Origin of the sequence: Pseudomonas sp. SWRI18 (assembly GCF_014268345.1) — a bacterium.
In the GTDB taxonomy this organism is placed as follows: domain Bacteria; phylum Pseudomonadota; class Gammaproteobacteria; order Pseudomonadales; family Pseudomonadaceae; genus Aquipseudomonas; species Aquipseudomonas cedrina.
In genome coordinates, this window is the sequence record NZ_JACCQQ010000014.1 from 113936 (window position 1) to 171606 (window position 57671).

At 62.4% G+C, this 57671-nt stretch carries 43 protein-coding genes (1 of these 43 cut by a window edge); 15 read left to right on the forward strand and 28 right to left on the reverse strand.

Annotation, left to right across the window (positions count from 1 at the left end):
• The first annotated feature begins 203 nt into the window (after positions 1-203).
• A complete protein-coding gene (locus tag H0Z09_RS16830; RefSeq protein ID WP_186691526.1) occupies positions 204-3272 on the forward strand; it encodes a transglycosylase domain-containing protein in 3069 nt (1022 codons plus the stop codon).
• 189 nt (positions 3273-3461) lie between these two features.
• Here H0Z09_RS16830 and H0Z09_RS16835 read toward each other — a convergent pair whose 3' ends face one another.
• Positions 3462-7967 carry a hypothetical protein gene (locus H0Z09_RS16835; protein ID WP_238340259.1) on the reverse strand — a complete coding sequence of 1502 codons (4506 nt, stop codon included), beginning with the start codon at positions 7965-7967 and terminating at the stop codon, positions 3462-3464.
• Positions 7968-8099: 132 nt separating this feature from the next.
• On the opposite strand from H0Z09_RS16835, the gene H0Z09_RS16840 reads away from it, so the two are divergent.
• Positions 8100-12911 carry a DUF6543 domain-containing protein gene (locus H0Z09_RS16840; protein ID WP_186691527.1) on the forward strand — a complete coding sequence of 1604 codons (4812 nt, stop codon included), beginning with the start codon at positions 8100-8102 and terminating at the stop codon, positions 12909-12911.
• A 258-nt stretch (positions 12912-13169) separates the two neighbouring features.
• On the opposite strand, the gene H0Z09_RS16845 is transcribed toward H0Z09_RS16840, so the two are convergent.
• From H0Z09_RS16845 to H0Z09_RS16865, 5 genes are all read right to left on the reverse strand, one after another.
• On the reverse strand, positions 13170-13646 hold the full coding sequence (locus tag H0Z09_RS16845; protein ID WP_186691528.1) for a CS1 type fimbrial major subunit: 477 nt from the start codon (positions 13644-13646) through the stop codon (positions 13170-13172).
• A gap of 29 nt (positions 13647-13675) precedes the next feature.
• Positions 13676-14416: a molecular chaperone gene (locus H0Z09_RS16850; RefSeq protein ID WP_186691530.1), complete on the reverse strand. Its 741-nt coding sequence runs from the start codon at positions 14414-14416 to the stop codon at positions 13676-13678.
• Between the two features lie 37 nt (positions 14417-14453).
• Positions 14454-15680 carry a hypothetical protein gene (locus H0Z09_RS16855; protein ID WP_186691532.1) on the reverse strand — a complete coding sequence of 409 codons (1227 nt, stop codon included), beginning with the start codon at positions 15678-15680 and terminating at the stop codon, positions 14454-14456.
• A gap of 18 nt (positions 15681-15698) precedes the next feature.
• The gene (locus H0Z09_RS16860) at positions 15699-18221 is read right to left on the reverse strand and encodes a CS1-pili formation C-terminal domain-containing protein (RefSeq protein WP_186691541.1); all 2523 of its coding nucleotides are present in this window, start codon (positions 18219-18221) and stop codon (positions 15699-15701) included.
• 107 nt (positions 18222-18328) lie between these two features.
• On the reverse strand, positions 18329-18817 hold the full coding sequence (locus H0Z09_RS16865; RefSeq protein ID WP_186691544.1) for a CS1 type fimbrial major subunit: 489 nt from the start codon (positions 18815-18817) through the stop codon (positions 18329-18331).
• A 480-nt stretch (positions 18818-19297) separates the two neighbouring features.
• Here H0Z09_RS16865 and H0Z09_RS16870 point away from each other — a divergent pair, with 480 nt between their 5' ends.
• Both H0Z09_RS16870 and H0Z09_RS16875 read left to right on the forward strand, forming a co-directional pair.
• Positions 19298-19837 (forward strand): PadR family transcriptional regulator, encoded by a 540-nt coding sequence (locus H0Z09_RS16870; RefSeq protein WP_186691546.1) that lies wholly within the window; start codon positions 19298-19300, stop codon positions 19835-19837.
• On the forward strand, positions 19834-20601 hold the full coding sequence (locus H0Z09_RS16875) for a siderophore-interacting protein (protein ID WP_186691548.1): 768 nt from the start codon (positions 19834-19836) through the stop codon (positions 20599-20601). Before H0Z09_RS16870 ends, H0Z09_RS16875 begins: the two co-directional genes overlap by 4 nt.
• 114 nt (positions 20602-20715) lie before the next feature.
• Here the strand turns inward: H0Z09_RS16875 and H0Z09_RS16880 are convergent, their stop codons facing one another.
• On the reverse strand, positions 20716-21339 hold the full coding sequence (locus H0Z09_RS16880; RefSeq protein ID WP_186691550.1) for a Pr6Pr family membrane protein: 624 nt from the start codon (positions 21337-21339) through the stop codon (positions 20716-20718).
• 4 nt (positions 21340-21343) lie between these two features.
• Positions 21344-21577: a VF530 family protein gene (locus H0Z09_RS16885; protein ID WP_048720273.1), complete on the reverse strand. Its 234-nt coding sequence runs from the start codon at positions 21575-21577 to the stop codon at positions 21344-21346.
• Between the two features lie 139 nt (positions 21578-21716).
• On the opposite strand from H0Z09_RS16885, the gene H0Z09_RS16890 reads away from it, so the two are divergent.
• Together H0Z09_RS16890 and H0Z09_RS16895 are read left to right on the forward strand one after the other, a co-directional pair.
• Positions 21717-23735 (forward strand): TonB-dependent receptor, encoded by a 2019-nt coding sequence (locus H0Z09_RS16890; protein ID WP_186691552.1) that lies wholly within the window; start codon positions 21717-21719, stop codon positions 23733-23735.
• A gap of 451 nt (positions 23736-24186) precedes the next feature.
• Complete coding sequence (locus tag H0Z09_RS16895; protein ID WP_076951352.1) at positions 24187-26598, forward strand: glucose/quinate/shikimate family membrane-bound PQQ-dependent dehydrogenase; 2412 nt, start codon at positions 24187-24189, stop codon at positions 26596-26598.
• Positions 26599-26682: 84 nt separating this feature from the next.
• Here H0Z09_RS16895 and H0Z09_RS16900 read toward each other — a convergent pair whose 3' ends face one another.
• The 10 genes from H0Z09_RS16900 to H0Z09_RS16945 form a co-directional block, all read right to left on the reverse strand.
• Positions 26683-26958, reverse strand: a complete 276-nt coding sequence (locus H0Z09_RS16900) for a hypothetical protein (protein ID WP_186691554.1) — start codon at positions 26956-26958, stop codon at positions 26683-26685.
• Positions 26958-29348, reverse strand: a complete 2391-nt coding sequence (locus H0Z09_RS16905; protein ID WP_186691556.1) for an EAL domain-containing protein — start codon at positions 29346-29348, stop codon at positions 26958-26960. Before H0Z09_RS16905 ends, H0Z09_RS16900 begins: the two co-directional genes overlap by 1 nt.
• Positions 29349-29503: 155 nt before the next feature.
• On the reverse strand, positions 29504-30679 hold the full coding sequence (locus H0Z09_RS16910) for an extracellular solute-binding protein (RefSeq protein ID WP_186691559.1): 1176 nt from the start codon (positions 30677-30679) through the stop codon (positions 29504-29506).
• Positions 30676-31650 (reverse strand): GTP-binding protein, encoded by a 975-nt coding sequence (locus tag H0Z09_RS16915; RefSeq protein WP_076951345.1) that lies wholly within the window; start codon positions 31648-31650, stop codon positions 30676-30678. The genes H0Z09_RS16910 and H0Z09_RS16915 overlap by 4 nt, the downstream gene beginning before the upstream one ends.
• Positions 31647-31946 (reverse strand): hypothetical protein, encoded by a 300-nt coding sequence (locus tag H0Z09_RS16920; RefSeq protein WP_186691561.1) that lies wholly within the window; start codon positions 31944-31946, stop codon positions 31647-31649. Before H0Z09_RS16920 ends, H0Z09_RS16915 begins: the two co-directional genes overlap by 4 nt.
• A 13-nt stretch (positions 31947-31959) precedes the next feature.
• Positions 31960-32709, reverse strand: a complete 750-nt coding sequence (locus H0Z09_RS16925) for an SDR family NAD(P)-dependent oxidoreductase (protein ID WP_124357205.1) — start codon at positions 32707-32709, stop codon at positions 31960-31962.
• 138 nt (positions 32710-32847) lie between these two features.
• The gene (locus H0Z09_RS16930; protein WP_186691563.1) at positions 32848-33609 is read right to left on the reverse strand and encodes an SDR family NAD(P)-dependent oxidoreductase; all 762 of its coding nucleotides are present in this window, start codon (positions 33607-33609) and stop codon (positions 32848-32850) included.
• A gap of 10 nt (positions 33610-33619) precedes the next feature.
• Positions 33620-34960, reverse strand: a complete 1341-nt coding sequence (locus H0Z09_RS16935; protein WP_186691566.1) for an MFS transporter — start codon at positions 34958-34960, stop codon at positions 33620-33622.
• 31 nt (positions 34961-34991) lie between these two features.
• A complete protein-coding gene (locus H0Z09_RS16940) occupies positions 34992-35870 on the reverse strand; it encodes a polysaccharide deacetylase (protein ID WP_003210406.1) in 879 nt (292 codons plus the stop codon).
• An 11-nt stretch (positions 35871-35881) separates the two neighbouring features.
• The gene (locus H0Z09_RS16945; protein ID WP_186691568.1) at positions 35882-37204 is read right to left on the reverse strand and encodes an amidase; all 1323 of its coding nucleotides are present in this window, start codon (positions 37202-37204) and stop codon (positions 35882-35884) included.
• 335 nt (positions 37205-37539) lie between these two features.
• Here H0Z09_RS16945 and H0Z09_RS16950 point away from each other — a divergent pair, with 335 nt between their 5' ends.
• The 6 genes from H0Z09_RS16950 to cmoB all read left to right on the forward strand — a co-directional run bounded on the left by H0Z09_RS16950 (position 37540) and on the right by cmoB (position 44662).
• Positions 37540-38529 (forward strand): GntR family transcriptional regulator, encoded by a 990-nt coding sequence (locus H0Z09_RS16950; protein ID WP_186691570.1) that lies wholly within the window; start codon positions 37540-37542, stop codon positions 38527-38529.
• A gap of 772 nt (positions 38530-39301) precedes the next feature.
• Positions 39302-41725, forward strand: coding sequence for an endopeptidase La (lon, locus tag H0Z09_RS16955; RefSeq protein ID WP_238340260.1), 2424 nt, complete (start codon positions 39302-39304; stop codon positions 41723-41725).
• A 199-nt stretch (positions 41726-41924) separates the two neighbouring features.
• Positions 41925-42314 carry a protease inhibitor I42 family protein gene (locus H0Z09_RS16960; protein WP_186691572.1) on the forward strand — a complete coding sequence of 130 codons (390 nt, stop codon included), beginning with the start codon at positions 41925-41927 and terminating at the stop codon, positions 42312-42314.
• A gap of 129 nt (positions 42315-42443) precedes the next feature.
• Positions 42444-42863 (forward strand): hypothetical protein, encoded by a 420-nt coding sequence (locus H0Z09_RS16965; RefSeq protein WP_186691574.1) that lies wholly within the window; start codon positions 42444-42446, stop codon positions 42861-42863.
• A 102-nt stretch (positions 42864-42965) separates the two neighbouring features.
• A complete protein-coding gene (gene cmoA / locus H0Z09_RS16970) occupies positions 42966-43709 on the forward strand; it encodes a carboxy-S-adenosyl-L-methionine synthase CmoA (RefSeq protein ID WP_186691576.1) in 744 nt (247 codons plus the stop codon).
• On the forward strand, positions 43706-44662 hold the full coding sequence (gene cmoB / locus H0Z09_RS16975; RefSeq protein WP_186691578.1) for a tRNA 5-methoxyuridine(34)/uridine 5-oxyacetic acid(34) synthase CmoB: 957 nt from the start codon (positions 43706-43708) through the stop codon (positions 44660-44662). The genes cmoA and cmoB overlap by 4 nt, the downstream gene beginning before the upstream one ends.
• 154 nt (positions 44663-44816) lie before the next feature.
• Here cmoB and tadA read toward each other — a convergent pair whose 3' ends face one another.
• From tadA to lptF, 10 genes are all read right to left on the reverse strand, one after another.
• The gene (gene tadA, locus H0Z09_RS16980) at positions 44817-45314 is read right to left on the reverse strand and encodes a tRNA adenosine(34) deaminase TadA (RefSeq protein ID WP_186691581.1); all 498 of its coding nucleotides are present in this window, start codon (positions 45312-45314) and stop codon (positions 44817-44819) included.
• A complete protein-coding gene (locus tag H0Z09_RS16985; protein WP_186691583.1) occupies positions 45314-46696 on the reverse strand; it encodes a multicopper oxidase domain-containing protein in 1383 nt (460 codons plus the stop codon). The genes tadA and H0Z09_RS16985 overlap by 1 nt, the downstream gene beginning before the upstream one ends.
• Positions 46697-46953: 257 nt before the next feature.
• Entirely contained in the window at positions 46954-47697 is a 744-nt protein-coding gene (gene pdxJ, locus H0Z09_RS16990; RefSeq protein WP_186691585.1) for a pyridoxine 5'-phosphate synthase, read from the reverse strand.
• Between the two features lie 51 nt (positions 47698-47748).
• On the reverse strand, positions 47749-48432 hold the full coding sequence (gene recO / locus H0Z09_RS16995) for a DNA repair protein RecO (RefSeq protein ID WP_186691587.1): 684 nt from the start codon (positions 48430-48432) through the stop codon (positions 47749-47751).
• A 154-nt stretch (positions 48433-48586) separates the two neighbouring features.
• On the reverse strand, positions 48587-49489 hold the full coding sequence (gene era / locus H0Z09_RS17000) for a GTPase Era (protein WP_003234112.1): 903 nt from the start codon (positions 49487-49489) through the stop codon (positions 48587-48589).
• Positions 49482-50171 (reverse strand): ribonuclease III, encoded by a 690-nt coding sequence (gene rnc, locus H0Z09_RS17005; protein WP_076951328.1) that lies wholly within the window; start codon positions 50169-50171, stop codon positions 49482-49484. Before rnc ends, era begins: the two co-directional genes overlap by 8 nt.
• A 150-nt stretch (positions 50172-50321) precedes the next feature.
• The gene (gene lepB, locus H0Z09_RS17010; protein WP_076951327.1) at positions 50322-51176 is read right to left on the reverse strand and encodes a signal peptidase I; all 855 of its coding nucleotides are present in this window, start codon (positions 51174-51176) and stop codon (positions 50322-50324) included.
• Positions 51177-51181: 5 nt separating this feature from the next.
• On the reverse strand, positions 51182-52981 hold the full coding sequence (gene lepA, locus H0Z09_RS17015; protein ID WP_186691589.1) for a translation elongation factor 4: 1800 nt from the start codon (positions 52979-52981) through the stop codon (positions 51182-51184).
• 151 nt (positions 52982-53132) lie between these two features.
• Entirely contained in the window at positions 53133-54212 is a 1080-nt protein-coding gene (gene lptG / locus H0Z09_RS17020; protein ID WP_186691591.1) for an LPS export ABC transporter permease LptG, read from the reverse strand.
• On the reverse strand, positions 54205-55323 hold the full coding sequence (gene lptF, locus H0Z09_RS17025; RefSeq protein ID WP_076951325.1) for an LPS export ABC transporter permease LptF: 1119 nt from the start codon (positions 55321-55323) through the stop codon (positions 54205-54207). The genes lptG and lptF overlap by 8 nt, the downstream gene beginning before the upstream one ends.
• A 284-nt stretch (positions 55324-55607) precedes the next feature.
• Here lptF and H0Z09_RS17030 point away from each other — a divergent pair, with 284 nt between their 5' ends.
• The 3 genes in view from H0Z09_RS17030 to H0Z09_RS17040 are tightly spaced (at most 51 nt apart) and all read left to right on the forward strand, a layout consistent with a single transcriptional unit that may run on beyond the window.
• Complete coding sequence (locus tag H0Z09_RS17030; RefSeq protein WP_186691593.1) at positions 55608-57098, forward strand: leucyl aminopeptidase; 1491 nt, start codon at positions 55608-55610, stop codon at positions 57096-57098.
• A gap of 51 nt (positions 57099-57149) precedes the next feature.
• Positions 57150-57578: a DNA polymerase III subunit chi gene (locus tag H0Z09_RS17035; protein ID WP_186691595.1), complete on the forward strand. Its 429-nt coding sequence runs from the start codon at positions 57150-57152 to the stop codon at positions 57576-57578.
• A gap of 7 nt (positions 57579-57585) precedes the next feature.
• A protein-coding gene (locus H0Z09_RS17040) for a DNA polymerase III subunit chi (protein ID WP_186691597.1) crosses the window boundary here: on the forward strand, positions 57586-57671 show its beginning. 277 nt of this gene lie beyond the right edge of the window; 86 of the gene's 363 nt are visible here — the first part of the coding sequence; it begins with the start codon at positions 57586-57588; the stop codon falls past the right edge of the window.

Genomic DNA, 57671 nt, shown 5'->3' on the forward strand with positions numbered 1-57671 from the left:
CCGGACAATTCAGTGAAAAGATCCAAAATCATGCGATAAAACAGGTGTGTATCACCTGTTTTGGCGGGCGCCGAGTATTACACAGCGCAATGCGTGCGGACAAAAACCAGCGCGCGCAACGCTGCACAATTTCCTCGCGACCGACGCCCACCGTCTAAGCTTCAACCAAGTCCGATCAATCTGCGTGAATGGATCAATCGACGATGGGCGCACTGTGGCAAACCGCTTCGACCCAGCCTGTGGAACCCGACCACAGCGAGACCCCGGCGCCGTTGCCCGTGAAAAAACCGATAGCCCGTCTGGCCCGGCGCCTGTTCTGGCTGACGCTGCTGATCGGCTTGATCACCCTGGGCCTGGTCGTGGCCGACGAGACACGTACGTCCAACTGGCAGGCGCGCCAATTGAGCGACCTGGCGCGTGACTTGACGTACCACGTCGAACCCGGCCCCAGCAACGCCATCCTTTATCCCGGCCAGGGGCCGTTTGATCGGCGCCTGGGCTACAGCGACCTGGGCGCTTTCACCGAACGGCTGGTCAAGCGCGGCTATGTGATCCAGGCCCAGGCGCGTTTTTCCGGAGCGTTGATGGATTTCGTCGACGCCGGTTTTTTTGTGCCCTATGCCGAGAAAATCCAGGCGGGCCTGTCCATCACTGACTGCCGCGCCGTGCCGCTGTATCAGTACCGCTACCCTCAGCAGTTGTACGACACCTTTGCCGCGATCCCGCCGGTGGTGGTCGACAGCCTGCTGTTCATCGAAAACCGCGACTTGCTCGACCCCGCACACCCGCACATAAACCCGGCCGTGGACTGGCCGCGCTTTGCCATGGCTGCGTGGTCGCAAGCCGCCAAGCTGCTGCATTTGCCGGGCCAGAGCGCGGGCGGCAGTACCCTGGCGACCCAGCTGGAAAAATACCGGCACTCGCCCGATGGACTCACGTTGTCTGGCGCTGAAAAAATCCGCCAGATGATGTCCGCCAGCGTACGCGCCTACCGCGACGGCCCCCAGACCCTGGCGGCGCGCCAGGCCATCGTGCGTGATTACCTCAATAGCGTGCCGCTGTCCGCCGTGCCCGGCCACGGTGAAGTGCATGGGCTGGCCGAAGGCCTGCGCGTGTGGTTCGGCGCGGACTTCAACCAGGTCAACGGCGCCCTCGCAGCCACGCAGAGCGACGTCGCAGAACGCGGCCTGGCCCTGCGCCAGGTGCTGGCGCTGATCATCGCCCAGCGCCGCCCCTCCTATTACCTGCTCAAGGGACGCGCGGAACTTGGGCAACTGACCGACAGCCATCTACGCTTGCTGGCAGGCAATGGCGTGATCGACGCCGCACTGCTGCAAGCCGCGTTCAAGGCGCCCCTGATCTATCGCGACTGGTTGCAACAACCCACCGTGCAACCGATTGAAACCAACAAGGGCATCAGTGTCGCCCGCAGCCGCTTGGCCAGCCTGCTCAACCGTCCGTTGTACGACCTGGACCGTCTTGATCTGTCGGCCACGTCCACCCTGCAAGCGCAGTTGCAAGGCCAGGCCAGCGCGTACCTCAGGCAATTGGCCGACCCCGACTTTGCCCGCCAGACCGGCCTGCTCGGCGAACGCCTGCTCACCCCGGCCACCACACCGCAAGTGCGTTACAGCTTCACCCTGTTCGAGCTGACCGCGGATGGCGCGCGGGTACGCGTGCAAACCGACAACACCGACCAACCCTTCGACATCAACGAGGGCAGCAAGCTGGAACTGGGCTCCACCGCCAAATTGCGCGTGCTCACGACTTACCTGCAAATCATCGCCGAGTTGCATGAGCGCCTCGGCAGTCTCAGCGCCAGCGCCTTGACCAAAGTCGCGGTCGACGATCAGGACCGGCTCAGCCGCTGGGCCGTTGATTACCTGCGGCAGAACACCGACCGGTCCCTGGAAAAAATGCTCGACGCCGCCCTCGACCGCACGTATTCGGCCAGCCCCGGCGAGGCCTTTTTCACCGGCGGTGGCGTGCATCGCTTCCATAACTTTCGCCGCCAGGACGACGGGCGCAACCCGACCCTGCGCGATGCCTTGCGCGAGTCGATCAACCTGCCGTTCATTCGCCTGATGCGCGATCTGGTGCGCTACAGCACCTACGGCGGCGCCAGCAACAGCGCGCAGCTGCTCAAGGACGACAATGACCCACGGCGCCAGGAATACCTGGCCAGGTTCGCCGACCGTGAAGGCACGGCGTTCCTGCAGAAGTTCTGGAAAAAGTACCGCAAAAAAGACACCCAGGCGCGCCTCGACACTTTTCTCGACAGCCTGCGCCCGACGCCGATTCGCCTGGCGGCGGTGCACCGTTACTTGTTGCCTGACGCCAGCCAGGACAGCTTCAACCGTTTTGTGCGCTCGCACCTGGCCACGGAAAAACTCAGCGACGCGCGCCTGCAGAAACTCTATGCCGCTTACGGGCCAGGCGCGTATGACCTGCCCGATCAAGGCTACATCGCCAAGGTGCACCCGCTGGACCTGTGGCTGCTGGGCTACCTGCTCAACCACCCCGAAGCGACCTGGAGCGAGATCGTCAAGGCCAGCGAATTCGAGCGTCAGGAGGTGTACAGCTGGCTATTCAAGAGCCGCCACCAGAGCGCCCGCGACAGTCGCATCCGCACCATGCTGGAGGTCGAAGCGTTCCTGGATATTCACCAGCGCTGGCAGGCGGTGGGCTACCCCTTCGATCACCTCGTGCCGTCCCTGGCCACCGCGATCGGCAGCTCCGGTGATCGCCCGGCGGCACTGGCGGAACTGATGGGCATCCTCCTCAACGACGGCGTGCGCGGCAAAGTGCTGCGCATCGACAGCCTGCGCTTTGCCGCCGATACCCCTTATGAAACCCACCTGGTCAGCGACCCCGCCGCCGGCAAACGGGTAATGCCGGCCGAAGTTGCCCGGGCCTTGCGCGGTGCCCTGTCGCAAGTGGTGGACGCCGGCACGGCGAAACGCGTGGCCGGCAGTTTCAAGCTGGCCGACGGCACGCCGCTGGCCATGGGCGGCAAGACCGGTACCGGCGACAACCGCATCGAGGCCATCGGCGCGGGCGGACGCGTGCTGAGTTCCAAATCGCTGAACCGCACGGCGACCTTTGTGTTTTACCTGGGCGAACATCATTTCGGCACGCTCACGGCCTACGTGCCGGGCCGCTCGGCGGAGCACTTCACCTTCACCTCGGCCCTGCCGGTGCAAGTGCTCAAGGGCATGGCGCCGATCCTGATGCCCTACCTCCAACCGGGTAGCCACACGTTGTGCTTTTAACCAATGACACAAGCCCTGTAGTGAGCGGGCTCGCCCCGCGCTGGGCTGCGAAGCCGCCCAAATCCGGCCAACTCATTCTGCCAGACAGAACCCAGGCGCCTGGTTTTGGGGCGGCTTCGCCCCCCAGCGCGGGCGGTGCGACGATTCGACGAGCCCGCTCACTACGGGGATTTTCAGGTTTCTGATGGTTCAGTCGGCACTGAAAAACAACCGCCGGGCCAGGGGTAGCTGGATTTGCGAGCGGTGAATCTCGAGGGACGGCACCCGCCCGGTCTGGCCCTGGCGTATGCGCGCAAAGGCCTGGGCCTCGACTTCGGCCTGGGCCTGGCGTCCCAGGCGTTCCTGCTCGGGCGTTTTCAGGTGCGCGGCGCTGAAGTGGTCGTCCGGGCCGTTACGGCGTGCATAGTGAAAGTGTGCAAAACACAGTGGCTGGCCCGTGCTTACTTGCGTCACTGCATACACTTGCAGATAGTCATCGCGGCGCCCCCTGAGCGCCACTCGCTCGCCTTGGCGATGGATGCTCACTGCGTGGTTGGCAAACAGAAACTCGACGTCGTCCTGGGTCAGCACCTTGCCGCGCGAGGCGCGTATACGCGCATTCAAGCCCGCCGCGTCCAGACGCAGCGCCGCTGTGCGCAACTCGCTTTCCTTGAGCCGTGCCTTGACCATTTGCGCCGCCGCCAATCGCGCGTTGTCCAGGCCGCGCAATTTCCCCGCGATAGCGTCGGCAGCCATTGTTCGGCGACGGGCCTCATATTGCAGCGACCCTTGAAGCGACGCCGGATCATTCGCGCGCGCAACCATCGCCTCGACACTGGCGATGGCCTTGTCGACATCGCGCAGCAAGCCATCGGCCTTTTTCAACAGGGCGCCCAGCTCAGGGTCGGGCCGTACCGGCTCAGGCGCGGTCTTGAGGTCCCACACGCCATCGTCGGCCTCGGTGAACGCGCCAATCACTTGGCCGCCTGAATCACGCAATTCGGCGTCGGTGTCGCCCATTTGCGCCACATAAATGTCGCGATTGCGGGTACGAATGATTTTTTTGCGGCGTCCCGTCGACGCTGGCTTGGGTGCGGTTTCGGGCGCCGGTTGCAATAACGCGCTCAAGTCCTGCTCGACCCGGCGATGCAAGGTCGCCAGCAATTCCTGTAACCGTTGCAAGTAAGGCAGGTTGAACTGATCCGGTGCCATGGCGCGCCAATACTCGATGCGGTCATCGGTTTGCGCGTACACATGGTCAATGCTGTCGAGCAATTCAATGCGTTCGGCGTCGCTGCTCTGCAACTGCTGCATGTCGGCCAGGGAGCAACTGGCCCAGCGCGCCCGGTTAACGGTGGCGCTCATACCCGCAAAAAAGTCATCGTCCAGCACCTCCCCCGGTACGTCGATGGCAATGCTCCACAACGTGGTGACCTGCAACGCCTGCAGATCGAGAATCGAAGGGCGCGCCGGGATGCCTTCGGTCAATGCACGGGCTTTGTCACGGCCGAGCCGGGGCACGGCCTGGAGTTCTTCCACATAGCGTTGCTCCAGCGAGCGCCAGTAAATGCTGCTGTCGTGGTTATCCGCCACCTCGCGCATGCCCTTGCCCAACTCGGCGTGCGCCTGCGCGTCGATGTCATCGCTATCGGCTTGTAGCAGTGGCCGCAAACGCTCATTGAGTTCGCGCAGTTGCGTGCGGTTATGGGCATCCATCAACTGTGCCGAGAGGATGATGGTCTCCAGCCCCTGGCACAGCTCTTCTTCATAGCGCGGGCGCGGCGCCAGCTCGCGCAGGCGCTTGAGCAAGCGAACCTCTTCCTGGGCCGCGCGCACTTTGTCCTTGATCGCGTTGAGGTAGCTGAACCAGGCGCGGCTGCGTTGTTGCGCGTCAAGCGCACCCTCGGGCTTGTCCACCAATTTGCGCGCTATTTCCATGGCGAGCTGGGCCTTGGTGCGATCCTGACCGGCTTTTTTATAGTCAAGCTCCAGCGTCTGGCGATACGACGGCGGTGGCTCATTGCCGTCGGCGCCACCGCGCAGGCGCAGTTGCAAATCGAAGTCCCACGCGCCCTGCCCCAACGACTTGAGCCACGGCCCTGCGCGGCTGCCGTCGGCGCTGATCACGCGTACTCGGCCTTGCTCGATACGCACGCGAAATAGCTGGCCGCGCACCAGTGCCTGCCACTGCGGCGGCGTGTGTACAGTGTCGCGGCGCAGCCCGTGCCAAGGGCCGCTGCGCTCGGCATCGGGCAGTGCCTTGGGCCAGGGTTTGGCCAGGGTTTTGAGGCTCAGGGCATCCAGCCGCGTTTGCATGGATGCGGTCAGGGTATCGCGGGCGTTAGCCCAACTGGCCGGAGCCTCGAAGTATACCGGCGCGGTGATGCGCGTCGATTCAGCAGGCACAGGTTCGGGCAGCGCCAGGGGCGCGAATACCGGGTGCTCCAGCTCCAGCGACGCATGGGCATCATGGGGCGCGGCCTGGTGCGCCAGGATCGCCATCAGGTTCACCAGCAGATCGAGCACGGCGGCACTGCGAGCCTGCTCATCGGTACTGACCAGCGCGGGCAGGTCGTTGCGTGCGCTGTCCATCACTTGCAGCAGCCAACCGCCCAGCATCAACGGGCCACTGATCAACGGCATCAGGCTGTTGAACAGCAGCCACCCGGCCTGCTTGAGGCTGGCCCAGCGCTGCTCGGCATTGGAAACGGTTTGCCGGTCGGCCAGGGTCACCAGCGCCCTGGCCGTGGCGGCAAACACTTGCTGCGCCGGGTCGACGTCGCTGATCTCTTGGCTCAGTTGCACCGGCTGCGGCGTGGCGTAGGTGGTGAATTCGTCGCCCTGCAAGAAGTAGCGAACATGTGGCTGACGCAAACCATCGTTGGCATACACCGACTGGCGCCGTGAGGGGAGCCAGGCCAATACCCTGTCCTGCAAGTCGCCCTTGGCCTGGATCGCGGCGAACAAGGCCGGCTGCGACGGGTACTCGAGCAAGGCCGGGGTGAACAAAGGTCGATACAGCAAGTGCGGCCCTTCTTCGCCCTGGCGCGGGCCAATCACGAAGTGCCCTTCGACAACGTCCGCCGAATCGCTGGGGCGAGCCTTGAATGCCAGTGGCCACAGCGCCACGGCCTGCCCCTGCACCACACGCCGCGTTTTGTCCGCCTGCACGGCGGCATTGAGCCGACGAAAGCCCATGCGCGTCAGCCCATGCAGGCCCTGGATTTTCCATTGCAATGCCTGCAACGGCAGCTGCGCGCGCCATTGGCGGCTGAACAGGCCCTGGCGGCGGGCGGCATCGACGGCGTCGTCGATCAGGTGTTTCTTTAACAGCGCCGGGTAAGCCTGGCCGATATCCACGCGGGTTACGCAGGTTTTGAGTAGGTCGTAGGTCAGCCAGTCGGGCGCGGCGGCGCCTTTGAGGTGAATCGACTTGGGCGCATGGGGCAAACCACCGAGGTTTTCCAGCGCCAGTTCCGTCAGGGCGAGGGTAATTGTTTGCACTTCACCGGCGATAAAACCACCGGGCACCGGCAGGGGCGCGGCGATCACCCGCGTAAAGCTCAGGCTGATCTCGTCGGGCTCAAGGTTTTCCGCACGCGGTTCCTCTTGTTTCAAACATTCGCGCAAACGGCTCGCGGCGTAGACTTGCAGGGGCTCGATACCCTCAAGAAAGTCCTGGCTGCCGTCTTGTTGCGCGGCCAGCACCAGCCCGTGGAGTAACGTCGCGCCGGCGAAACTGTCATCGCTGTCGGCGGCGGCCAGCCACAACGGCAGCGCGGGGCGCAGGGCTTTTTGTGCGGCACTCAAGGCCGGCACGAACCAGCGCCTGGTGTCGAGAATGTAACCGAGCAACTGCTGGTATTCCTGCACCGGGCGCGGCACACGGGTATCGAGGCTGGCGAGTTCCTGCAACTGGCGCGCCAGGTACGCCGCCGCCAGGGCATCGAACGGGTCGCCTTGGACCCGCTGGGTAAACCACTGGCCGACCGGGCTCGCCAGCAGAGGGCTGGCATAGTCCGACAGCAGTGGCTGCACGGCATCGAGATTGTCCAACAGGTGCACGCCGCTGGCGGGGCTAAACAGCAGGGTGTACGGCGCATGGCTGATCAGCAGCAGCGGCAGTGTCTGCGTATCGGCCGCGTTGCGCAGATGCACGCTGTACACCGGCAACCCGAGGCGCCACAGCCGGTCCGGCCGTGTCGCGTGCAGGCTCGACCGGGGAAATACCTCGCCAAAGCGCTGTGCGGTCATGCCCGGCGGCGCGGGCGCATCGTAGAGCAGCGCCAGCAATTGGTCGGCCAGGTAGCCCCAGCGCGTCATGTTCACCGGCAACGCCTCGCGCCACCAGGCCTGCAGGCGTTGGCTGAACAGCTGGAGCAAGCGTGTACCACAGCTGTTGATCAAGCGTTCGGCGTCCTCGAGGCTCGGGCCACCTTGTGTATAAGTCTCGCGGCTGCGCTGCACGACCACGTGATAGCCCACGACCAGCAAAGTCGGCTTGGCCGCTGCCATGCGCTGTACTACCCGTTCGGCCAGCGACTGATAGCGTTCGTTGGCGACCAACAGCGTAAGCGCGGCGTTGAAGCGATAGGCCGGCAGGTACTGATCCAGCCAGGCCTGGGCGCTGTCCTGCGCCACCGTCTCCAAGGTCGGCGGCTCGCGGAACACGGTATGAATCTGTCGGATAGGGGTCTGGCGCGGTGAAGCAGGCATAGACAGGCTCTCGCTCATTAAACCGAAAACGCTACGCCCCACGCTCCGGTCACCTGCACTAGACAGTTACCTCTCGTTCATCTGCGACGCTGCCTAGGCTGGTGCCCTTGTCTACCTCGCAAGGTCATTACCATGTCCAAAGGCCCTCATTACCCCTTGATCCAACGCAGCCTGCCCGACTGGCTGCGTGCCGCACACTGCCCCAGGGCGCGGGCGCTGAGCCGCACGCCGCTGAACCGGCTGCCCGAGTTCATCGGCGCGGGTCCCCAGGCCCCGCTCAAACTTGCCAATGCGCGGGCCTGGGCCACGCAAAACAGCGTCGACCTGCGCCTCAAGGACCTGCAAGACCTGCGCGCCTTTGCCCGGCCTCTGCTCACCCAGGCCATCAAAGAGCGCCATGGTCTGGACCTCGACGTCGATGCCGTGCACCTGTTCCTGCACACCGAGCGGGGCCTGATCCTCAAAGGCACCAGCAGCCACACGGTGTCACTGCTGGGTGCCGCGCTGCACAACTTTGGCCGCCATCAGAAGCACACCGACAGCTCCAGCTACATCAGCACACCCGATGCACGCGGGCATTTCATGATCGAGCCGCTCAAGGGCCGCATGAGCATCGAGCAATTCGCGCAGTTGTGTCGCGAACTGGACCTGGGCGGCCGTTACCAGACACTGCTCAAACAACACCTGCTGCCCACTGACGCACTCGCCCGGCAAGCGCTGCAGGCCGAGGTGATCGCCAGCCAGCAAGCCGCCCTGGACCGCGCCGCACACCTGGCGCTGCTCAAGCGCGACATTGACGCGTCGACCTTCGCCCTGGTGCAACTGATCCTGCAGGGCAAACCCGTGGTCATGCACTGTTATCGACTCAGTCTGCGCGGCGCCATGCTGACCGGGATCCTGCTGATCGCGGCGAACCTGGAAACCGCCAGCACGCCGGTGCCGATCCTGGCGTATATCCCCAACGACCCGCAGCGTGCGCTCAAGCACTATGCCGACAGTCACGCCTTCATGAACGCGCTGAATGAGAAACTGCGCGATGCCGACTACCAAAGGTTTTTCAGCCAATTTGTCGATCAATCCCAGCGCGGGCATTTCTTCAGCGCCCGGTCGGTGCCCACATCCTTTGCGGCGGAACGTATCGATGCCGACCTCTGGCCGTACCTGTACCAACGCAGCCTGGATAAAATCCTCAACGACGCCCAGGAACTGGCGGTACCCACGCAGTTGGCCGACAAGCGCGAATTCTGGGCCTGGTGGGACAACTTCAGCCGCATAGTGACCGACATATTCGAGGCCGCGCTGTTCGTGGCCACGCCGTTCGTGCCGTTTCTGGGTGAACTGACCCTGGCCTACACCGCTTACCAATTGCTCGATGAGGTGGTCGAGGGTGTGGTGGACCTGGCGCAGGGCCACGCGCTGGAGGCGGCGCGGCACTTGGTGGAGGTGGTCGAAGACGTGGTGCAGTTGGGCGCGTTCGGTTTGGGCGGGCAGCTGGCTCGCTCTGCATTTGTAGATCAACTCAAGGCGGTCGACATGCAAGATCGCACGCGCCTGTGGAACCCGGACCCTCGGCCCTACCGCCAGCCGGAGGTAAACCTGGCGCCCGGATCGACCCCGAACGAGCGCGGCCTGCACACCCACCAAGGGCAAACCCTGCTGCCTGTCGACGAACATTACTATGCCGTGGAGCACGACCCGGCAGCCGACAGCTACCGCGTCCGCCACCCGCTGCGCGCCGACGCGTACGCACCGCCGCTGGTCTACAACGACAGTCCGCGCGCCTGGAGCGACCGCCAGCTGTCGCGCAGCCTGGGGGACTTCAGCCAAGCTCAGTCCGAGCAAATCCTCGCCACCAGCGGCACCGACTACGGCGTGCTGCGCGCCGCCCGCGCCGACGACACCATACCGGCGCTGCTGGCGCACAGCGTCAAGCGCTTTAATCTCAACCAACAGGCGCGTCAGTTGCCCGAGCGCCTGCGCGGCGGTCAGGCAGTCGACGAGGACACCTATTGGAGCCCGCACATGGCCCGCGAGCTGCCGGGTTGGCCGGCCGACCGCGCGATTGATGTGTATGAAACACCTGAATTGAGCGGTGACTGTCTACGTTATGGCGAAGTCGACGCCGAGCATGTGTTGAAGATCAGTCGCCAGGACTTGACCCTGGGCCAACTGCCGGAACGCCTGGCGGGCTTTCTCGATGACACGCAGTTGCAGGAAGTGCTGGGTGAAATCGGCGAAGACGACCCGGTCGACGCCCTGCGCAATCGCCTGGCCGACAACCTCGCCGGACACCATCCGGCCGTATTCGACTACCTTTACCGGCATAGCGAAGAAGGCCTGGACGCGGCCGCCTTGCGCGTGCGCCAGGCCGTGGGTGAGCTGCCCAAAACCCTGGCACGGCAAGTGATCGCACAGGCCCGCCCCGCTGAGCTTGCGAACATCGCGCAACATGTCCCCCTGCGTCTGCGCAACCTGGCCCGCGAGCTGCAAGCGCAGGCCCGTGTCGCCCATGGCGTCGAGGGTTTTTTCGAACCCCGGTTGCTGAACGCCGACAGCGAACAGATCGCCCTCAATACCCTGCGCCGGTACAGTGATGCCTTGCTCGACACGCGCCTGGAAGTTCGCCTGCAAAGCCCCACCGGCCCATTACGCGCCTCGGCAGGTGCGGCAGACGCGCGCAGGGTGCGCGTGCTGGTCAGGCACAATGACGCCGAGCACGTGATTCACGATGGTCAACATCGCTTATTGCTGCGCGACGGCGCATTCTTCGAAGCCATCCTGCACGCCCTGCCCCTCGACCGCCAGGCCGCGCTGGGCTTTACCCCTGCAGACAGCGAGGGTTTCAGGGCCTGGATGATCAACACAGTCACAGCCCCCGAGCAACGTCGCGTGCTGCTCGACAACCCCGGCATCGGCCCCGAGCCGACACGGGACGCGCAGGTCCTCACGCAAAAGCCCATGCATCGCGTACAACAATGGTGTTCGGCGCTGTTTGCGCCGACCCTCGAAGAGCGGGTCAAGGCGGTCTACCCCTATGCCGAGCAAGCCGACATCGATGCGTTTTTAGCCCGCCTCGACGCCCCTGCAAACCTGCTCGATTTTGAAGCCCGCGAAGCGGAAAAACTTGAGTTGCACACCGAGCTGAACGATTGGATCAACCTCGCCCCCGCCGGTGAGGAACCGAGCCGGCGCCAGGTGCGCCGGAATCTATCGCGGTCACTGATCCACGCGTGGGAGCTCAACTTCAAACCCGACCCGCATGGCATTTCCTTGACCCATAACGGCCCGCCCCTGGGGGGCTTGCTGGGTAACCTTCGGCTCAAGGCCAGCTTCAAGCATGTGCAGCACCTTGAACTCATCGAAGCCGACTTGCTGGATAGCGATATGCCGTTCCTGGAAAATTTCCCGCGACTGGTCAGCCTCAACTTGCAAGGCAATGGGTTGACGCGCCTGCCGCAACCGGTCACCCGAATGATCGGCCTGCGCGAGCTGGCGCTGGATAACAACCCGGTGCAATGGGACGCGGCGAGTCTGGCGCAGTTCAGGCACCTGCCCTGGCTGTGGCGTTTGTCGCTGGGCGGTAACCGCCTGCTGACGGTCGCGCCGGACATCAGCGGCATGCCGTCGCTGGGTGCCCTGTCGCTGCGCGGCTCCGGCATAAGCGACTGGCCCGAAGGCCTCTTTGCGCGGCAACGGCCGGCGCACTTCGAACTCGATCTGCAAAACACGCTGATCGATCACGTGCCGCAGTTTTTGCCCTGGCAACCGCAAGCCGAGCTGGTGGCGCGTACCCGCCTCGACCGCAACCGCTTGAGCGCGCAGGCGCAGCGCACACTGGTCAGCTATCGCATGGCCGCCGGCCTTGACCCGTACCGCACGTACCCACCCCGCGGTGACGCGGGTTTCTGGCTGGCGCCGGGACGGGCCGAGCATAGCCCCTGGCTCCAGCAGCTGTGGGACGAGGTTGAAGCGGAGCACGGCTCACAGGGTTTTTTTGAAGTGCTCAAAAGCCTCGAGCCGCAAGTGTTCGAAGACCCGCGCGACCGACTGCGCTACGAAATCGGCTATCGCGACCTGGCAGGCAAGGTATGGCAAATGCTGATTGCGATGCAGGGCGACGAAGCGCTGCGCACCCGGTTGTTTCTGATGGCCAGCAATCCGGTGACCTGCGCCGATGCCGGCCTGCATGTGTTCAATGCGCTGGGCGTGGAATTGCAGCTCAATGAAATAGCCCTTCACCTCAGCGGCGCCGAGCAGGAACGCCAGCTGGCGTGGTTGGCCAAGGGCAAGGCGCGGCTGGAACGGCTCAACCAGGTGGCGCAGGCCGACATCCGCCAGCGCATCGCCCCCGTGGACGAAGGCGGACAAGGTTTGCGCTTCAGCACGCAAGTGGTCGATGGCGAGCCTGGCACGGTGGATGAAGTCGAGGTGTACCTGGCGTATCAAAGCGCGCTCAAGCAGCGGTTGTCGTTGCCCTGGATTTCGGAGCATATGGCTTACCGCGCCACGGCCCAAGTGAGCCCGGCCATGATCGACGCAGCCCACGAAAGCGTCCTGGCCCTGGAAGCCGGTGATGGCCTGGCGGACGGCATGCTCGCCCAGGGGTTCTGGGACAGTTATTTGCGCACTGCCCATGCCGAGGTATTCCAGGCCAGTACCGAGCGGGCCAACCAGATACTTGACCCGTTGGACGACCTGATGTTTGCGCAAAAAGCCTGGGCGGCCGCCACCGAACGCAGCGAGGAAGCCAAACAGGCGCTGCTGCAACTAGCCGACACGCTGAATGTCCCCCACGAAGACGTGCTGACCGGCGCGCCGATGACACCGCAAACCTACGAACGGATCCTGACCGGTTCATACGCCAGCGATCAGGACCTGGCCCGACGCCTGACGCGTGAGGCTTTAGATCGGCTGGAGGAACAAGACACGGCGCACGCGGTTTGAAGCTGTGGCAGTGATCCAGCCAACCTATTCGGTGGCTGATACTCCGCCTTCGCGAGCAAGCCCGCTCCCACAGGTTTCGGTGTCAGGCACAACAATGGTGAACACCCGCAATCTCCTGTGGGAGCTGGCTTGCTCGCGAAGGCGGTGTATCTGCCACCGCATCTGTGACTGGCCCACCGCTTTCGCGGGCAAGCCCACACAGGGGGCTTGTGTCGGATGCTAATAAGGGTGAGCACCCGCAATCCCTGTGGGGATCGATCACGGCGCGATGGCGTCGAACACCATGTGCACGGTGCCGTAGTAACGCCCCGGCTTGTAATCGTCATCGGGCTTGATCGCGGCGATTTCCAGCATCACGCGCTTGCCGGGGCGGGCGTCGGTACTGGACACCACTTGGCTCTGCGCCAGGCCCAGTTCCACCTGGTTGAAGGTCACGCGCAGGTCTACGCGGTCGGTGCCGTTGTAGATATAGGGCTGCTGATCCAGCCGTGCACCAATCGCGCCGCCGACGTTTTTCACCTCGAACGGTGCGCGCAACGTTGCAAGTTGCGACGACACCGGGTTGTAGGCCAGTACTTGCTCGGTCTGGACCAGTTGCGGGTCGACCGGCAACACATAGAAATCGGCGGTGGGAATGGTCACCGAGACTTCAAAGGTTTCGCGCTCGACGGCGGCCTGGGCCGCAGGCCAGACCAGACCAAGGCCAAGCACCATGCACCCTGCTTTCTTGAACATGTTTTTCACCAGTTGCGAAAGGCCAGGGCTCAGCCCTTGACCTCAATGGGTTTGCTGTCGTCGCCTTCGATCAGGCTGAAGCGGTACTCGCGCCCCGGCTCCTTGTCGAACCCGTAGGCACGCCCGGCGCGGATGTGGTGGCGCAGGGTCGGCCGGCAATCACGCGGCGAGCCGGCGACGCAGTCCTTGAACTCATCGATCACCACCACGCTGTTGCCGTTGTTGCGCAAGGTATAGCGCTTGCCGTCGTCCTGAATTGCCGTATCGAAACGGGTGGCTTTGGGCCGCACGAAAAACACCGTGCCGTAGCCGGCCAGCACCTTGACCCCGGCGGCGAGGCTGTCCTTGTATTCGGCGCGCTCTTCGTCGGTGACGGCGAATTCATCGTCGCTCTGCGGCACCACCGGCACGAAGCGCACGCGGAAATAACGTTCCTTGTCGCGGTTGCCCATGAACAACAGGCGGGTGCCCTGGGTGCCGTTGGCCGGCACGATCAGCCGCGCGGGGCTGGCCATCAGGCCGTCGCGGGCGGTGCTGTCGTGCTGATCCTTGAGCGGCACTTCGCGATAATTACCCTCGTCGTCGTAGATCATTTCAAGGATGTTGACCTTGACGAACGCGGTGGAAGTGCCGCCGTTGAACACCCGTTTCATGTAAGTGCTTTTATCGCCGTTGAGGTAGTCGTAGACCACCCCCACGTTGATCTGAGGCCCAGCAGTGGCCACCAGGGAAAACAGACAGACGCTGCACGCCATTAACAAACGTTTCATCACATAACCTCATCGGAAAAATACGGCCAACCGCGTTTCAAACCTGCGAATCCCACACCACCGTGACGGTGCCCGAGTACGTGCTACCAGCCTGCTCCAGCATCTGTTCGACGGCATCGGACTTGATCTCGAAATGCAGGGTGCTGGGCTTGCGGTCGATGTAGAGCGACGGTTTGAACAGCTCGGTGCCGCTGCCGTCCAGGCGCAACGGTCGGCGGTTGACCGCGTTGCCGCTACCATCGGTCAGGCCAAACGGCAGACTCACGGCCACATCGAGCGGCACCTGATGACCGGCGCCGTTGCGCACGCTGCAGGTGTTGCCCAATGGCTCGCCGCATTCGAGGGTCATCTTGAAGGGCGAGCTGGTCCACAGGTTGACGGTCTGGTCGCGGAACAGCCGACGCGGTTTGCGCCCGTCGTTCAGCCAGGCTTGCCAGCCGCCCTGGGGTTCGAGCTGGATGCGGTGGCCGCCTGGGGGCACCTGGACCTTCAGGTTATGGTCTACGTCCAGGTTGAAGTTGAAGGTCAGTTGGCTGTCTTCGGGGATCATTACGTCACCGAAGTCGAAGTCTGCCCCTGGCCCCAGCAGGTAGGTAAACGAGCCGGTGTAAATACCGGCGCTCATGGCCAGCGGGTTGGGGGTGCGAAGTTCGTAAGCGAAGTCCAGGTATTGGTAATACATGCTCGGAATAGTGAAGCGAGCGGTTTTGACACACGCCGATTCAGCCGGAGTGCGCCAGAAAAAGCCGAAATACGCGGCGCCATAGTACCCAAGCGGAGAGTTCAGGCACGGGGCTGGAGCATTAACCCAGGTAGAACCCCATAGCGCCGAGTGTCCGTTAAGAGCGTTGGATGCTCCCGTCAGGTTCTGTGCCGTATCGCTCAACCGATAAACGGTACCGATACCTGCAATACGCACCTCGACCCGCGCTGTTTCTCCCGTTTCTGTATGGGTTACATTCAGGGAGCGCCAGTTGGCGGGTGCCTGGAACATCGCGTTGTCGCGGGGCCCCATGCCTGGCTGCAGCGGCTTGTTCGAATTGACCCGCAACGGCAGGCGAATACTGAATATATTCAAGGGCGAGCAATACGGTTTATAGGTTGCGCAAAAACCACTTTCCGGCGTGATGTTGACGAACTGGTTTTTCTGCGGCGCAGACCCGTCCGGTCTGAATACGGCCGTGATGTCCACCGATTCGGCGCCAGCAGGCAGTGTCCCGACGGCACCGAGCAGACCCAGCAAAGCGCTGGCAATGTATTTCATAGGTAGAGTTCTCATGGGTTAGCCCGCCGCCCGATCATTGATCGCCACGTCCGCCAGGGTGTCCGGCGTGCAGCGCAGATCGCCGATCAACAGCACATCGCTTTCCTGGCGCGCCTTGCTCGGGTCGAGGCGGAACTGGCACAGCAGGTTGTTGGCGTAGCGCACTTCAAGCGTCGGCGAGCCGGCATTCATCTCCATCGAGAAGAACCCATCGACTTCGCTGACCGCGCGGCTGGCGTGGTTGATTACGTGATGGCCCTTGAGCGGCTTGCCGCGTTCGTCCACCAGGCGCCCGAGCACGGTGACGGTTTTCATCACGCTGATCTTGCGGTAGTCCACCCCGCCCTTGTTCAGGTGGTAGCGGGTGCGGTTCGGGACGATGCTCGCGGCCGGCGGATGGTTGCCTTCGAAGTCGAAGCTCAAGGCGCTGTTCTTGTAGGCGGTGATCGGCACGAAATTGCGCCCGGGACGCAGGGCGACGCTGCCGCCGGTCAGGTCGTCGGCGCGCAGGGTGATGTCGTCGAGGTCGGTTTCTATATCGACGATCATGCCCGCGCCGCTGCCCTGGTGCTGGCTGCTGAGCACGGCTTTCTGTGCGCCCACGGCCACGGTGCTGCTGAGGTTGAGGCCACCGGTGAGGCGTTCGTTGTAGGAGGAACGCTGCACGAAGGTGTCACCGTAGACTGCGTCGTTCTGGAAGCTGGCGCGCCCGGACAGGCCGACGCCGTAGGTATCGGCGATGGCGGTGGCCGAGACGCTCTGCAGCAGGTGGTCGTCGAGGGTCTTCTGGTAGGTCAGCGAGCCATTGTTGTCGCGGGTGCCGTCGCGCGCGGTACGCGTGCCGATGCTCGCCGACCATTGCTCGCCGGGCGAGCCGAGGGCGAGGCTGACGCTGAGGTCGACGCCACGGTTGCGCCTGTCGCCGGTGCTGGAAGTGGCCGGGCGATCGAACACCGACAGGCGCCAGTTGGCGTCACTGCCGAATAAGGTGCTGCGCTGGTTCCAGCCCAGGTCCAGGCCAACGCCTTCGATATTGCCCTGGCTGTGGGACAGCCGCGAGCTGATCGAACTTTTGTTGCTCAGGCGATGGTTGATCGACAACGAAGAGTTGCTGGTGCGTCCGATAAAGGTGTTGCGATTTTGCAGACGGGTGCCGTCGGGCAACAGCTGATAGGTGCGCGTGGTGTCGAGCCAACTGCGGTTGTGGCTGAGCACGATGCTACCGTGGCCGTAACTGTACATGCCTTGCAGGTCCATGCCGGTGCCGTGGTCCTGGGTCTGGTAGACGTTGGCGTAAAGGCTCGTGCTGCTGGCCAGTGTCCAGTCGATGGAACTGCCGAACTGCATGGTTTCGCGGACCTTGCGGGTCGACAGACCGAGGATCACCCGAGGGTGTGCCAAGTAGTTGATCCCCGCGCCGTAGGTCATGAAGCCGCTGGATTGTTCTTCCCAGTTGCTTAACAGCTTGGTTTCGCGCCCGACAAAGGTGTTGTAGCGCCAGCGTTCGTCGGGGTTGCGCCAGTTGTTGGGCTTGTACACCAGCTCTTGGGTGGTAGCGGTGGTGATGCCATCTTCGATCAGGCGCACTTCGACTTCGTAAATACCACCGGGCAAGGCGCGTGTGTCGAGGGTCTGCAACCCGGCGGCCACCGGTTGGGTGTTGATCAACAGGCCATTGCGGTAGATTTCCACGGCGGCTTGGCGGCTGGCGGTGACATAAATCGGGTAGACGCTCGGCTTGGGATTGTTGATCAGCAGGCTGTCGGAGCTGCCGTACATCACGCCCACCGCCGTGTCGGGGCTGGCGCCGAAAGAACGGATCTGCCGAGTGAGGCCATCGGAACCAGGGGTGAAATAGCCCAGGCGCACGAAGTTGCCTTCCAGTTCGCGCTGGGTGTAAAGCTCGTGCACTGCGTGGTAAAGCGTGGTGTCCGTGCCGCCGAAGCGTGACACTTGCAAGTTGAACGCCTGGGTCCAGTTACCGATGCTGGAACTGGCCTCCAGGCCATAACGGCCGCCCACTTCTTCGTTCTCGCCGCCCGTGAGGTTCAACTGGTTATTTATGATCAACCCGTGACTACCGCTTTCGGGCTGGTCGTAGAAGCGTTTTATATCGGCATTGCGTTCGATGTTCTCGGTCAGGATCGAGACCAATGAGTTTTCCAGGCTGTAATGAATGGCCAACAGCTGCGCCGGGCAACTGCTTTCACACCCGCCCAGAGGCGCGCCCTGTTGCAGCAGTTGCTGCCAGGTGTCGCGTTCGGAAGCGGTGAAGTTGCTGTCACCGATGTCGGTGAATTCCAATAAGGTAATGCGGTCGTCTCGCCCCAGCACAATCATGGCTTCGCCGAGAAACTGCTGGTCGAGTTCAACACGTACCGCCAGCGGTACATCAAAAAAGTGCGCTTCGAAATCCTTGGGCAAGCCCTCGGATTGAGACAGCAGGCTGCCCGGCGTAGTGCCAGGCGCGGTCGGCGCGGCAAAAGCGTTGCCCCACAGCAACAGCGCAAGCGCGGCCGCAATCGGCGTCTTCGCAAACATCAACGGAATACTCGTCAGTACGGACAGTCAGGAAGGTCGGCGGCCAGAACGGCCACCGACCCTTTGCACACACACTGGGGCTCATCCTGATCCCCACAGGTTTTCTATCAGCGCGGTACGGCGTCGAAGATCACGGTGTAGCTGGCGGTATAGAGGCCGTTCTGGGTATCGGCCGGCTTGGCGGCGCTGATCACCAGGTCAGCCTGGGTACCAGGGGTGGACTGGGGGTCATCGACCACTTCCTGCGGGGTGGCGGTGAGTACGACGCCGTTGAAGGTATTGGTCAGCGGGATGCTGTCGGAGCCGTTGTACAACGAAGCGGCGGTCGGGCCACCTTCAATGTAGGCATGCACCGAACCGTCGGTGTTTTTCACATCGAAGGTGGCGCGCAGGGAACTCAACTCACCGCTGACGGTGTTGTAGTTCATGGTTTCATCTTTACCGAAGTTCGGATCCCGTGGCTGAGCATGGAACTGCTTGGTAGGGATGTCGGCCTTGATATTGATGGCTGAACGCGCGTCGTCAACGGCATAGGCTACCGAGGAACTCAGGGCGGCAGCAACGAACGGCACGGCGAAAGCAAGCTTCTTGAACATGGTTATTACCTGTTATCTAAAAATCAGGGGGTTCTTAGAACAGCTGGAAAAAACTGTTTTTTCTCCAACTAATTGCATTGAAAGTCGTAGGACCCTCAACGCCAGGCAAGTATCAAGACCGATCCAAAAGACGTATGCCGTCCGATTCGCTTAGTTGCGTAGTTAAAGCGCGATGCAACTTATAAGAAAATTATGGCTTTTTGCCAAAACTTTAAAGTTATCCGTAAGAATCGGACTACGTGACTTCAAACAAGAATAATTTAGCATGAATAAGATCTGTACGAAGCGGATTACATATTCAGCAATAGCCCGGCAATTACGCCATTCGAGCAAATTGAGCATTTACTCTAGTTGCTATATCGGCAACTTCCACCTCGACATTAAATAACCTGACACGGCGCACGACCGTTGGTCGGGGAAAATTGCGCGCCGAATAAGATATATCTTACGTTGTATCTAACCAAGACGGAGCGCAGAGAAATGAGAGAGCACCACCCCCATCACGACGGCCGCGACGGCTTCGAAAAACGCCCGGGCCGCGAACGCGGCGGCCGTGGCCCCCGTGTGTTCGCACCGGGCGATTTGAAATTGCTGCTGCCGGCACTGATCGCCGAACAGCCGTGCCATGGCTACGACCTGATCCGCCGCATCGAAAGCCTGTTCGACGGCGCCTACAGCCCCAGCCCCGGTGTGATCTACCCGACGCTGACGTTTCTTGAAGAGAGCGAACTGATCACCGGCGACACCGACGGCGGAAAAAAACGCTACACAATCACCGACGCCGGTCGTCTCTTCTTGAGCGAACAGGCGGTTGCCGTGGACGGCGTGCGCATGCGCATCGACGTGAGCAAACGCTCGCTGCGCGGCCAGGACCGCCCCCCCGAAATTCACGAGGCGGTGCACAACCTGCGTCACGCCCTGCACGCGCACCACGGGCGCTGGAGCCCGGAAGAAATCGTGCGTGTCGCCACGCTGCTCAATCGCACCGCTCAAGCCATTGCCGACGGGAGAGACCAATGAATACGCAAACCATCCACCGCGTCACCCACGAAATCAAACGTCGTCGCCTGCAAGTGCTGCGGGTGATGGATGTCACCCCGCGCATGCGCCGCATCACCCTGGGCGGGCCGGAGCTGGCGGGGTTTATCAGCCTGGGCAGCGACGATCACGTCAAGCTGCTGTTCCCGCAGAACGCCGCCGAACAGGCCGCGCTGGAAAGCCCGACCTTCAGCATCAAAGGCGATGGCCCACAGCCGGCCATGCGTGACTACACGCCACGCCGCTACGACCCAAGCAGCGGCGAGTTGGACATCGACTTCGTGCTGCACGGCGATGGCCCCGCGTCCACCTGGGCCGAGCAGGCACAGGTCGGCCAGCACCTGTACATCGGCGGGCCACGCGGTTCGATGATCGTGCCGGATATGTTCGACAGCTATTGGCTGATCGGCGATGAAACCGCCCTGCCGGCCATCGGTCGCCGCCTGGAAGAACTGCCGGCTGGGCGCAAGGTGCTGGCGGTGATTGAAATCGCTAATGCGGCGGAGCAGCAAACGCTGCACAGTGCCGCCGATGTGCAAGTGATCTGGGTGATACGCGGCCAGGACGACCTGCTCGAAACGGTGCGCAACCTGACGCCGCCAGGCGGCATGTTGTACAGCTTCGTGGCGACCGAAACCAAACTGTCGCGCCAGGTCCGCCGCGTGCTGCTGGACACGCATAAGGTCAATGAGCAATACCTCAAGGCGGTGGGTTACTGGCGGGCCGAGGGCAGCGAAGAAGAGTAAGAACCTGACGCGGTTAACCCTGTGGGAGCGGGCTTGCTCGCGAAAGCGGTGGGTCAGCCAACACATCTGGCGACTGACACTGCGCATTCGCGAGCAAGCCCGCTCCCACAGTTTTTACCGTGCTCGCTTCAGGAATGTGTCGAGGCCTACAACGGTCAATGCAATCACCACAAACCCCGCCAGAATCCCTCCGGCATTCACGAACACTTGTGGATAACCCAGCGTCAGGACATCGATGAACGGGTACTGATACTGCCCGAGCAAATCCCCACGCAACAGCGCATAACCGAAGTACACCAGCGGGTAAACCACCCAGCCGGCAATGTGCTTGAGCCGCAAGTGGCCCTTGGGTACGCACCGCCACCAATAGATAAAAAACAGCACAGGCATCACGTCGTGCAGCAACTCGTCGGCAATGAATTGGAAGCCTTCGGGTTGCCACAAATGACGCAGCAGCAGGTTGTAGGCCAGGCCGACCACCAGGATGCTCACGGTGATGCCACTGCTGATGACCGGCCCGCTGAAAAACCGTTTCGCCGCACTGTCGCGCGCCACCCACGCATAACTCAACACCACCACCGCCAGGGTGTTGGTGAGCACGGTGAAGAAACTGAAAAAGTTGATCAACCCGCCCAGCAGGCTGGCGCCGGACTCCCAGCGCGAATAGAAAATCAGGTACTGCTGAATCACCAACCCCGCCCAACCGGCCAGGGCGGCTGCCGCTGTAAACCGCTTCATGGGATCAGTCCAGCGGGCGTTTGGTGCGCATCAGCTTGACGTACAAGCCCTCGACTTTTTCCCGCGCCCAAGGGGTCTTGCGCAGGAAGGTCAGGCTTGACTTGATACTCGGGTCGCTCTTGAAACAGCGCACATCAATGCGCTCGGCCAGGCCCGCCCATTCGTAGTGTTCAACCAGGGTGGTGAGGACGTGCTGCAGGGTTACGCCGTGGAGCGGGTCGTTGCTTGTCGCGGTCATGCCGGGCCTTTTACCAAATGGAAAACACAGCTGCGCACTTTAGCACGATCGATAAAAGTTCCCGTTCCCAGCGAAAAAGAGATGTTATATTGTAACTATACATCTCAAATCTTTTCGTCGTTTTGCCAAGGAATGTCCGATGTCCCTCTCCTCCCTGTGGCGCTTGACCCCGCTTGCCGCCGCGCTGCTGATCTGCTCCGAAGCCCATGCCCTTGAGCTGCAACCCCAAGTCATCACCGGCAACCCGCTGGGCAACGAACAGCTCGCCTCGCCGACCACCGTACTGGAAGGCGATGACCTGACCCTGCAGCAAAAAGGCAGCCTGGGTGAGACCCTGAACAAGCAGCCTGGCGTGTCGTCTTCGTACTTCGGCCCAGGCGCGAGCCGGCCGATCATTCGTGGCCAGGATGGCGACCGCATTCGCATCCTGCGCAACGGCGTGGGCGCGCTGGATGCGTCGTCGCTGTCCTACGACCATGCGGTGCCGCTGGACCCGGTCAACGTCGATCGCATTGAAATCGTGCGGGGCCCGGCTGCCTTGTTGTACGGCGGCAGCGCCATCGGTGGCGTGGTCAACACCTTCGACAACCGCATCCCCACCGAAGCCATCGAAGGCATCCACGGTGCCGGTGAATTGCGCTACGGCGGCGCCGACACCACGCGAAGCAGCGCCGGCAGGCTGGAGGCCGGCAACGGCACCTTGGCCTTGCACCTGGATGCGAATGCACGGGAGTTCAACGACCTGAAAATTCCCGGCCAGGCACGCAGCCGCCACGCCCCGGCCACCGACGACGCCCCCGGCAAGAACGGCCGCCTGGGCAACAGCGACGGACGTCAGGACGGCGGTGCGCTGGGCGGTTCCTACACCTGGGATGACGGTTACGCCGGCGTGTCCTACAGCAGCTATGACGCGAACTATGGTTCCCCGGCCGAGCAGGATGTACGCATCCGCATGAAACAGGATCACTACGCCTTCGCGTCGGAAATCCGCAACCTGCAAGGCCCGTTTACCTCGGTGAAAATCGACGCCGGCTACACCGACTACGAACACCGCGAAATCGAAGGCGGCGAAACCGGCACGGTGTTCAAGAACAAGGGCTATGAAGCGCGTGTGGAGGCGCGTCACCAGCCCATCGGCCCGTTCGACGGCGTCGTCGGCGCCCAAGTGACCCGCAACGAGTTCTCGGCCCTGGGTGAAGAAGCCTTCGTGCCGCAGACCGACACTAATGCCGGCGCGCTGTTTATCCTCGAACAACTGCAAGCCACCGAGCGCCTGAAACTCAGCCTCGGCGGGCGCCTGGAGCACACCAGCGTCGACCCGGACGCCAAGGGCAACGCACGCTTTGCCGGGGCCGACAACAGCAATGAGTTCACCGCCGGCAGCCTGTCGTCGGGGGCGGTCTACACGCTTACACCGGTCTGGTCCCTGGCCGCGACCCTGGGCTACACCGAACGCGCGCCCACTTTTTATGAGCTGTATGCCAACGGCGCCCACGTCGCCACCGGCACCTATGAACTGGGCGACGCAAACCTGAAGAAAGAAAAAGCCGTGTCCAGCGATCTGGCCCTGCGCTTTGACAATGGCACGCACAAAGGCAGCTTCGGCGTGTTCTACAGCCGTTTCTCCAATTACATCGGCTTGTTGGGCAGCGGTCGTACGCTCAACGATGACGGCGAGGAAGAAGCAGGCGGCATTCCTGAATACAAATACTCCGGCGTGCGTGCACGTTTCGCCGGTTTTGAAGCCCAGGATCACTGGAAGCTTGGCGAAAGTGCCTACGGCAAGTTCGCACTGGAACTGTCGGGCGACTATACCCGCGCCACCAACCTGGACACCGGCGAAGCCCTGCCACGTATCGCTCCGCTGCGCTTGAACAGCGGCTTGCTGTGGGAACTGGACCGCTGGCAGGCACGCATCGACGTGGAACACGCGGCCGGCCAGGGCCGCGTGCCGGATAACGAAAGCGGCACCGATGGCTACACAACCCTGGGCGCGAGCGCGGGGTATCGCTTCAACATGGGCGGTAGCCAATGGCTGGCGTTCGTCAATGGTGAAAACCTGACCAACCAGACGGTGCGCTACGCCAGCTCGATCTTGCGGGACATTGCGCCGGCGCCGGGCAGAAGCGTGCAATTTGGCGTGCGCACAACCTTCTAAACCTCCCCAATCCATGTGGGAGCCGGGCTTGCCCGCGATACAGACACCTCGGTATTCCAGTTGCACCGAGGCGATGCAATCGCAGGCAAGCCAGCTCCCACACATACCATTTCCCGTCGCCTTTTGCAGCGACATTTAGTCACTGTTACCAATTCTGAAATGATGCATCTTGCGATTTGCGCTTTCTCTAGACGCCCACTCCCTTTATCCTTGCCCGCAACAAACTGAAACGTTTCACTTCCGCGGTCGACCCCATCTTGCCGAATTTCCCCCGTCCTCAAGACAGCGCTGTCTTTTACAGACCCGCGCCTGGGGATAAATCGCCCGCCTGTGGATAACCCTGCTAGTCCTCAGAAAACCCGAATTTGCACTGAACCATGCCCCTGTCGAATCGTCATCTACAGTGAAGAAACACGGGGACACAATTCCAACGTAACGGAGAAATACAACTATGAGCGCTGACGGTGCTTCGAGCCCAAGCCGCCTGCTGCCCAGGCTGCTAGGTGTCTTGCTGCTGATCATGGGCCTGGCCTTGCTGGCCGGGGGTATCAAGCTGACGATGCTCGGCGGGTCGCTGTACTACCTGCTGGCCGGTATCGGCATCACCCTGACCGGCGTCCTGCTGCTGGCCACCCGCCGCGCTGCGCTGGGCCTGTACGCATTGGTGCTGTTCGCCAGTACCCTGTGGGCCCTGTGGGAAGTGGGCCTGGACTGGTGGCAGTTGGTGCCGCGCCTTGCACTGCTGTTTGCCCTCGGCATCGTCATGCTGCTTCCGTGGTTTCGCCGTCCGTTGCTGCGCGGCCAACCTGCCCCGCTGGGCACTGGCGCACTGAGCGTGGCCGTGGTGCTGGCGGGCGCCGCTGCCATTGCCAGCCAATTCACCAACCCTGGCGAGATCAAAGGCCAACTGGACCGCGACGCGGTACCGGGCATGGCCAATGCAGCGCCAGCCCAGGCGGATGGCGACTGGAACTCCTACGGTCGCTCGGCCTACGGCGATCGCTACTCGCCACTGGCGCAGATCACCCCGGAAAACGCGCACAAGCTGGTGCCGGCGTGGACCTACCGTACCGGTGACATCCCTGGCCCGAACGATCCGGGCGAGACCACCGCGGAAAACACCCCGTTGAAAGTCAACGGCATGCTCTACGTGTGCACGCCGCACAGTCAGGTGATTGCCCTGGACCCGGACACCGGCAAGGAAATCTGGCGCTTCGACCCGAAGATCAGCAGCCAGGGCGCCGAGAACTTCAAGGGTTGGGCGCACATGACCTGCCGTGGCGTGTCGTATCACGATGACGCCGTCTATGCTTCCGAACAAAGCCCGACCGGCAGCGCCAGCCCGGCGGCCGCGCCGACCGCCTGCCCGAAACGCATTTTCGTACCGACCGCCGACACCCGTCTGATCGCCCTCAACGCCGACACCGGCAAGATGTGCGAAGACTTCGGTGACAAAGGCCAGGTCGACCTGCGTGCCAATATCGGCAGCTTCGCCCCAGGCGGTTACTACTCCACCTCGCCACCGGCCGTGACCAAGGACTTGGTAGTGATTGGCGGCCACGTGACCGACAACGTCTCCGTCGACGAACCCAGCGGTGTGATCCGCGCGTTCGACGTGCACACCGGCAAACTGGTGTGGAACTGGGACAGCGGCAACCCGGACGACACCACGCCGTTGGCCGAAGGCAAGACCTACACGCGTAACTCGCCGAACATGTGGTCCATGTTCGCCGTGGACGAAAAACTCGGCATGCTGTACCTGCCGATGGGCAACCAGATGCCTGACCAGTACGGCGGCGACCGTACCGACGATTCCGAAAAATACGCCGCCGGCCTGACCGCCCTGGACATCAACAGCGGCCACGTGAAGTGGACCTTCCAGTTCACCCACCACGACCTGTGGGACATGGACGTGGGCGGCCAGCCGTCGCTGATCGATATCAAGACTGAAGCCGGCGTGAAGCAAGCCGTGATGGCGTCAACCAAGCAAGGCAGCATCTACGTGCTGGACCGCGCAACCGGCCAGCCGGTGGTGCCGATCCACGAAGTGGCGGTGCCGCAGGGCGCAGTGGCGGGTGACCGTACCTCCCCTACCCAACCCAAGTCGGAGCTGAACTTCATGCCGCCGCCGCTCAAAGAGCGTGACATGTGGGGCGTGACGCCGTTCGACCAGATGCTGTGCCGTATCGACTTCAAATCCCTGCGCTACGACGGCCCGTTCACCCCGCCATCGCTGCAGGGTTCGATCGTTTACCCAGGTAACTTCGGCGTGTTCGACTGGGGTGGCATTTCCGTCGACCCGGTGCGTCAGATCGCCTTCGTGAACCCGAGCTACATGGCGTTCAAGTCCAAGCTGATCCCGGCTGCCGACATCGCCAAGCAAGGCCCGCGCGTCAGCGAAACCGAAGGCGTGCAGCCAAACAAAGGCGCGCCGTATGGCGTGATCCTCGAAGCCATGCTGTCGCCCATGGGCCTGCCGTGCCAGGCACCGGCCTGGGGCTACGTGGCAGCGGTCGACCTGACCACCCACAAGACCATCTGGATGCACAAGAACGGCACCGTGCGTGACAGCTCGCCGGTTCCGATCCCGTTGAGCATGGGCGTACCGAGCCTGGGCGGCACGTTCACCACAGCCGGCGGCGTGTCCTTCCTCAGCGGCACCCTCGACCAGTACCTGCGTGCCTATGACGTGAAAAACGGCAAGCAACTGTGGGAAGGCCGCCTGCCGGCAGGCGCGCAAACCACACCGATGACCTACACTGGCAAGGACGGCAAGCAATACGTGCTGGTCATGGCGGGCGGTCACGGTTCCCTGGGCACCAAGCAGGGTGACTATGTGATGGCGTTCAAACTACCGGATTGACTTCATCGGCGGTAAGACAAAGGCGGCTACCCTGCAAAGGTAGCCGCCTTTTTCATAAGCAAGAAAAATCTACCTGTGTGTGGCTTACCTGCGATAGCCATAGGTATCTACACAACTCTCAACGACTGAAAAGTATCCCTGTAGTGAGCGGGCTTGCCCCGCGCTGGGTGGCGAAGCCGCCCCAATAAAGGCATCGCCGAGCTTCAGGTAGAATCCGGTCGCCTGGTTTGGGGCTGCTTCGCAGCCCAGCGCGGGACAAGCCCGCTCACTACAGGGAGATTTTTCAGCCTTTAAAAATTGTGTAGATACCTTGGCTATCGCAGGCAAGCCAGCTCCCAGATTTGAATCGGCGGCGTCCATTAGAGGGACTCCCGCGCGCGGCGCATCCACATTTCGAAGGCCATCGCATTCAACGGCCGGCTGATCAGATAGCCCTGGGCGGTATCGCAGTTCCACTGTTTGAGCAACTTGAGGCTGGGGGCAAACTCGACGCCTTCGGCCACCACCTTGAGCCCCAGGTTGTGGCTCATTTCGATGGTGGAGCGCACGATCACCCCGTCGCCGCTGGTGCTGTTGAGGTTGCGCACGAACGACTGGTCGATCTTCAACTCCTGCACCGGCAGACGCTGCAATTGCGCCAGCGACGAGTAGCCGGTGCCGAAGTCATCCACCGAGAGGCTGATGCCGCAGCCGCGCAATTGTTCGAGCACGCTGAGGGCCTGTTGCGGGTTGTGCATGATCGCGCTTTCGGTGATTTCGAAAATCAATTGCGCGGCCTCGACCCGGTACTGCATCAGCAACGCGGTGACGCGAATCGCCAGGTCATCATCGGCCAGATCGTCCACCGAGATATTCACCGACAGCTCGACCAGCATGCCGCGCCGCGCCCATTCGCCGATCTGGCGGATGGCTTCTTCAATCACCCACAGGGTCAGGCTGTTCATGCTGCCGGTGCGTTCGGCCAGGGGGATGAATTCAGCCGGCGACACTTGCCCCAGGGTCGGGTGCTGCCAGCGCAACAGGGCTTCGGCCTGGCCTACATGGCCATGCTTGAGATCGAGCTTGGGCTGGTAGCACAGGAACAATTCGCCTTCGGGGGCGGCACGGCGCAGGTCACGGATCAGGGTGATCTGGCGTTGATGGGCCAGGTCGCGGTCCTGTTGGTAGACCTGCAAATGCCCCGGCAGGCTTGCGGCGTCATGCCGCGCGATGGCGGCGCGGCTGATCAATTCTTCGACCTGCTGGCCGTCGGCGGGGTAAGCGGCGATGCCGATGCTCACTTCGTGGCGCAGTTCATCATGGCCGATGCGCTGCGGTTCGGTGAGCAGCGCGTACAGGCGGTCGGCACGGGCCACGGCGCGATCGACCTGGGTGTTTTCCAGCAACAGCAAGAACTCACTGCCGGCGATGCGCGCCGCCGTGTCACTGGGCAGCAGGCTCATGGACAGGCAGCGGCTGGCCTCGCGCAGCATTTCTTCAACGCCTTCGGGGCCAAAACCTTCGTTGATGACCCGGTAGTTTTCGATCCCCAGGTACAGCAACACCACGGGCCGCCGCGCACTGATCGCACTGCCCAGGCGCTCCATGGCCAAGGCGCGATTGGGCAGGCCGGTCAGCGGGTCGTGCAGGGCGTTGTGCGCCAGTTGCCGCTCGCGCACCGCGATGCCGCTTTGCATGGCGTTGAAGGCGCGGGCCAACAAGCCGAACTCATCGTTGCTGCGCACCCGCACGGGGGTCTGGTAATTACCGTCACCAATACGCTCGGCCGCCTGCACCAAGGCATTGAGCGGGCGCAACACACGCCGTGCCAGGAACAACGCACCGGCCAGCGACACCAGCAGCACCGCCAGGGCAATCCCGAGGAACTGCCGGTCCAGTGGCGCAAAGGATTCCAGCGCGTGGTCCAGCGGGCTTTGCAACAACACCCGCACGTCGTCGCCATTACCGGTATTGGCCAGCGGCAGCACCTGGCTCAACACGCGCTGGCCGTGGAACACATGGATCATCGGCTCGGGGTCGACAGGCCCGTCGCGCAACAGGTCAAGGGTAGCGGCCTGGTAAGCCTGCGGCTGGGTACTGAGCAAGGGGCCCGGCTCGCCGTTGTGCATACAGAGGAACGACACGTCCAGCTTGCTCATGGAGCGCAGTTCATTGGCGAACTGTGCGTCCATGGGAAAGCCCATGACGATGCGCGCGATGGGCAGCGGGTCGAGCACTTCATCCTGCACCAGTAAATAGGGCCGACCGTCCATGGCCACGATCAGCCTCTGCAGGCCTTTGCGCCGCGCATGGCGCAGGGCCTGGTCATAGGGGAATAGCTGGCCACGGGTGAGCACCGGCAAGGTGCTGACCATGACCTTGCCGGCCAGGTCCAACACGAAGACTTCGCTGGCACGGATCCCCGTGCCGTGGCGACGCAGGGTGGCAAGTATCGGCGCGGTCTGCCCTGCGGCCACGGCGTGTTTGAAAGGGAGATCGGCGGTCAGCCAGTCGAGGCCGTATTGCAGGCGCTGCCCGCGCAGGTCGAGCAGGCGCTCGAACACCTGTCGGCCGGTACGCAGTTGGACTTGCGCCTGGTTTTCCACGGCGCGGGTGGTGGCGGCCTTGACGGCAAAGTAGGTGGCGGCGACCACCACCAGCAGCAACAGGGCCAGTACCGCGGCGATGCGGGTTTGGAACGTATGGCGCCACCTCGTTGCGGCGCCCCCCGGCCGCCTTCGCCTTTCCGTGCCGCTGCGTCCCGGTGTCATGTGCATTCCCTGCGAGGGCTGACCTGCCGTCAAAAAAATATCCATTTTTTTCATGGATATTGGATTTGAACAGAGTAGCTGGGACTCGGGGTAAGCGCACCCAATAAAACCTGGGCTTTTAGCGGCGGTTTATTGGCGACGCCAAGTTGACCTCATCAAACACTTCGGGCGCGCATGAAGTCCCCCCAGCGCCGCACCAGGTAGTTGTGTTCGTCCATGACCGAGTTCCACACCGCAATATGCCCCATGCGTTGTTCATAGGAGCCGCCGTCGCGCACTTCGCCGATGTCGATCAGCGGCAGGCCATCGCTGCCCGGCAGTTCCTCCCGCGCTGGTTTGCCCGCGTACCAGTAATCCCACTCCGCACGGCTCAAGTGATCGCGGCTACGGGCCGGGTTACCGATGTAGTAGCCCTGCCGCGCCATCACCGCCCCCGGCCAGCCCGACAGCCACCAATTCAAATACGCGTAGGCCGCATCCAGCACCGGCCCCTTGGCATGGCGCGATAAAGACAAGCCCCCAAACCAGGCCCGATAGCCTTCACGTGGCACTGCCAGGCGGTATTTCACCCCGGCGCGGTGCAGGCGCATCAAGGTCGGCGACCACAGACTCTGGATATCGATGCTCGGGCTGAGCATCAGTTGGGCGGCTTCTTCGTCATCGGACCAGAACGCCGCAAAGTGCCCTTCCTTCTGCTTACGCACCAGGATGTCGGCCAGCACATCGATCTCTTCGATGCTCATGTTGCCGATGTCCCTGAAGCTGGCCAGCCCCGCCCCCTGCACCGCCAGCGCGGCATCCAGGGCGCCGATGGCGGCGTCACTTTGCAAGGCCGTGCGCGCACGCCACGCCGGGTCGAGCAGCCAGCCCCAGCTTTCGTTGCCGTGGCAGAAACCCTCGGGCAGCCGTTCGGGACGGTAGGCAAAGCTGTCGGCGTTGTGGGTCAGGGGCAGCATGCTGATGCGCTCGGTGACCGTGCTGCCCAGGCTGCCATCGTGCTGCACGAACAACCGCTCGCTGGGCACGCTGCCGCTGCCCAGGCGATCATCGGGCGACAGGCGCCCGCGCTTGGGCAGGTCATTGATCTCATGCCACAACGCGATGCGCCGGGTGTCGATCGGTTGGATCGCCCGGGCCGGCCAAACGAAGTCGACGTTGTGAAACCACTGGTCGTACAGGTCGTAGCTGTCGGGCTGCATCACGGCGATGCGCTGCGCCTGTTCGACGTCATGCACCTGATACACGAGGCGAATGCCCAGTTCCTGCTCGGCCCGCACGCGCAGGCATTCAAGCAAGGTGACCGAAGTGCCGAGGACCCTTAAGGTGATCATGCGGCGAACCGTCGCGAGAACACATCAAAGGAGCGGCGCAACAGCGCAGGGTCGAGGCCGCGCAGGATAAACACCAGGCGCGATTGACGGTCGCTGCCCGGCCACGCAGGCAGATGCACTGGCGCATGCAGGCAGTGCTGCACGCCATGAATGACGATGGGGGCGTTGCTGGCGTTCACGTTGAGCAGTCCTTTGACACGCAGGATTCGTTCGCCGTGGCATCTTAACAGCATCGACAGCCACACCCCGAAACCGACCCAGTCCAAAGGCTGGTCGAAGGTCAGGCTGCACACTTGCGCGGCGCCGTGAGTGGCCGTGGTGGTTTGATGCAGCTGCCAGCGGCTGACTTCAACGGCGGGCTCGGCACTGCGCAGGCCTTCGCCCAGCAGCAATTGGTCGCCGCTGTGAATGGCATGGGTATCCAGGATCGGCGTGCCGGCATTCAGCGCGCGCAAGTGCGCACGCAGTGGTGCGCAGTCGCCCGCCAGGTCGGTCTTGCTCAACAGCAAGCGATCCGCCGCCGCCACCTGGGCCAGCCATTCCGGGTGCAGGCGCTCCTGCAGCGCGGCGTGGCTGGCGTCCACCAGGGTAATCACCAGGCCGATATGAAAACGCCCGCGCAGTTGCACGTCGTTATTCAACGTGGCCAGGATCGGCGCCGGGTCGGCCAGGCCGGTGGTTTCCAGGATCACCCGCTTGAATGCCGGGATTTCACCGCGCTCGCGACGTTGCAGCAAGGTCAGCAACGCCTCCTTCAGCTCGCCACGGATCGAGCAGCACACGCAGCCGCTGGGCAGCAGTACCGTGTCCGGCGCGACTTCCTCGACCAGCAGATGGTCGATGCCGACATCGCCGAATTCGTTGATCAGCAACGCCGTGTCGCCCAGGCTTTCACCCTGCAGCAGGCGCTTGAGCAAGGTGGTCTTGCCGCTGCCGAGAAAGCCGGTAATGACGTTGAGGGCGATGCTCATGGGGTGGACTCCAAGTAATCCAACAGGCGCGGGTCGAGGGGGTCCAACGGACGACCGAGCATGATTTCGGCCGCTCGCCAAAGTTGATCCAGGCCGCTCGCCAGCGCTTGCTTGCCGGTCGCGCCAAGCAGCAGATAAGAGGCGCCCTGAAAGTCTTCGACCTTGAGCCGGAATACCGCCAGTACCTGGTTGATCGCGGCGATGCGGCGCAGGCGTTCACGGCGCCTGGGCAGCTCATCGCCCAGAGGGTCGCTCCAATGCAGGTCTTCGCCGAGCAAACCGCAGAGTCCGCACATGGCTACACCTCACTCATGGCATGACATCGCCGGAGTTCGGGCCGAGGGTCTGGCCAACGAACAGGTTGCCACCCGGCTCGCTGGCCAGCAGCACCGCCGTCGGCGCCACTTCGTCGGCCAGGCCGAAGCGGCCCAGGGGCAGTTCCTTGGCCTTGGCGCGCTTCCAGTCATCGCTGATGCCACTGACCAATGGCGTCTCGATGGGGCCGGGGGCGATGGCGTTGACCAGCACATTGTCCTTGGCCACTTCCAGCGCCAGGGACTTGGTAAAGCCGATCACCCCGGCCTTGGCGGCGGCGTAATGCGTCAGTTCGGCGCCGCCCTTGATGCCCAGCTGCGAGGCGACGTTGATGATCCGCCCCCAACGCTGCGCGAGCATGTGCGGCAGGGCGCGCTGGCTGGCGACGAACACGCTGGTGAGGTCGACGCGCAGCATGTCGTTCCACATCTCGATGGACAGGTCGACGCAACGCGCCTGGGTGAGCATGCCCGCGTTGTTGACCAGGATATCGATACCGCCGAACTGCTCGACACAACGGTCGACGCTGGCCTGGGCGCCTTCGACCGTGCCGACGTCGGCCAGGCACTCGAACACCTCGGCGCCGAGGTTGCGGCAGGTGATCGCGGTTTCGGCGAGGCTGGCGGCGTTGCGGTCGGCCAGCACCAGGCGCGCGCCTTCAGCGGCGTAGGCATGGGCGATGGCGGCACCGATGCCGCTGCCGGCGCCGGTGATGACGGCACGGCGATTAGTCAGTTGGGGCATGTAACAATCTCCCGAAAAAACACAGTTCCAATGTGGGAGCGGGCTTGCTCGCGAATGCGGTGTATCAGTCGATACATGTATTGGCTGACCCACCGTATTCGCGAGCAAGCCCGCTCCCACATTTTTGATTCAGTACAGTCAGTCAGGCCAGCGCACAGTCAGGCCGCCGTCGATGACGATGCTCTGGCCAGTCAGATAGCTCGAGGCTTCACTGGTCAAGAACTGCACCAGCGACGCCACCTCATCCGCACGCCCTACCCGTCCCAGCGGGATCGCTTTCGCCGCTTTCGCCAAGCCCTCCGGCCCCAGCGAGTTCTTCGCATCCAGGGACTGCGGCGTTTCGATCAACCCCGGAATCACCGCATTGCAGCGGATGCCCTTGGCCGCCAACTCCACCGCCAGCGACCGGCACAACCCCGGCACGCCGGCCTTGGCGGCGGCATAGTGCGAATGTTCCTGCCAGCCGTACACGCCACCGGCAATCGAGGAAATCGCCACCAGCGCGCCGCCTTCGTGCATATGCCGGGTCGCCGCGCGGAAGGTGCGCATCACCCCCGTGAGATCGACATTGAGCATCTCATCCCACAGCGCATCGGTCATCTCCAGCAACGGCGCGCGGCGCAGCAACCCGGCGTTGGCCACGGCGTAATCCAGCCGACCAAAATGCTGCACGGCTTGCGCGGCCAGGGCATCCACCGAGGCGGTGTCGCCCACGTCCAATGGCAACATCAGGCACTCGCCGCCGGCGGCCTGCACCAGGTTGACGGTGGCCTGCGGGTCATGCGGGTCAGCCGGGTAGTACCCGCCGACCACCGCCACGCCATGGCGCGCATAAGCCACGGCGAGGGCTTGGCCGATGCCGCTGGCGGCGCCGGTAATCAAGGCAACTTTACGGCTCATCATTGACTCCTTACTGAACGGTTTCCGGACGCACATGGCGCGCGGCAAACATCAACATGCCGGACAAAAAGCACGGCACGGCGCCGAACCACAGCGCGGCGGTCTGCCAGTCACTGCCGGCGGACAACACCTGGGTCGCACCAAAGCCTGCGACCACCGCACCGATCGGGCCCATGGCATGGATGATCGCGCCACCGGTGGCGCGGATGCTGGTGGGGAAACTCTCGCTGATAAAAAACAGCGCCGCCGAATATGGGCCGATCAGGAAAAACAGGCCCAGGCTGTACAACCCGACCACCATCGCCATGTTGCTCGGGCCGAACAGCATCCCGGCGAACGACAACCCGCCGAGCATCCAGCCCAGGCCGATCACGTTGCGACGGCCGATCTTGTCGCCCATCCAGCCGTGGCTCAGGTAGCCGCAATAGCCCACCAGGTTCGACAGCACGAGGATGATCAGCGAGTTCTCGAACGAGATGTGGTGCACGCTGACGATCACCGACGTGCCCAGCACGCTGAACACTTGGATCGCCGCCCAGTTGAGCAACAGCGCGGCACCGATCACCAGCGTGGCACGCCGGGCCGGGCCACGGAAGGCGGCCTTGAGACCGGCCTTGCTGTGCTCGTCGTAGTCCACGCCGTAGGTTTGTGCGACGTTCTGCGCTTCGCTCACCGCGCCGCTTTTGCGCAGTTGGCTGATGCGTTCATGGATCTGGAACTGCGGGCTCTCCTTGAGCTTGCGCGCCATGATCGCGATGACCACAGCCGGGATCGCAGCAAAGATGAAGCAGCCCTGCCAGCCGATGATCGGCAGCAACAGCGCGGTCAACCCGGCGGCGATCAACGCGCCGACCGGCCAGCCGCCCTGCACCAGGCTGTAGATGAAACCGCGACGCTTGGTCAGCCGTGGGTCTTCGGAGGCGCCGTACAACTCGGTCAAATACGTGGCGTTGACGGTTTCCTCGGCATAACCCAGGCCACCCAGCGAACGGATCAGGATCAGCGGCGACTTGCCCCACGCTCCACCAATCGCCGTCAGCGCCGAGCACAGCGCGGAACCGGCCACGGTGAAAATAATCCCTTTGCGGCGCCCCAGCTTGTCCACGATCGGGCCGATGGCCAGGGCGACCACGGCGGTTCCCACCGCCACCCAGGTCGCGATTTCAGCTTGCTCCACTTCACCCCAGCCAAAATGCCGGCCGATCTCCGGCAGCAAGGTGCCGAACAGGATGAAGTCATACACCGCAAACACCCAGGCGAAAAACGCGATCCAGGTGGCGAAACGCACCTCCTGGGAGGTCAGTTGCCGGGGTTTCCAGCCAGTCAGGTCAAGCTTGTTGTAGATGGACATAAATCGCGCCTCAGGGGGTGGGAGCAAAGGTTCAGGTACGCGGTTGACGGCGGATGAAGTCATCGGCGATTTCGTCGAAGGTGACGAAGCGCACGCCGGCATGGCTCTGGATGTGTTCGATCAGGCGCTCGAGCATCAGCAGCACTTGCGGGCGGCCGGACACATCGGGGTGGATGGTCATGGTGAACACGGCGTGTTCGTGTTCGCGGTAGACCCAGTCGAACTGGTCGCGCCACATTTCTTCCAGGTGACGCGGGTTGACGAAGCCGTGGCTGTTGGGGGCTTTCTTGATGAACATCATTGGCGGCAGGTCGTCGAGGTACCAGTTGGCCGGGATCTCCACCAGGTCGGTTTCTTCGCCGCGCACCAGGGGCTTCATCCAGGTATCGGGGTGCTGGCTGTAGTCGATCTTGGTCCAGGTATCGCCCTTGCGCACGTAGTAGGGGTGGAAATCGTTGTGCATCAGACTGTGGTCGTACTTGATGCCTTTTTTCAGCAGCAGCTCATTGGTGACCTTGCTGAATTCCCACCATGGCGCCACGTAGCCGGTGGGGCGCTTGCCGGTGACCTGGGTGATCAGTTCGATGGACTTGTCGAGGACGATTTCTTCCTGCTCGGCGGTCATCGCGATCGGGTTTTCGTGGCTGTAGCCGTGCACGCCGATCTCGTGGCCGGCGTCGGCCACGGCCTTCATCTGCTCGGGGAAGGTTTCCATCGAGTGGCCGGGGATAAACCAAGTGGTGCGCAGGCCGTAGCGTTCGAACAGTTTGAGCAGGCGTGGCGCACCGATTTCACCGGCGAACAGACCGCGGGAGATGTCGTCCGGCGAGTCTTCGCCGCCGTAGGAACCGAGCCAGCCGGCGACGGCGTCAACGTCGACGCCGAATGCACAGAGGATGTCTTTAGCCATGGTGTGTCTCCTTAAATTGTCATTACGGATTCGACGGACAACGCCGCGCGCAGCAGGCGTGCGTCTTCTCCCGTCGGGGCGCTGAGCAGCAACCCGGTGGGCAGGCCCTGGGCATCGCGGCCGCTGGGCAGGGTCACGCCTGGCATGTCGAGCAAACTGCCGGGCATGGTCAGGCGCAGAGTGGCGAGGTTGGTTGTAACGAACAGGTCGTCGTCGGCTTCAAGCGCCGCCAACGCCGGGGCGACATGGGCGACGGTCGGGGTGATCAGGACGGCGCCGTCGAGGTCTTCGATCAGTTGCTGTTGCAGGCGACGGCGCGCGTCGGTCAGGTGGATCAGCTGGCTGGCCGGCAGCGAACGCGCGGCTTCCAGGCGGCGGCGCACGCGTGGGTCGAGCTGGTCGGCGTCGCGGCTGTCGAGCAACGCTTGGTGCAGGGCGAAGGCTTCGAAGGCGCCGAGCCAGCCGTGGTGTTTGATCAGCTCAAGTGTCGCCTGGAAGGCCGGGCATTCGCGCTCTTCCACCAGCGCGCCGTGGGCCTTGAGCTGCTCCACCGCGCGCAGCAGGTTGTTGCGCACGGCGGGTTCGACATCCTTCTGCGCCAGCACGAAGCGCTGGCCCTTGAGGCTGCGGGCGACGTGGGTGTGGGTGCGGCCATGCAGCAAGTCGTCGACGGCCAGGGCATCACGCACGCTGCGGCTTATCGGGCCGAGGCTGTCGAGGCTGTGCGCCAGTGGAAACACGCCGTCGCGGCTGTAGCGCCGACTGCTGCCGCGGTAACCCACCAGGCCGTTGAACGCCGAGGGGATGCGAATGGAACCGGCCGTGTCGGTGCCCATGGCGATGGGCACGATGCCAGCGGCCACGGCCACGGCCGAGCCCGAAGACGATCCGCCGGGGATGCGCGGTTGATCCGTGCCATGGGGATTGTGCGGCGTGCCGAAATGGGGGTTCAGGCCCAGGCCGGAATAGGCCAGTTCACTGAGATTGGTCTTGCCCACGCTGACCATCCCGGCGCGGCACAACAAGCCGACGGTGGGCGCATCGAGCAACGCGACGGGCGCATGGCGGCGGTAGGCGGCGCCCGCCGTGGTGACGCTGCCGGCCACGTCGAACAGGTCCTTCCAGGCCAGCGGCACGCCATCGAACACGCTCAACGGCTGGCCGGCGCGCCAACGCGCGGCGGCGGCTTCGGCTTCACGGCGGGCGCGCTCGGGCGTCAGGCTGATAAATACCGACGGAACCTGGCTCGCCTTATCGAGTGCCTGTTCGAGGGCTTGCACCGGGTCATTGCGACCGCTGGCGAAGTCCTCGGCCATTGAAGTGGCGTCTGACATCGGGTTGACCCTCATAAAACGTACATATTAATAAAATGTACATTTTACAAAGGCAGCTTTCGTGCCAGTCTGTGTTCAACGGGTTTTGCGCAAACCGGGATTAACGTTCAGAGCTACGGGGTAGATGGTTTTGTTTGAGGAAAAAAATCTCGGCAGAGCTTTGTACGGTGGCTTTAATGAAATAATGTATCTTTTATTAATAAGTACATTTTGGTGCAGAAAAGTAACAATTTTTCTGTCGAGGCCCCAAAAACGTGCCGCTGACGTGGCGCAGAGTGACAGGCACATCTATGAGAGAATCCCCGGCCAACCGTCCCTACCCCTCTGAGAACGCAATGAAAGCAGTGTCCGCCTCGGCCTCACGTTACGCGATGATTCACAAAGTGATGCGCGACGCGATCGTCAACGGCACCGCCCGCCATGGGCTGGTGTTGCTGGAAGCGCCGCTGGCGGAACTGTTCGGCACCAGCCGCGTGCCGGTGCGCAAGGCCTTGGACCTGCTGCATGACGAAGGCTTGATCTGCCGCTTCAACGGCCGGGGCTACCTGATCAACCCGCAAGGCCTGGCCATGGAGCCGCTTCGCCTGCCCTTGAGCCATGCGCACCTGGGGCTTAACGGTGAGGACGAGTTGGTGGACACGCGGCCGCTGGGCGAGCGCATTGTCGAGGAAATCGGCGCGGCGTTGTCCACCTGCATTGCCTTCGGCCATTACCGCCTGGACGAGCAAGCCGCCGCCGACCACTACGGCGTCAGCCGCGCGGTGGTGCGTGAAGCGCTGATGCGCCTGCGCGATCGTGGGCTGGTGGAAAAAGAGCCCTACTCCCAATGGCTGGCGGGGCCTTTGACCGCGCGGGAAGTCACCGAAGACTACGAACTGCGCGCGTGCCTGGAGCCCGAAGCCCTGCGCCAGAGCGCGCCCAACCTCGACCGCGAGCTGCTCGAAGCCATGCTGCAACGCGTGCTGGACGCCCAGGAGAGCCCGCAGTGCAGCCTGGAAGCCATCGAGCGGATCGAGGAAGACTTGCACCAACGCTGCCTGGCCGGCCTGCAGAATCGCAAGATCGCAGCGCTGATTCGTCAGGGGCAGAGCCCGATGATCATCAGCCGGATTTTTTATCGCTTGCTGGGGATCGGCGCCGATCCGGCGATGTTGGCCGAACATCGGTTGATTCTGGAGTTGTTGCTGCATGGGGCGTTTGATGCGGCGGCGTTGAACCTGCGTGAGCATTTGCAACGGGCTCGGCAGCGGATGTTGCAGCGATTGAAGGTGTTGTCGGTGTTGCCCGAACAGCCGCTTCCTGGCTATCTGCATAAAATCAGCTGACATCGCGCTTACGTGGCGGCCTTTGGGCCGACCAGGCTGTTGGGGTTGACCGTGTACATATCCGTTGTATGAGTAACGGCGGCTATTGGTTCCGCTCTTACAGCGGCTCACTTTTGAAGAGCGCAAAAGTAAGCAAAACGCTCTTGCCCCACCACTCGGTACCTCGCTTAGGCTCGGTATGCCCTCACTCCGGCTTGAATCCGTGGGCCGCCGCCACGCGCCATCCATGGCGCGGGGCGGCTAACCCGGCGTCCTGCCGGGTTACCCACGGATTCAAGCCTGCGTTCGGCCAGCGTGGTTGACGGGGCGCCTGAGATCAAAATCAAAAGCCAGATCAAGAGCAGATCAAGAGCAGATCAAGAGCAGGTTGGGGGCACTCTGCAGCTTTGCTCTTCTGTGGGGGCTTGCCTGCGATGCGGTCACTTCGGTACATCAGGCACACCGGGTTGCTGCCATCGCAGCATAGGTATCTACACAATTTTCAGAGGCTGACTTCATCCCCTGTGGGAGCTGTCGAGCTTTAGCGAGGATGCGAAAGCGGTGGGTCAGGCGAAGAAAATGCCAGCAGTGCCGCCGCCTTCGCAGCCTCGCTGGGGCTCGACAGCTCCCACATTTTGAACCGAGTTCGACATCAATACCGGTCGGTCCGAAGGCCGCCACGGGGTCTGTGTGACGACAAATACCATGCAATATGTTGCTATCTCACCCCCACTATTGAAACCACCACCACCCTGCCCCATCTAAGCACCATACTTACTGATGCAGGTGCCCCATGAGCGACCAGCAAGAATCCCCTGATTACGACATCAACGATTACGCAGACCCCGAAAACGCCGAACACGCCGCCTCGTCCAGCACCGGCCTGGCCCTGCCTGGGCAAAACCTGCCGGACAAGGTCTATATTATCCCGATCCACAACCGGCCTTTCTTCCCGGCGCAAGTGCTGCCGGTGATCGTCAATGAAGAGCCATGGGCCGAGACGCTGGAGCTGGTGAGCAAGTCCGACCACCATTCCCTGGCCCTGTTCTTCATGGACACACCGCCGGAAGACCCGCGCCACTTCGATACCTCCAGCCTGCCGCTGTACGGCACGCTGGTGAAGGTGCACCACGCCAGCCGCGAAAACGGCAAGCTGCAGTTCGTCGCCCAGGGCCTGACCCGCGTGCGGATCAAGACCTGGCTCAAGCACCACCGCCCACCGTACCTGGTGGAAGTCGAATATCCGCACCAGCCAAGCGAGCCGACCGATGAGGTCAAGGCCTACGGCATGGCCCTGATCAACGCGATCAAGGAACTGCTGCCGCTCAACCCGCTGTACAGCGAAGAGCTGAAGAACTACCTCAACCGCTTCAGCCCCAACGACCCGTCGCCGCTCACCGATTTCGCCGCCGCCCTCACCTCGGCCACCGGTAACGAGTTGCAGGAAGTGCTGGACTGCGTGCCCATGCTCAAGCGCATGGAAAAAGTCCTGCCGATGCTGCGCAAAGAAGTGGAAGTGGCGCGCCTGCAAAAAGAACTGTCCGCCGAGGTAAACCGCAAGATCGGCGAGCACCAACGTGAATTCTTCCTCAAGGAACAACTCAAGGTCATCCAGCAGGAGCTGGGCCTGACCAAGGACGACCGTAGTGCGGATGTCGAGCAGTTCGAGCAACGCCTTGAAGGCAAAACGCTGCCGGCCCAGGCGAAAAAACGCATTGATGAAGAACTGAACAAACTGTCGATCCTGGAAACCGGTTCGCCGGAATACGCGGTGACGCGCAATTACCTGGACTGGGCCACCTCAGTGCCGTGGGGCGTGTACGGCGCGGACAAGCTCGACCTGAAACATGCGCGCAAGGTCCTGGATAAACACCATGCGGGCCTGGATGACATCAAGAGTCGCATCCTCGAGTTCCTCGCGGTGGGCGCCTATAAAGGCGAAGTCGCCGGCTCCATCGTGCTGCTGGTGGGGCCGCCGGGCGTGGGCAAGACCAGCGTGGGCAAATCCATCGCCGAGTCCCTGGGCCGGCCGTTCTATCGCTTCAGCGTCGGCGGCATGCGCGACGAGGCCGAGATCAAGGGTCATCGCCGCACCTACATTGGCGCCATGCCGGGCAAGTTGGTGCAGGCGCTCAAGGATGTGGAAGTGATGAACCCGGTGATCATGCTCGACGAGATCGACAAGATGGGCCAGAGCTTCCAGGGCGACCCGGCGTCGGCGCTCCTGGAAACACTGGACCCGGAGCAGAACGTCGAATTCCTCGACCACTACCTGGACCTGCGCCTGGACCTGTCCAAAGTGCTGTTCGTGTGCACCGCCAACACCCTGGATTCCATCCCCGGCCCCCTGCTGGACCGCATGGAAGTGATTCGCCTGTCGGGCTATATCACCGAAGAAAAAGTCGCCATCGCCAAGCGCCACCTGTGGCCCAAGCAGTTGCAAAAAGCCGGCGTGGCAAAAAACACCCTGACCATCAGCGACGGCGCCCTGCGCGCCTTGATCGACGGTTATGCCCGCGAGGCCGGGGTGCGTCAGTTGGAAAAACAACTGGGCAAACTGGTGCGCAAGGCGGTGGTCAAGCTGCTGGATGCGCCGGACTCGGTGATCAAGATCGGCAACAAGGACCTGGAAAGCTCCCTGGGTATGCCGGTATTTCGTAATGAGCAGGTGCTGTCCGGCACCGGCGTGATCACCGGCCTGGCCTGGACCAGCATGGGCGGCGCGACCTTGCCGATCGAGGCGACGCGTATCCACACGCTCAACCGCGGCTTCAAGCTCACCGGGCAATTGGGTGAAGTGATGAAGGAGTCCGCCGAGATCGCCTACAGCTACATCAGCTCAAACCTGCAGTCGTTTGGCGGTGATCCGAAGTTCTTTGACGAAGCCTTTGTGCACTTGCATGTGCCGGAAGGTGCCACGCCGAAAGACGGGCCGAGCGCCGGGGTGACCATGGCCAGTGCGTTGCTGTCGCTGGCGCGCAACCAGCCGCCGAAAAAAGGCGTGGCCATGACCGGCGAACTGACGCTGACCGGGCATGTGCTGCCGATTGGCGGGGTGCGCGAGAAGGTGATTGCGGCGCGGCGTCAGAAGATTCATGAGCTGATCCTGCCGGAGCCGAATCGGGGCAGTTTCGAGGAATTGCCGGAGTATCTGAAGGAAGGCATGACCGTGCACTTTGCCAAGCGGTTTGCGGATGTAGCTAAAGTGCTGTTCTGATAGGTCTTCAACGTCTGTAAGGGCCTCTTCGCGAGCAAGCCCGCTCCCACATTTGACCGAGTACATCTTATGGAATGCGGTCGAATGTGGGAGCGGGCTTGCTCGCGAAGGCGTCAGCTCGGCCAGCACAAAGCCATCTGTCACACCTCGCCCCATCTTCGGTTATGCTCGCCCTTCGTCGCCCATCAACGGAGCCTCCATGACCGCTGCCCGCCTGCTTCTCCCCTTGAGCCTTGCCCTGCTGGCCGCCTGCGCCAGTGCCCCGAAGCAAAACGTCACCGTGGACAGTCAGGGCGCCTGCCCGCTTGCGCTTAAAAACGGACAAAACCTGATCCTCACCCTGCCGAGCAATCCCACCACCGGCTACCGCTGGGCCATCCAGGATTCCGCCGGCGGCGTGCTGCGCGGGTTGGGCCCAGAGGTTTACAGCAGCGCTGAATCCGGTGTGATCGGTGGTGGCGGCCAATCGACCTGGCGTTTCCAGGCCTTCGCCGCCGGCCAGGGCCGCTTGCGCCTGACGTCCCAGCAGCCCTGGGAGCCGGAAGCTGAACCCGCCGAGATATTTGAATGTGCGATTACGGTGAACTGATACGCCTGATCTAGAAGAAAAACGTCTAGAGAACTGGGATTTCTGACAGTTACGAAACGGGGGGGCCACCTATATCGTTCAACGACAACGCGCACGATCATGCGGGCGCTGGAGCACGAGGGTTCGATCATGGCCACCCGTACATCCCGCCAGGAAGCAACGGGAACATTTACCGCAATCGTTAACGACACAGAGCATTTCGAAGCAAGCAAGGTTTTTGTGACTCGGGACAGCCGCCTGGTTATCGTGGCTGTAGATGAACGTCTCGGCGACCGAATACGCTTCATCGAATTGCACCTCGCGTCGGGTATAACGAACGGCGACCATGAATTCCCCGATCCGAACCAGCAAATTCACGCACTTATAGCCACTGCGAACGTTGCTCCCTCGCACTATTTGACTGAACGGGGCAGTGTTCGCGCTGATTTTTCCCATGAAAAACGCCGCTACAAAGGCGGGACCACATTCAGCGCAAAGGACCTCTTCACGTCAAATACCATTGTGGTAATCGCTGAATTTAATCTGTACACGAGCACTAAACGACGTTGAATTCAGTACGGGTTGCAACATCGCGGTTTATCACACAACCCGCGCATCCCACGAATAACTTGGCTAAAATGCCGGCCTTCCCCCATCGTCGCCGGAACAGCCGTGAGCAAAGAACCCGATCGCCTATTCGCCCAGCCCCTGCCGCAGGTGCCGGACTTTGCCTTTAACGAGGACGTGGTTCGGGTGTTCCCCGACATGATCAAGCGCTCGGTGCCCGGTTACCCGGCCATCGTCGAGAACCTCGGCGTGCTCGCGGCGCAGTTTGCCCAACCGGGCAGCGTGCTCTACGACCTCGGTTCTTCACTGGGCGCGGTTACTCAAGCCCTGCGCCGTCATGTGCGCACCGATGGCTGCCGGGTAATCGCTGTGGATAACTCGGCGGCGATGGTCGAGCGCTGCCGCGAATACCTCAATGGCCAGGACTCGATGTTCCAGGAGTTGCTGCCGGTTGAAGTGATCGAAGGCGATATCCTCGCGCTGCAGTTCCAGCCGGCTTCGGTGGTGGCGTTGAACTTCACCCTGCAATTCATTGCGCCCGATGAACGCTTGGCGCTGCTCTCGCGCATCCGCCAGTCACTGTTGCCGGGCGGTGCGTTGATTCTTTCGGAGAAGCTGCGTTTCAACGATCCGCAAGAACACGCGCTGCTCACCGATTTGCACATCGCGTTCAAACGCGCCAACGGCTACAGCGAACTGGAAATTGCCCAGAAGCGCAGCGCCATTGAAAACGTCATGAAGCCCGACAGCCTCGACGAACACCGCGAACGCCTGCTGGCGGCGGGGTTCTCCAAAGTCGTGCCGTGGTTCCAATGTCTTAACTTTGCCTCGTTGATTGCCTTGCCATGATTGATCTGTCCCCCCTCGCCCGCCACTTGGTCGGCACTCCCTTGGCCGTATGGGCCCAGGGCCTGCAAGCGCAACTCGATAGCAAGATGGAAAAAGGCCATGGCGACCTGGAGCGCTGGCAGAGCGCGCTGGATGCGTTGCCCAGGATCATGCCGACCGAAGTCGACTTGCTGAACGGCCTGGTGCTGGACACCGACTGCGACGATGCCACCCGTGCACAGATGCACACCGCGCTGATGGGGTTGAGCCCCTGGCGAAAGGGGCCGTTCAACCTGTTTGGCGTGCATGTGGACACCGAATGGCGCTCGGACTGGAAGTGGTCGCGCGTCGCACCGCACCTGGACCTCAAGGGCAAGCGCATCCTGGATGTCGGCTGCGGCAACGGTTACTACATGTGGCGCATGCTCGGCGCCGGCGCCGACAGTGTGATCGGCGTCGATCCGAACTGGCTGTTCTTCTGCCAGTTCCAGGCGGTGCAGCGCTACCTGTGCGAGCCCAGGGCCTGGCACTTGCCGTTCCCGTTTGAAGACCTGCCGGCGAATCTGGAAGGCTTCGACACGGTATTTTCCATGGGTGTGTTCTATCACCGCCGTTCGCCGATCGAGCACTTGCTGGCGCTGAAAGACACCCTGGTCAAGGGCGGCGAGCTGGTGCTGGAAACCCTGGTGGTCGAAGGCGATCAGCAACAGGTGCTGGTGCCGGAAGATCGCTACGCGCAGATGCGTAACGTGTGGTTCCTGCCGTCGGTGCCGGCGCTGATGCTATGGCTGCGTCGCGCGGGCTTCAGCGATGTACGCTGTGTGGACGTCAGCGTGACCACGGTCGAGGAACAGCGTGGAACGGCGTGGATGAAGTTTCAGTCGTTGAGTGACTTTCTCGATCCGCAGGATCACAGCAAGACCATTGAAGGGCTGCCGGCGCCGATGCGGGCGGTGATCATCGCCAAGAAGTAAGCCCTAATTCCCCTGAAGGAATGGGATCCCCTGTGGGAGCGGCGGTGCGACGATTCGACTTGCTCGCGAAGGCGGAGTGTAAGTCACCTTATATAGGGCTGACCCACTGCATTCGCGAGCAAGCCCGCTCCCACATTTTGGTCCTCGGTGTTCTTTAGAGTGCTGGCCTGGCCCGACGGGCCTTGAAGAATTCACTCAGCACAGTCCCGCATTCCTCAGCCAACACCCCCCCTTCAAACAACACCCGATGGTTCAGAAAGCCTTGGGTAAAAAACTGCCCCTGGCTTTGCACAATCCCCGCCTTGGGTTCCAACGCGCCGTATACCACCCGGGCCACCCGCGAATGCACGATCAAACCTGCGCACATGCTGCACGGTTCCAGGGTTACATACAGGGTGCTGCCCACCAGCCGGTAGTTGCTGATGGCTTGCGCCGCCGCGCGGATGGCGACCATTTCGGCATGGGCGCTGGGGTCGTTGCCGCTGATCGGGCAGTTGAAGCCACGGCCGATGATTTCGCCGTCCTGCACCAGCACCGCGCCCACCGGCACTTCGCCCAATGCGGCGCCTTGGGCGGCCAGGGCCAGGGCTTCGCGCATGAAGTCCTGGTCGCGGCTGCGGTCGATGATCGCGGTGGGGCGAAACTGGCGCATCACGCCACCTCGATGGCGGCCATCAGGCCGGTTTCCATGTGGTCGATCACGTGGCAATGGAACATCCATACCCCTGGGTTATCCGCCACCAACGCCACGCGCGCGCGCTCGTTCTTGCCCAGCAAGTACGTATCGGTGAAGTAAGGGATCACCTTGTGGCGGTTCGAGGCGATCACTTTGAAGCTCATGCCATGCAGGTGGATCGGGTGCTGGTATTGGGTCATGTTCTTGAGTTCGAAGATGTAGCTCTTGCCCTTTTCCAGCTTGGCGATGGGGCGGTCGGCGCAGGTCTTGTCGGTGATGTCCCAGGCTTTGCCGTTGATCTGCCACAGGCTCGGCGGCTTGCCGTTGTCGACATTCACCGAAACAGAGCCCACCCATTCGAAATTGAAGTTGAGTTTCTCGGCATTGGCCAGGTCCGGCTCGCTGATGGGGTTGGCGGGCAGCGCGGGCGGCCATTGCGCGGGGGCATCCGCGCTGGCCACCGAACGGAACGTGCCAAGGCGCACCGGGCCGTTGCGGATCGACAGTTCTTCGCCGGCCGGCGGGGCCTTGATCGCCAGGCAGATGCGCATGCCGGGGCCCAGCCAGTATTCCTTGCCCAGCGGGCGCGGCTCGATGGGGTTGCCGTCCAGCGCGTAGATCTGCGCTTCGACGTCCGGAATATTGAGGCGATAGGTCAAGGTGTTGTCGAGGTTGAGCAGGCGCACGCGGGTGATCTGCCCGGCCGGCAGGTCGATCACCGCCTGGGATACGCCATTGATCGTCGACAGCCGCCCGGCGGTGCCGCCACGCGCGGCTTCACGGGGAATACTGAAGGCGACGAACGCGCCCTCTTCGTCCACGTGCCAGCTTTTCAGGCTCAGGGTACGTTCGTGCTTGAAACCGGTGGGCTCGCGTTCTTCGATGATCAGCGGGCCCACCAGGCCACGGCCGAGTTCCTCGCTGCTGTTCACATGGGGGTGATACCAGTAGCTGCCGGCGTCCGGCACACGGAATTTGTAGTCGAAGTATTCGCCGGGCAGCACTGGCAATTGCGAGACGTAGGGCACGCCGTCCATTTCCAGCGGCAGGCGGATGCCATGCCAATGGATGGTGGTAGCGACCGGCAGGTGGTTGATAAAGCGCACCCGCAGCCATTCGCCCTGGCGCACCCGCAACTCGGTGCCGGGCGCCGAGGAGCCGAACGCCCAGGCTTGGGTCTTGTGCCCCGGCACCAGTTCCACGTCCAGCGGTGCGGCGATCAGCTCGTAATCGTGCCCAGCCTCGGCCTCGGCAACTTTCCCCAGCCAATAGCGGTAGGCGCCACCGGCCCCCACACCCACTACGGCCAGGCCGGCAAGACCACCCAGGATTTGTCGACGGGAAAAGGATCGGGACACAACAACCTCGCGTATCGGCGGCAGGCCAGGGGCCCGCGAAGGGCTGATACGATACACCTGCATCGGCTAAACAGTAAGGCTTCGCATTGCCGCATGGCCGCATGGCTGAATTCTGGAATTCGCTGCGGACCCAATGTGGGAGCGGGCTTGCTCGCGAAGGCGGTGTGTCAGTGAGTACATATTTGACTGATACACCGCATTCGCGAGCAAGCCCGCTCCCACATTTTGCTCCTCAGTGTGCTTTAGACTGGGCTCGCTTAGGACTTGGCGGCAGCCAGGATCAGCGCTTTCATCTCGGCCACGGCACCTTTGAACCCGACGAACAGCGCGTGGGCCACCAGCGCATGGCCGATGTTCAGTTCGTTGATTCCCTTGATCGCCGCCACAGCCTCGACGTTGTGGTAGTGCAGGCCGTGGCCGGCGTTGACGATCAGGCCCTGATTGAGACCGCAGTTCACACCGTCAATGATGCGCTGCAGCTCGTCGGCCACTTCGGTCGGGGTGGTGGCGTCGGCGTAACGCCCGGTGTGCAGTTCGATCGCCGGTGCGCCGACGCGGCGCGAGGCTTCGATCTGGCGCTCGTCGGCGTCGATGAACAACGAGACTTCGCTGCCGATCTTCGACAGGCGCTCCACCGCCGCCTTGATCCGCGCTTCCTGGCCGGCCACGTCGAGGCCGCCTTCGGTGGTCAGCTCCTGGCGGGTTTCCGGCACCAGGCAGATATGCGCCGGGCGGATGCGCTCGGCGAATTGCATCATTGCTTCGGTGACGCCCATCTCGAAGTTCATGCGTGTTTGCAGCACGTCCTTGAGCAGCAGCACGTCGCGCTCCTGGATGTGGCGGCGGTCTTCGCGCAGGTGCACGGTGATGCCGTCGGCGCCCGCTTCTTCGGCGTCCAGCGCGGCCTTGACAGGGTCAGGGTAGCGGGTGCCCCGGGCCTGGCGCAGGGTGGCGACGTGGTCGATGTTGACGCCAAGAAGAATGCGATTGCTGGTGGTCACGGAAGCGCTCCTGAAAAGGGAAAGAATCGGTGCACAGCATACACGGGGATGTCAGGGCTTTCGAAACAACTCGCGACTGACCAGCGGCCGCCCGCCCAGGTGCACCGCCAGGGCCTGGCGCATCAGACGCTTGGCGGCGGACAGCGCACCCGGCGCGGTCCAATCCGCTTCGCTCATGGCCAGCAGCTCGGCGCCCTGGAACAGGCCGGGTTGCAGCAGGTACACGCGCTCAAGGCCGGCGTCCACTTGCAGGCGGTAGAGGCCGTCGGCGGCGATGGGGTCACCGTGCAGGTCGTTGGCCAGTTCGAAGCCGTAGCCCAGGTCGTCGAGCAAACGCCATTCGAAGGCGCGCAGCAGCGGTTCCAGCGGGCGGCCTTCGGCCAACGCCAGCAGGGTCGCGGCGTAGTGATCAAAAACGCCGGGGTGGGGGTCTTCAGCAGGGAGCAGGCGGATCAGCAGCTCATTGAGGTAGAGGCCGCTGAACAAGGCCTCGCCATTGAGCCAGGCGGAGGTGCCGACGCTTTCCAGGCGACCGACATTCTTCAACTCGCCCTTGCCGCGAAACTCCACGTCCAGGGCCACGAAGGGCCGCGCCAGTGTGCCGGCCTTGCCCCGCGCGCTACGCAAGACCGCGCGCAGGCGACCTTGGGGCGTGAGGAAGTCCACTAGGGCGCTGGTCTCGCGGTAGGCGCGGCTGTGCAGGACGTAGGCGAGTTGGCTGGGGGGTTGGGACATAGGGTCTCACTGCTGGAATGCATGTTTGAAAACGACACAAACCTAATGTGGGAGCGGGCTTGCTCGCGAATGCGGTGGGTCAGCCGACACATGTGTGTCTGATCCACCGCATTCGCGAGCAAGCCCGCTCCCACATTTTGTACTGCGGTGTTCCTTAGAGGTCGCCGTAGCCTAGCGAGCGCAATGCGCGCTCATCATCGGACCAGCCACCCTTCACCTTCACCCACAGGTTGAGCATGATCTTGGAGTCGAACAGCAATTCCATGTCCTTGCGCGCCTCGGTGCCGATACGCTTGATGCGCTCGCCCTTGTCGCCAATGATGATCTTCTTCTGGCCATCGCGTTCGACGAGGATCAGCGCATGGATGTGCAAGGTCTTGCCCTGCTGCTTGAACTCTTCGATTTCGACGGTGATCTGGTACGGCAGCTCGGCGCCCATCTGGCGCATGATTTTCTCACGCACCAGTTCTGCGGCGAGGAAACGGCTGCTGCGGTCGGTGATCTGGTCTTCCGGGAAGAAGTGCTCGTTCTCCGGCAGGTAGCCGGCGATCACGCGTTCCAGGGCTTCGAGGTTATGCCCGTGCTGGGCCGAGATCGGCATGATCTGGGCATTGGGCAGTTGTTCCTGCAGCCAGGTCAGGTGCGGCATCAGCTCGGCTTTGTCTTCGATGCGGTCGGTCTTGTTCAGCGCGACGATCAACGGGCCGGTGACGTACTGCACACGCTCAAGGACCATCTGGTCCTCATCGGTCCACTTGGTGCGGTCGACCACGAAGATCACCACGTCGACGTCTTTGAGCGCCGCCGACGCGGTTTTGTTCATGTAGCGGTTGAGGGCTTTCTCGCCGCCTTTGTGCATGCCCGGGGTGTCGACGTAGACCGCTTGCACGCTGCCTTCGGTCTTGATGCCCAGCATGTTGTGACGGGTGGTCTGCGGCTTGCGCGACGTGATCGCCAGCTTCTGGCCGAGGATGTGGTTGAGCAGCGTGGACTTGCCCACGTTGGGGCGGCCGACGATGGCAACATAGCCACAGCGTGTTGCGGTTGAATCAGTCATGGCCATTCTCCACGCCCAGGGCAATCAGTGCTGCAGCGGCCGCTACCTGTTCGGCAATACGACGGCTCACACCCTGACCTCGGCTTTTTTCATTCAGTAAGGTGATTTCACATTCCACGAAGAACACGCGGCAATGCGGCTCGCCCTGGATATCCACCACTTCGTAGCGTGGCAGTTCGCAACCACGGGACTGCAGGTATTCCTGCAGGCGGGTCTTGGGGTCTTTGTTGGTGTCGACCAATGTGAGGCTTTCGATTTCCGAAGCCAGCCAGGCGACCACGCGCTCCTTGGCCATCTCCATCCCCGCATCGAGGTAGATGGCACCGATCAAGGCTTCCAGGGCATCCGCCAGGATCGACTCGCGACGGAAACCGCCGCTCTTCAATTCACCGGAACCCAACCGCAGGTACTCGCCCAGGCCGAAACCTCGGGCCAGCACGGCCAGGGTCTCGCCTTTCACAAGGCGTGCACGCAGGCGCGAAAGCTGGCCTTCGCGCGCTTGAGGAAAACGCTCGAACAGCGCCTCACCGGCGGCGAAGTTGAGGATGGCATCACCGAGGAATTCCAGGCGTTCGTTGTTGCGCCCTGCAAAGCTGCGGTGTGTGAGGGCAAGGACCATCAATTCCTGGTCCTTGAAGGTGTAGCCGAGCTGGCGCTCGAGACGACTTAAAGAAACGCTCACGGTTTACCCATATCTGTTTGGTGGCACCGGCGGCCATCGACGATTGACGCAGTGTTCAAATTCAAATCCTGGTTGGTGCTGCATGAGGCAGGACCGATTTGTCCCCACCCCAGAAAAGCATTCGGCGCTGTGTTCACAGCGCCGCCTGTATTACTTGATCAGCCCGACCCGCGAGAAATTCGGCAGGTGGCTGAGTTTGGGTTCCGGCCAGCTCATCCAGACCGCAAAGGCCTTGCCGACGATATTCTGGTCGGGAACCATACCCAGCAGGTCCTTGGGAATGTTGGGATCATCCCAGTACCGGCTGTCATTGGAGTTGTCACGGTTGTCGCCCATCATGAAATAGTGCCCGGCGGGCACTTTCCACTGGCCGTCCGGCGTGGCGCGGTAGCGGCTCATTTCCTTGCGGATCTGGTGCTCGACCGCACCGAGTTTTTCCTGATACAGCTCGGCGCTGCCCAAGGTGTTCGGCTCGGAACCCAGCAGCTTCTCGGCCACCGACTCACCGTTGATGAACAGGCGCTTGTCGCTGGTATAGCGAATCACGTCGCCCGGCAGGCCGACCACACGCTTGATGTAGTTGACGTTCGGGTCGCTCGGGTAGCGAAACACCATCACATCGCCGCGCTGCGGGTCGCCGATTTCGATGACCTTCTTGTCGATCACCGGCAAACGGATCCCGTAGGAAAACTTGTTCACCAGGATGAAGTCGCCCACGTCCAGGGTAGGTTTCATCGACCCCGACGGGATCTGGAACGGCTCCACCAGGAACGAACGTAGCACCAGCACGATGAACAGCACCGGGAAGAACGATTTGCCGTATTCAACCAGCAAAGGCTCTTTGTTCAGCTTCTCGACCACCACCGCATCGGGCTGGCTGACGCTGCCCTGATAGGACGCGATAGCCGCCCGGCGACGCGGGGCGAAGAACACCAGATCGAGCAATGCCAACAGACCGCAGACGGCAACGGCGATGACCAGCAACAGCGGGAAATTTAGCGACATAGGACCTAACTATCCAACCTGAGCACCGCAAGGAAGGCTTCTTGTGGAATTTCCACGTTGCCCACTTGCTTCATGCGTTTTTTACCGGCCTTTTGCTTCTCAAGCAGCTTGCGCTTACGGCTTACGTCACCGCCGTAGCATTTGGCCAATACGTTCTTTCTGAGAGCCTTGACGGAGGTCCGCGCAATGATCTGCCCGCCAATGGCGGCCTGGATCGCGACGTCGAACATCTGGCGCGGAATCAGTTCTTTCATTTTTTCGGTCAACTGGCGACCTTTATAGTGCGCGTTGTCCTTGTGCACGATCAGTGCCAAGGCATCCACCTTGTCGCCGTTGATCAACACATCCAGCTTCACCAGGTTGGCCGATTGGTAGCGGTCGAAATGGTAGTCCAGCGAAGCATAGCCGCGACTGGTGGATTTGAGACGGTCGAAGAAGTCCAGCACCACTTCGTTCATCGGCAAATCGTAGGTCACTTGCACCTGGGTACCGAGGAACAGCATGTCGTGCTGTACGCCACGCTTTTCGATACACAGGGTAATGACGTTGCCCAGGTGTTCCTGCGGCACGAGGATATTGGCGCGCACGATCGGTTCGCGCATGTCTTCGATGGAAGACAGGTCTGGAAGCTTGGACGGGTTGTCGACGTAAATCGTTTCACCGCTCTTGAGCAACAGCTCGAAAATAACGGTTGGCGCGGTGGTGATCAGGTCCAAGTCGTATTCGCGCTCAAGGCGCTCCTGGATGATCTCCATGTGCAGCATGCCCAGGAACCCGCAACGGAAGCCGAAGCCCAGGGCGTCGGAGCTTTCCGGGGTGTACTGCAACGACGAGTCGTTAAGGGTGAGCTTTTGCAGGGCTTCGCGGAAGTCTTCGAAGTCGTCGGAGCTGACCGGGAACAGGCCGGCGTAGACCTGTGGCTGGATGCGCTTGAAGCCTGGCAGCACGTCAACGTCGGGGGTGGAGCTCAAGGTCAGGGTGTCACCGACCGGTGCACCGTGGATGTCCTTGATACCGGCGATGATAAAGCCGACTTCACCGGCCTTCAGATCAACGGTTGCCGTGTGTTTCGGGTTGAATACACCGACGCTGTCCACCAGGTGGATCTTGCCGGTGGATTTGACCAGGATCTTGTCGCCCTTCTTCACGCGGCCATGGCGCACGCGTACCAGGGAGACAACGCCCAGGTAGTTGTCGAACCAGGAGTCGATGATCAACGCTTGCAGCGGATCTTCGTAGTTGCCGGTGGGCGCGGGGATGGTCTTGACCAGGCGCTCGAGCACTTCGTCGACGCCCAGGCCGGTCTTGGCGCTGCACTCGACGGCGTCGGTGGCGTCAATGCCGATGATTTTTTCGATTTCTTCTTTTACGCGGTCCGGATCGGCTTGCGGCAAGTCGATCTTGTTCAGCACCGGCATCACTTCCAGGCCTTGCTCAATGGCGGTGTAGCAGTTGGCCACGGATTGGGCTTCAACGCCCTGTCCCGCATCCACCACCAGCAACGCGCCTTCGCAGGCGGCCAGGGAACGGCTGACTTCATAGGTGAAGTCAACGTGGCCCGGGGTATCAATGAAGTTGAGCTGGTACTTGATACCGTCTTTGGCGGTGTAGTACAGGGTAACGCTGTGGGCCTTGATGGTGATCCCGCGCTCGCGTTCGAGGTCCATGGAGTCCAGTACCTGGGCTTCCATTTCACGCTCGGCAAGGCCGCCGCACATCTGGATGAATCGATCGGCCAGCGTCGACTTACCATGGTCAATGTGGGCGATGATGGAGAAATTGCGGATATGACTCAAATCACTCACGGATCAACACTCAAAAAGGCTGCAGGCAGATTGCCCGCTGAAAAATAGCCGGGAATTGTACCTGATGCTCGGGCCAGACGTCATCTTTGCTGACCAGAACAAAAATGCCCCGCTTATACAAGCGGGGCATTTTTTGTGCATAAGCGCGCTATCAGCCGGCCCTGCGCAACAGCCAGAACCCGGCCAGGGCGCAGATGGCCGTGGGCACCAGCACTGCGAACAGCGGTGAGAAGCCGAACACCAGGCTCGACGGGCCAAGCAGGTCCTGGGCGATGCGGAAGGTAAACCCTACCAGCACACCGGTAAACACGCGCTGGCCGAGGGTTACCGAGCGCAAAGGGCCGAAGATGAACGAGATGGCCATCAGCACCAGCGCGGCGGTGACGACCGGTTGCAACACCTTGACCCAAAATGCCAGCCAGTAACGACCGTTGTTCAGGCCCTGGTCTTTCAGATAGTGGATGTAGCCCCACAGCCCGGAGATCGGCAGGCTTTCCGGGATCATCACGACGGTATTGAGCAATTGCGGCTTGAGGGCGATGTCCCACTCTTCGCTCGGCACATTGATCACTTCGGTGCTGGCCTTGGTGCCTTGGCCGATATTGCGGAAGTAGGTGGTGGTGACGTCGCTGAGTTGCCATTTTTCGTCGCTGTATTGCGCACGTTTGGCGAAGCTCGACGACAGCAGGTGGCGTTCCTTGTCGAAGTTGTAGCGCGTCACGCCAATCAACAGGCCGCCGGGTTGTACGGCGTTGATGTGGATGAACTGGTCACCCTGGCGATGCCACAAGCCATGCTTGGAGCTTTGCGCATCGCCCGAACCCTGGGCCAGCGCGCGATTGGCCTGGGCCGTGGTTTCGGCGGGCGGCGCGACGTATTCGCCGATCAGCACGCTGCAGGCCATCAGCAGCAGCATGGGCTTCATCACCGCCCAGACGATACGGCCAATGGACACGCCGGCGGCGCGCATGATGGTCAGTTCGCTGTTGCTGGCCAGGCTCCCCAGGCCGATCAGGCAGCCGATCAGCGCGGCCATCGGCATCATGTCGTAGAGGCGACGCGGTGCGGTGAGGGCCACGTAGCTCAGCACGTCCCACACGGTATAGGTATCGCTGACGTTGCCCACTTCATCGATGAAGGCGAACAACGACGCCAGGCCCAGGATGATGCCCAATACCGCCAGGATGGCGATCAGTACGCTGCTACCAATGTAGCGATCGAGCTTAGCCACGAGCCAACTCCTTCTGGCCACGACGGCTCTTCATTTTCAAACGGATCGGTTCCCAGTAGAGCAGCCCCAGGCCGATCACCAGGAAGATCCCATGCACCCACCACAGGCCCAGGGTCGGCGACAGCTTGCCTTTTTCCAGGGAGCCACGGGCGGAGATCAGGATGGTCAGGTACGCCATGTACAACAGGATTGCCGGCAGCAGCTTGAGGAAACGGCCCTGGCGCGGGTTGACACGCGACAGCGGCACGGCCATCAAGGTCACGATAAATACCAGCAGCGGCAGTGAGATTCGCCATTGCAGCTCGGCGATGGAGCGCAGTTCATTGCTGCCGAACAGTTCGGTGGTGGGGATGGCGTCGCGGTCGGTGACTTCATCACTGATATCCGGACGCGCCAGCATCACGCCGTAGGTGTCGTACTGGATGGCGCGGTAATCGGCCATGCCTGGGCTGCCGTCGTAGCGATAGCCGTTTTCCAGGATCAGGTAGCGGCTGCCGTCCGGACGCACTTCCTGGCGACCCGAATCAGCCACCAATATGGAAATGCCGCGATCCTTCTTGTCCTGGCCAAGGCGTTTCTCGGAAATGAACACCCCGCCCAGGTTGGCGCGGTCGTCGGTCAGGGTTTCGGTGTAGGTCACCCGGGAACCGTCATTGAGCGCCTGGAAACGGCCGGGCTCAAGGGTGTCGAACTCGGTCATCGCGTCCTGTTTGTTCAGCACCAGCTGGAACTGCATGGCGCCCTGGGGCGCCAGGCTCAGGCTCAGCCAGGCCACGATCAGCGCGACGCCGGCCGCCGGGATCATGGTCATGCCCAGCAGGCGCTGCTGGCTCATGCCGGTGGCCGAGAGCACGGTCATTTCGCTTTCCAGGTACAGGCGGCCGTAGGCCAGCAGGATCCCCAGGAACAGGCCCAACGGCAGGATCAACTGCAAAAAGCCTGGCAGGCGAAAGCCCATGATCAGGAACAGCGAGCCTGGGTCCAGCGCGCCCGAGGCAGCCTGGGCCAGGTATTTGACGAAACGACCACTCATGATGATGACCAGCAGGACCGCACTCACGGCACTCAGGGTCAACAGGACTTCGCGGGACAGATAACGGAAGACGATCAAACCAGACACTCCAGGGTTGTCAGGCTAAGGCGGCCAAACAAGCAAGCATACCGAGTCAGCCCCTCTACACAGGGCCGGCTAAAAAGATGGCGCATTATCCTGTGATTGACCGCGCCTGTCACGGAGCTTGCTCACGCACATGCATAAAGCCGGTGGCAAGGGTTGTCAGGCTCCGCCGCCGAGGTTCAAACTGCGGCCTTTGTCGCCGGCGGTTTACACAGCTGCCTGGTATTAAAGCCGGAGTACAGACTCCTGGCTAACCGACCTTTATAAGGGACCCGAAAATGGAATTGGTTGTAAAAAGCGTTAGCCCCGAAACGTTGAAAACCGCCACCCTCGTGGTCGCCATCGGCGAAGGCCGCAAGCTCGGCGTTGCCGCCAAGCTACTCGACGAACTCAGCGGCGGCGCCATCAGCGCGGTGCTCAAGCGCGGCGACCTGGCCGGCAAAGTCGGCCAGAGCCTGCTGCTGCAAAGCCTGCCCAACCTCAAGGCCGACCGCGTATTGCTGGTGGGCGTGGGCCAGGATGCCGAACTCGGCGACCGCCCGTTCCGCAAAATCATCAGCGCCATCCTCACCACCCTCAAGGGCCTGGGTGGCAGCGACGCAGCGCTGGCACTGGATGAAATCGTGGTCAAAGGCCGTGACAGCTACGGCAAGACCCGCCTGCTGGCTGAAAGCCTGGTGGACGGCGGCTACCTCTTCGACCAGTTCAAGAGCCAGAAAGCCGAACCACGCGCCCTGAAAAAAATCACCCTGCTGACCATCAAGGCGGCCCAGGCTGAAGTCGAACGCGCCGTGACCCACGCGACAGCGATCGCCAACGGCATGTCCTTCACCCGCGACCTGGGCAACCTGCCGCCGAACATCTGCCACCCGACCTTCCTGGGCGAACAGGCCAAGGCGTTGGGCAAAGAGTTCAAGGGCCTGAAGGTTGAAGTGCTGGACGAGAAGAAAATCAAGGAACTGGGCATGGGCTCGTTCTATGCCGTGGGCCAGGGCAGCGACCAGCCGCCACGCCTGATCGTGATGCAATACAACGGCGGCAAGAAGTCCGAGAAGCCCTATGCCCTGGTCGGCAAAGGCATCACCTTCGATACCGGCGGCATCAGCCTCAAGCCAGGCTTGGGCATGGACGAGATGAAGTACGACATGGGCGGCGCCGCCAGCGTGTTCGGCACCCTGCGCGCCGTACTGGAGCTCAAGCTGCCGATCAACCTGGTGTGCATCCTGGCCTGCGCCGAGAACATGCCGAGCGGCGGCGCGGCCCGTCCGGGCGACATCGTCACCACCCTGAGCGGCCAGACCGTCGAAATCCTCAACACTGACGCCGAAGGCCGCCTGGTGCTGTGCGATGCCCTGACCTACGCCGAGCGCTTCAAACCGCAGGCAGTGATCGACATCGCGACCCTGACCGGCGCCTGCGTGGTGGCCCTGGGCGCCCACACTTCGGGCCTGCTGGGCAACAACGACGAGCTGATCGAGCAACTGCTCAGCGCCGGCAAGGCGGCGGACGACCGCGCCTGGCAACTGCCGCTGTTCGATGAGTACCAGGAGCAACTGGACAGCCCGTTCGCCGACATCGCCAACATCGGCGGCCCGAAAGCCGGCACCATCACGGCTGCCTGCTTCCTGTCGCGTTTTGCCAAGAATTTCAACTGGGCGCACCTGGACATCGCCGGCACGGCCTGGACCAGCGGCGGCAAGGACAAGGGCGCAACCGGCCGTCCGGTGCCACTGCTGACCCAATACCTGCTGGACCGCGCCAAGGCCTGAAACTGAAGATTCCGGGACGGTCATCGCGCCGTCCCGGTCTCAGGAACCGCAATGACCCAAGTCGACTTCTATATATTGCCCAGCGCCGACCCGCTCGCGCGCCTGGACTTCGCCTGCAAACTCACCGAAAAAGCCTGGCGCATGGGCCATCGCATCTACCTGCATTGCAGCGATGCCAGCCAGCGCGACGAACTTGATGCCCGCCTGTGGCGCTTCAAGGGCGAAAGCTTCGTGCCCCACGGCCCCGCCGAGTCTGAACCTGAAGGCCTGGTGGTACTGGGTTTGGGCGACAATTGCGGCGATCACCATGACCTGCTGGTCAACCTGGACCTGAAAGTACCGCCGTTCGCCAAGGCATTCACGCGCATAGCGGAAGTGGTGGTGGAAGATCCGGCGATTCGTCAGGCCGCGCGGGAGAGTTTCCGTTTCTACCGCGAACAGGGCTATCCTCTGCAAGATCACCGGCTACAACGACTTTGAGCACATGATGGACACTCCAAAACCGCTGAAAAAAGACGACCACTTGCTGGACGACCTGGAGTCGATCCGCCAGTTGCTGGGGGATGATGGCTT

Excerpts from the sequence above, each read along its gene's own strand:
- H0Z09_RS16830 (WP_186691526.1), top strand. The coding sequence starts at position 204 with ATGGGCGCACTGTGGCAAACCGCTTCGACCCAGCCTGTGGAACCCGAC.
- H0Z09_RS16835 (WP_238340259.1), bottom strand. The coding sequence starts at position 7,967 with ATGCCTGCTTCACCGCGCCAGACCCCTATCCGACAGATTCATACCGTG.
- H0Z09_RS16840 (WP_186691527.1), top strand. The coding sequence starts at position 8,100 with ATGTCCAAAGGCCCTCATTACCCCTTGATCCAACGCAGCCTGCCCGAC.
- H0Z09_RS16845 (WP_186691528.1), bottom strand. The coding sequence starts at position 13,646 with ATGTTCAAGAAAGCAGGGTGCATGGTGCTTGGCCTTGGTCTGGTCTGG.
- H0Z09_RS16850 (WP_186691530.1), bottom strand. The coding sequence starts at position 14,416 with ATGAAACGTTTGTTAATGGCGTGCAGCGTCTGTCTGTTTTCCCTGGTG.
- H0Z09_RS16855 (WP_186691532.1), bottom strand. The coding sequence starts at position 15,680 with ATGAAATACATTGCCAGCGCTTTGCTGGGTCTGCTCGGTGCCGTCGGG.
- H0Z09_RS16860 (WP_186691541.1), bottom strand. The coding sequence starts at position 18,221 with ATGTTTGCGAAGACGCCGATTGCGGCCGCGCTTGCGCTGTTGCTGTGG.
- H0Z09_RS16865 (WP_186691544.1), bottom strand. The coding sequence starts at position 18,817 with ATGTTCAAGAAGCTTGCTTTCGCCGTGCCGTTCGTTGCTGCCGCCCTG.
- H0Z09_RS16870 (WP_186691546.1), top strand. The coding sequence starts at position 19,298 with ATGAGAGAGCACCACCCCCATCACGACGGCCGCGACGGCTTCGAAAAA.
- H0Z09_RS16875 (WP_186691548.1), top strand. The coding sequence starts at position 19,834 with ATGAATACGCAAACCATCCACCGCGTCACCCACGAAATCAAACGTCGT.
- H0Z09_RS16880 (WP_186691550.1), bottom strand. The coding sequence starts at position 21,339 with ATGAAGCGGTTTACAGCGGCAGCCGCCCTGGCCGGTTGGGCGGGGTTG.
- H0Z09_RS16885 (WP_048720273.1), bottom strand. The coding sequence starts at position 21,577 with ATGACCGCGACAAGCAACGACCCGCTCCACGGCGTAACCCTGCAGCAC.
- H0Z09_RS16890 (WP_186691552.1), top strand. The coding sequence starts at position 21,717 with ATGTCCCTCTCCTCCCTGTGGCGCTTGACCCCGCTTGCCGCCGCGCTG.
- H0Z09_RS16895 (WP_076951352.1), top strand. The coding sequence starts at position 24,187 with ATGAGCGCTGACGGTGCTTCGAGCCCAAGCCGCCTGCTGCCCAGGCTG.
- H0Z09_RS16900 (WP_186691554.1), bottom strand. The coding sequence starts at position 26,958 with ATGGACGCCGCCGATTCAAATCTGGGAGCTGGCTTGCCTGCGATAGCC.
- H0Z09_RS16905 (WP_186691556.1), bottom strand. The coding sequence starts at position 29,348 with ATGACACCGGGACGCAGCGGCACGGAAAGGCGAAGGCGGCCGGGGGGC.
- H0Z09_RS16910 (WP_186691559.1), bottom strand. The coding sequence starts at position 30,679 with ATGATCACCTTAAGGGTCCTCGGCACTTCGGTCACCTTGCTTGAATGC.
- H0Z09_RS16915 (WP_076951345.1), bottom strand. The coding sequence starts at position 31,650 with ATGAGCATCGCCCTCAACGTCATTACCGGCTTTCTCGGCAGCGGCAAG.
- H0Z09_RS16920 (WP_186691561.1), bottom strand. The coding sequence starts at position 31,946 with ATGTGCGGACTCTGCGGTTTGCTCGGCGAAGACCTGCATTGGAGCGAC.
- H0Z09_RS16925 (WP_124357205.1), bottom strand. The coding sequence starts at position 32,709 with ATGCCCCAACTGACTAATCGCCGTGCCGTCATCACCGGCGCCGGCAGC.
- H0Z09_RS16930 (WP_186691563.1), bottom strand. The coding sequence starts at position 33,609 with ATGAGCCGTAAAGTTGCCTTGATTACCGGCGCCGCCAGCGGCATCGGC.
- H0Z09_RS16935 (WP_186691566.1), bottom strand. The coding sequence starts at position 34,960 with ATGTCCATCTACAACAAGCTTGACCTGACTGGCTGGAAACCCCGGCAA.
- H0Z09_RS16940 (WP_003210406.1), bottom strand. The coding sequence starts at position 35,870 with ATGGCTAAAGACATCCTCTGTGCATTCGGCGTCGACGTTGACGCCGTC.
- H0Z09_RS16945 (WP_186691568.1), bottom strand. The coding sequence starts at position 37,204 with ATGTCAGACGCCACTTCAATGGCCGAGGACTTCGCCAGCGGTCGCAAT.
- H0Z09_RS16950 (WP_186691570.1), top strand. The coding sequence starts at position 37,540 with ATGAAAGCAGTGTCCGCCTCGGCCTCACGTTACGCGATGATTCACAAA.
- lon (WP_238340260.1), top strand. The coding sequence starts at position 39,302 with ATGAGCGACCAGCAAGAATCCCCTGATTACGACATCAACGATTACGCA.
- H0Z09_RS16960 (WP_186691572.1), top strand. The coding sequence starts at position 41,925 with ATGACCGCTGCCCGCCTGCTTCTCCCCTTGAGCCTTGCCCTGCTGGCC.
- H0Z09_RS16965 (WP_186691574.1), top strand. The coding sequence starts at position 42,444 with ATGGCCACCCGTACATCCCGCCAGGAAGCAACGGGAACATTTACCGCA.
- cmoB (WP_186691578.1), top strand. The coding sequence starts at position 43,706 with ATGATTGATCTGTCCCCCCTCGCCCGCCACTTGGTCGGCACTCCCTTG.
- tadA (WP_186691581.1), bottom strand. The coding sequence starts at position 45,314 with ATGCGCCAGTTTCGCCCCACCGCGATCATCGACCGCAGCCGCGACCAG.
- recO (WP_186691587.1), bottom strand. The coding sequence starts at position 48,432 with ATGTCCCAACCCCCCAGCCAACTCGCCTACGTCCTGCACAGCCGCGCC.
- era (WP_003234112.1), bottom strand. The coding sequence starts at position 49,489 with ATGACTGATTCAACCGCAACACGCTGTGGCTATGTTGCCATCGTCGGC.
- lepB (WP_076951327.1), bottom strand. The coding sequence starts at position 51,176 with ATGTCGCTAAATTTCCCGCTGTTGCTGGTCATCGCCGTTGCCGTCTGC.
- H0Z09_RS17030 (WP_186691593.1), top strand. The coding sequence starts at position 55,608 with ATGGAATTGGTTGTAAAAAGCGTTAGCCCCGAAACGTTGAAAACCGCC.
- H0Z09_RS17035 (WP_186691595.1), top strand. The coding sequence starts at position 57,150 with ATGACCCAAGTCGACTTCTATATATTGCCCAGCGCCGACCCGCTCGCG.